The 57,671-nt window shown below is 70.3% G+C and carries 45 protein-coding genes and 1 pseudogene (2 of these 46 running past the window's edge); 24 read left to right on the top strand and 22 right to left on the bottom strand.

The window, feature by feature from the left end:
• On the bottom strand, positions 1-46 hold the 5' portion of the coding sequence (fldA, locus tag H566_RS0103175) for a flavodoxin FldA (RefSeq protein ID WP_028310292.1). 437 nt of this gene lie to the left of the window's left edge; the window shows 46 of its 483 coding nt (coding positions 1-46); its start codon is at positions 44-46; its stop codon lies off the left edge, out of view.
• A 154-nt stretch (positions 47-200) separates the two neighbouring features.
• Here fldA and H566_RS27145 point away from each other — a divergent pair, with 154 nt between their 5' ends.
• Positions 201-545, top strand: a complete 345-nt coding sequence (locus H566_RS27145; RefSeq protein ID WP_051377942.1) for a hypothetical protein — start codon at positions 201-203, stop codon at positions 543-545.
• A gap of 191 nt (positions 546-736) precedes the next feature.
• On the opposite strand, the gene H566_RS0103165 is transcribed toward H566_RS27145, so the two are convergent.
• Both H566_RS0103165 and H566_RS0103160 read right to left on the bottom strand, forming a co-directional pair.
• Positions 737-2,350 (bottom strand): hypothetical protein, encoded by a 1,614-nt coding sequence (locus H566_RS0103165; RefSeq protein ID WP_028310291.1) that lies wholly within the window; start codon positions 2,348-2,350, stop codon positions 737-739.
• Between the two features lie 101 nt (positions 2,351-2,451).
• Complete coding sequence (locus H566_RS0103160) at positions 2,452-3,144, bottom strand: cysteine hydrolase family protein (RefSeq protein ID WP_028310290.1); 693 nt, start codon at positions 3,142-3,144, stop codon at positions 2,452-2,454.
• 655 nt (positions 3,145-3,799) lie between these two features.
• Here H566_RS0103160 and H566_RS30535 point away from each other — a divergent pair.
• The gene (locus H566_RS30535) at positions 3,800-4,525 is read left to right on the top strand and encodes a PRC-barrel domain-containing protein (protein WP_084544707.1); all 726 of its coding nucleotides are present in this window, start codon (positions 3,800-3,802) and stop codon (positions 4,523-4,525) included.
• Positions 4,526-4,542: 17 nt separating this feature from the next.
• On the opposite strand, the gene H566_RS22605 is transcribed toward H566_RS30535, so the two are convergent.
• Both H566_RS22605 and H566_RS0103145 read right to left on the bottom strand, forming a co-directional pair.
• The gene (locus tag H566_RS22605) at positions 4,543-5,733 is read right to left on the bottom strand and encodes an esterase-like activity of phytase family protein (protein ID WP_156924278.1); all 1,191 of its coding nucleotides are present in this window, start codon (positions 5,731-5,733) and stop codon (positions 4,543-4,545) included.
• A 133-nt stretch (positions 5,734-5,866) separates the two neighbouring features.
• Positions 5,867-7,444 carry an ABC transporter substrate-binding protein gene (locus H566_RS0103145; protein ID WP_028310289.1) on the bottom strand — a complete coding sequence of 526 codons (1,578 nt, stop codon included), beginning with the start codon at positions 7,442-7,444 and terminating at the stop codon, positions 5,867-5,869.
• Between the two features lie 207 nt (positions 7,445-7,651).
• On the opposite strand from H566_RS0103145, the gene H566_RS22600 reads away from it, so the two are divergent.
• Positions 7,652-9,202, top strand: a complete 1,551-nt coding sequence (locus tag H566_RS22600) for a sensor histidine kinase (protein WP_051377936.1) — start codon at positions 7,652-7,654, stop codon at positions 9,200-9,202.
• Positions 9,187-10,059 carry a response regulator gene (locus tag H566_RS27965; protein WP_084544703.1) on the top strand — a complete coding sequence of 291 codons (873 nt, stop codon included), beginning with the start codon at positions 9,187-9,189 and terminating at the stop codon, positions 10,057-10,059. Before H566_RS22600 ends, H566_RS27965 begins: the two co-directional genes overlap by 16 nt.
• A 63-nt stretch (positions 10,060-10,122) precedes the next feature.
• Here the strand turns inward: H566_RS27965 and H566_RS0103130 are convergent, their stop codons facing one another.
• From H566_RS0103130 to H566_RS0103120, 3 genes are all read right to left on the bottom strand, one after another.
• Complete coding sequence (locus tag H566_RS0103130) at positions 10,123-11,541, bottom strand: aspartate ammonia-lyase (RefSeq protein WP_028310288.1); 1,419 nt, start codon at positions 11,539-11,541, stop codon at positions 10,123-10,125.
• Between the two features lie 148 nt (positions 11,542-11,689).
• Positions 11,690-12,640, bottom strand: coding sequence for a LysR substrate-binding domain-containing protein (locus H566_RS0103125; RefSeq protein ID WP_028310287.1), 951 nt, complete (start codon positions 12,638-12,640; stop codon positions 11,690-11,692).
• A gap of 6 nt (positions 12,641-12,646) precedes the next feature.
• Positions 12,647-15,169, bottom strand: coding sequence for a DUF3772 domain-containing protein (locus H566_RS0103120; protein ID WP_051377934.1), 2,523 nt, complete (start codon positions 15,167-15,169; stop codon positions 12,647-12,649).
• A 447-nt stretch (positions 15,170-15,616) separates the two neighbouring features.
• On the opposite strand from H566_RS0103120, the gene H566_RS0103115 reads away from it, so the two are divergent.
• Positions 15,617-16,768, top strand: coding sequence for a phosphatidylserine decarboxylase (locus tag H566_RS0103115; protein ID WP_028310285.1), 1,152 nt, complete (start codon positions 15,617-15,619; stop codon positions 16,766-16,768).
• A 21-nt stretch (positions 16,769-16,789) separates the two neighbouring features.
• Here the strand turns inward: H566_RS0103115 and mutL are convergent, their stop codons facing one another.
• Positions 16,790-19,063 (bottom strand): DNA mismatch repair endonuclease MutL, encoded by a 2,274-nt coding sequence (mutL, locus tag H566_RS0103110; protein ID WP_084544702.1) that lies wholly within the window; start codon positions 19,061-19,063, stop codon positions 16,790-16,792.
• A 90-nt stretch (positions 19,064-19,153) separates the two neighbouring features.
• Between mutL and H566_RS0103105 the strand changes: the two genes are divergently transcribed.
• On the top strand, positions 19,154-19,801 hold the full coding sequence (locus H566_RS0103105) for a DedA family protein (protein WP_028310283.1): 648 nt from the start codon (positions 19,154-19,156) through the stop codon (positions 19,799-19,801).
• A 67-nt stretch (positions 19,802-19,868) separates the two neighbouring features.
• Here the strand turns inward: H566_RS0103105 and H566_RS29585 are convergent, their stop codons facing one another.
• The 3 genes from H566_RS29585 to H566_RS0103090 form a co-directional block, all read right to left on the bottom strand.
• Positions 19,869-21,248: a vanadium-dependent haloperoxidase gene (locus H566_RS29585; protein ID WP_028310282.1), complete on the bottom strand. Its 1,380-nt coding sequence runs from the start codon at positions 21,246-21,248 to the stop codon at positions 19,869-19,871.
• 323 nt (positions 21,249-21,571) lie between these two features.
• The gene (locus H566_RS0103095) at positions 21,572-22,984 is read right to left on the bottom strand and encodes a vanadium-dependent haloperoxidase (protein ID WP_028310281.1); all 1,413 of its coding nucleotides are present in this window, start codon (positions 22,982-22,984) and stop codon (positions 21,572-21,574) included.
• A gap of 127 nt (positions 22,985-23,111) precedes the next feature.
• Entirely contained in the window at positions 23,112-24,314 is a 1,203-nt protein-coding gene (locus H566_RS0103090; protein ID WP_028310280.1) for a M20 aminoacylase family protein, read from the bottom strand.
• 333 nt (positions 24,315-24,647) lie between these two features.
• Here H566_RS0103090 and H566_RS0103085 point away from each other — a divergent pair, with 333 nt between their 5' ends.
• The 7 genes from H566_RS0103085 to H566_RS0103055 all read left to right on the top strand — a co-directional run bounded on the left by H566_RS0103085 (position 24,648) and on the right by H566_RS0103055 (position 35,736).
• Positions 24,648-25,625, top strand: a complete 978-nt coding sequence (locus H566_RS0103085) for an ABC transporter permease (protein WP_028310279.1) — start codon at positions 24,648-24,650, stop codon at positions 25,623-25,625.
• A 52-nt stretch (positions 25,626-25,677) separates the two neighbouring features.
• Entirely contained in the window at positions 25,678-26,565 is an 888-nt protein-coding gene (locus tag H566_RS0103080; RefSeq protein ID WP_028310278.1) for an ABC transporter permease, read from the top strand.
• 173 nt (positions 26,566-26,738) lie between these two features.
• On the top strand, positions 26,739-27,581 hold the full coding sequence (locus H566_RS0103075; protein ID WP_028310277.1) for a hypothetical protein: 843 nt from the start codon (positions 26,739-26,741) through the stop codon (positions 27,579-27,581).
• A gap of 63 nt (positions 27,582-27,644) precedes the next feature.
• Complete coding sequence (gene recG / locus H566_RS22590) at positions 27,645-29,969, top strand: ATP-dependent DNA helicase RecG (protein ID WP_084544700.1); 2,325 nt, start codon at positions 27,645-27,647, stop codon at positions 29,967-29,969.
• A gap of 126 nt (positions 29,970-30,095) precedes the next feature.
• Positions 30,096-32,252 carry a molybdopterin-containing oxidoreductase family protein gene (locus H566_RS0103065; RefSeq protein WP_051377932.1) on the top strand — a complete coding sequence of 719 codons (2,157 nt, stop codon included), beginning with the start codon at positions 30,096-30,098 and terminating at the stop codon, positions 32,250-32,252.
• 77 nt (positions 32,253-32,329) lie between these two features.
• Positions 32,330-33,427, top strand: a complete 1,098-nt coding sequence (locus tag H566_RS22585; protein ID WP_051377930.1) for an aminopeptidase — start codon at positions 32,330-32,332, stop codon at positions 33,425-33,427.
• Positions 33,428-34,029: 602 nt separating this feature from the next.
• Positions 34,030-35,736, top strand: a complete 1,707-nt coding sequence (locus H566_RS0103055) for a long-chain-fatty-acid--CoA ligase (protein WP_028310275.1) — start codon at positions 34,030-34,032, stop codon at positions 35,734-35,736.
• Positions 35,737-35,886: 150 nt separating this feature from the next.
• On the opposite strand, the gene H566_RS0103050 is transcribed toward H566_RS0103055, so the two are convergent.
• Positions 35,887-37,578 (bottom strand): hypothetical protein, encoded by a 1,692-nt coding sequence (locus tag H566_RS0103050; protein WP_028310274.1) that lies wholly within the window; start codon positions 37,576-37,578, stop codon positions 35,887-35,889.
• Between the two features lie 348 nt (positions 37,579-37,926).
• Here H566_RS0103050 and H566_RS0103045 point away from each other — a divergent pair, with 348 nt between their 5' ends.
• Positions 37,927-38,811 (top strand): dienelactone hydrolase family protein, encoded by an 885-nt coding sequence (locus tag H566_RS0103045; protein ID WP_028310273.1) that lies wholly within the window; start codon positions 37,927-37,929, stop codon positions 38,809-38,811.
• A gap of 118 nt (positions 38,812-38,929) precedes the next feature.
• Entirely contained in the window at positions 38,930-39,712 is a 783-nt protein-coding gene (locus H566_RS0103040; RefSeq protein WP_034410348.1) for a ZIP family metal transporter, read from the top strand.
• A 123-nt stretch (positions 39,713-39,835) separates the two neighbouring features.
• Here H566_RS0103040 and H566_RS0103035 read toward each other — a convergent pair whose 3' ends face one another.
• On the bottom strand, positions 39,836-41,128 hold the full coding sequence (locus H566_RS0103035; RefSeq protein WP_028310271.1) for an O-acetylhomoserine aminocarboxypropyltransferase/cysteine synthase family protein: 1,293 nt from the start codon (positions 41,126-41,128) through the stop codon (positions 39,836-39,838).
• 318 nt (positions 41,129-41,446) lie between these two features.
• Here H566_RS0103035 and H566_RS0103030 point away from each other — a divergent pair, with 318 nt between their 5' ends.
• From H566_RS0103030 to H566_RS0103020, 3 genes are all read left to right on the top strand, one after another.
• Positions 41,447-41,869, top strand: coding sequence for a globin family protein (locus H566_RS0103030; protein ID WP_028310270.1), 423 nt, complete (start codon positions 41,447-41,449; stop codon positions 41,867-41,869).
• Positions 41,870-41,976: 107 nt separating this feature from the next.
• Entirely contained in the window at positions 41,977-43,404 is a 1,428-nt protein-coding gene (locus H566_RS0103025; RefSeq protein ID WP_028310269.1) for a metallophosphoesterase family protein, read from the top strand.
• A gap of 50 nt (positions 43,405-43,454) precedes the next feature.
• A complete protein-coding gene (locus tag H566_RS0103020; RefSeq protein WP_245591274.1) occupies positions 43,455-44,843 on the top strand; it encodes a cytochrome-c peroxidase in 1,389 nt (462 codons plus the stop codon).
• Here the strand turns inward: H566_RS0103020 and H566_RS0103015 are convergent.
• The 3 genes from H566_RS0103015 to H566_RS0103005 form a co-directional block, all read right to left on the bottom strand.
• Positions 44,830-45,699 (bottom strand): sulfurtransferase, encoded by an 870-nt coding sequence (locus H566_RS0103015; RefSeq protein ID WP_028310267.1) that lies wholly within the window; start codon positions 45,697-45,699, stop codon positions 44,830-44,832. The genes H566_RS0103020 and H566_RS0103015 overlap by 14 nt on opposite strands.
• A gap of 124 nt (positions 45,700-45,823) precedes the next feature.
• Entirely contained in the window at positions 45,824-46,753 is a 930-nt protein-coding gene (locus tag H566_RS22580) for a DMT family transporter (protein ID WP_051377928.1), read from the bottom strand.
• A gap of 115 nt (positions 46,754-46,868) precedes the next feature.
• Positions 46,869-48,002 carry an aromatic ring-hydroxylating oxygenase subunit alpha gene (locus tag H566_RS0103005; protein WP_028310266.1) on the bottom strand — a complete coding sequence of 378 codons (1,134 nt, stop codon included), beginning with the start codon at positions 48,000-48,002 and terminating at the stop codon, positions 46,869-46,871.
• Between the two features lie 378 nt (positions 48,003-48,380).
• Here H566_RS0103005 and xseB point away from each other — a divergent pair, with 378 nt between their 5' ends.
• From xseB to folE2, 4 genes are all read left to right on the top strand, one after another.
• A complete protein-coding gene (gene xseB / locus H566_RS0103000) occupies positions 48,381-48,647 on the top strand; it encodes an exodeoxyribonuclease VII small subunit (protein WP_028310265.1) in 267 nt (88 codons plus the stop codon).
• Positions 48,644-49,534 (top strand): polyprenyl synthetase family protein, encoded by an 891-nt coding sequence (locus H566_RS0102995; protein ID WP_028310264.1) that lies wholly within the window; start codon positions 48,644-48,646, stop codon positions 49,532-49,534. Before xseB ends, H566_RS0102995 begins: the two co-directional genes overlap by 4 nt.
• Before the next feature lie 30 nt (positions 49,535-49,564).
• Positions 49,565-51,484, top strand: coding sequence for a 1-deoxy-D-xylulose-5-phosphate synthase (dxs, locus tag H566_RS0102990; RefSeq protein ID WP_028310263.1), 1,920 nt, complete (start codon positions 49,565-49,567; stop codon positions 51,482-51,484).
• A gap of 350 nt (positions 51,485-51,834) precedes the next feature.
• Entirely contained in the window at positions 51,835-52,656 is an 822-nt protein-coding gene (gene folE2 / locus H566_RS0102985) for a GTP cyclohydrolase FolE2 (protein ID WP_034410346.1), read from the top strand.
• Here the strand turns inward: folE2 and H566_RS0102980 are convergent.
• Both H566_RS0102980 and H566_RS0102975 read right to left on the bottom strand, forming a co-directional pair.
• Positions 52,631-52,984, bottom strand: coding sequence for a hypothetical protein (locus H566_RS0102980; RefSeq protein ID WP_028310261.1), 354 nt, complete (start codon positions 52,982-52,984; stop codon positions 52,631-52,633). The two genes, folE2 and H566_RS0102980, sit on opposite strands and share 26 nt — an antisense overlap.
• A 13-nt stretch (positions 52,985-52,997) precedes the next feature.
• Positions 52,998-53,483, bottom strand: coding sequence for a YajQ family cyclic di-GMP-binding protein (locus H566_RS0102975; protein ID WP_028310260.1), 486 nt, complete (start codon positions 53,481-53,483; stop codon positions 52,998-53,000).
• 69 nt (positions 53,484-53,552) lie between these two features.
• On the opposite strand from H566_RS0102975, the gene murB reads away from it, so the two are divergent.
• Together murB and H566_RS0102965 are read left to right on the top strand one after the other, a co-directional pair.
• Positions 53,553-54,563: a UDP-N-acetylmuramate dehydrogenase gene (gene murB / locus H566_RS0102970; RefSeq protein ID WP_034410344.1), complete on the top strand. Its 1,011-nt coding sequence runs from the start codon at positions 53,553-53,555 to the stop codon at positions 54,561-54,563.
• A gap of 49 nt (positions 54,564-54,612) precedes the next feature.
• Entirely contained in the window at positions 54,613-54,819 is a 207-nt protein-coding gene (locus H566_RS0102965) for a hypothetical protein (protein ID WP_028310258.1), read from the top strand.
• Between the two features lie 363 nt (positions 54,820-55,182).
• Here H566_RS0102965 and H566_RS22575 read toward each other — a convergent pair.
• The 3 genes and pseudogenes from H566_RS22575 to argF all read right to left on the bottom strand — a co-directional run.
• Positions 55,183-56,394 (bottom strand): annotated as a pseudogene (locus H566_RS22575) (argininosuccinate synthase); the annotation flags it as partial.
• 397 nt (positions 56,395-56,791) lie between these two features.
• Positions 56,792-57,517 carry a chorismate mutase family protein gene (locus H566_RS29580; protein WP_028310257.1) on the bottom strand — a complete coding sequence of 242 codons (726 nt, stop codon included), beginning with the start codon at positions 57,515-57,517 and terminating at the stop codon, positions 56,792-56,794.
• Between the two features lie 58 nt (positions 57,518-57,575).
• A protein-coding gene (argF, locus tag H566_RS0102950; protein ID WP_211238027.1) for an ornithine carbamoyltransferase crosses the window boundary here: on the bottom strand, positions 57,576-57,671 show its final stretch. 822 nt of this gene lie beyond the right edge of the window; only the last 96 of its 918 coding nucleotides appear in the window; the start codon falls outside the window, past its right edge; it ends in the stop codon at positions 57,576-57,578.

Below are 57,671 nucleotides of genomic sequence, written 5' to 3'. Positions count from 1 at the left end.
TGGTCGTGTTGCCGCCGTCCGAGCCGTACACGATGGTCACGCTCATTGCAGTTCTCCGCAGGTGGGAATGCCGTCGCGCCGGACGGCATGAGTTGGTTAAATGAGAATTAATCTCAAATAAAACTCTAAACCCACTTGCGGTGTGTTGGCTATGTATTGATAATCGTTCTCATCTTGAAGCGATCTGGACGAGGTGTCGGATGCACTACTTCTGCAAGCTCAGCCCGCGCGGCAAATGGAGCTACACGGCGATGCGCGTGCGCTGCGCCCTGCATCCGGAGTACCCGGACATGATCGAGCAGTTCGTGCGCATGGGAGCCTTCCTCGCCCAGCGTGGCCATGTGGGGGATTGGGAAGCCGCCGAGCACACCGTGCGTGTCCTGCTCGACAGCGCCACCGACGCCGCCCTGCCGCCGCCCTGGCGCGAGCGCTGCCTGTCGCACGTCGGCAGCCAGCTCGAATTGCTGGACGAGATGGCGCTCACCGGCGAGCAGCGCGGCCTTGCCCGCTGGCACCGCCAGCGGGCCGAACTCGCCTTCGATTGAGATCCGCGCCCACCCTTCTGCCTTGACCACGCCCTGCGTGGTTTTCTCCTGTCGGACGGTTGCAAGCCCAGCCGACTTGGCCGCGCCAGAGCGATTCCGGCGCGGCCTTTTCTTTTTGCATGGCCGGCGCACGCGAGGCCCGGTGCCACGGCCGGCGCGGCCGCTCCCGGCCAGGTAGCGGGAGGCGCCGCTCAGGCGGCTTCGTGCAGCGGCGTGATGTCGCCACCCACCGCCGAGCCGGCGGCCGGCGCGGGCGCCGCCATGCGGCCGGCCGCGAGCAGCACCGCGCCCACGCCCAGATAGGCCAGCGCCACGCCCGGCGACTGGCCGATGCCGATCGCCTCGCCGTGCATGAAGCCGAAGAACGTGAGCAGCGCTCCCGCGCCCGCGAACGCGGCGGCCCGGGTCCACTTGCGGTCGATGATGAAGGTGGCGATCGCGCCCAGCACCAGCCCGCCGAGGATGGCGCCGCCGCCGAGCACCGCCAGCCCCTCGTACAGCACGCCGACCTGCCCGAGCTTGTCGAGCCCGACGGCCGCCGCGCTCGTGCCCGCCGCGCCGAGCGCGTTGTCGATCTGGAGCTTGCCCCAGGCCGCGAGGTGGGGCACCAGCGCCAGCACGATCGCCGGCGCATGCACCTTGGGCGTCTCCTGGAAGGCCTGGGCGCCGATGAGCATGCCGATGTAGAGCAGGATCGGCGAGATCGCCACCACCGGCACCAGCGCCATCAGCAGCGCGATCACGCCGAACCAGCTCAGCACGATCACCATCGCGCCCACCGCCGCCGAATAGCCGATGCGCCCGCCCATCGCCTTCCAGCCCGGATGGCCGATGTACACCGCGTTGATGAACGGGTTGCCCATCAGGCAGCCGACGAGGCTGATGACACCGTCGGCCGTCAGCACGCGCGTGGTCGGATAGCTGTCGCCGCCGACGGCCGCGCTCTCGACGTTGTCCATCGCCTCGACGAGGTCGTAGATGCCGAACGGGATCGCGGTGACCAGGATGACGCCGAGGAACTCGAAGCCCGAGAACACATGGTTGAAGGCCGGCAACGGCACCGCGAAGCCGAAGTTCGCCACCGCGTCGCCCAGCTTGGCGAGGCTCATGCCGCCGACCGCGTGGCCCGTGAACGTGCTGCCCCAGGCGATCGCGCTGCCCACGACGATGGCCACCAGCCCCGCCGGCACGCCCTTGAACCAGCGCACGCCGCCGAACCAGCTCGCCACGATGATCGCGAAGCACACCACGCCGATCACCGGCGTCATGAACATCTCCAGCGCCGGCCGCACCGAAATGAAGGCCACCGACACGCCCGCGAGCGTGCCGAGCAGCGCCGCGCGCGGCGTGATGCGCCGGATGACCGGGGCGACGAAGCCGCCCGCCATCAGCACGAAGCTCTGCACGAACACCCAGGTCAGGCCCGCCTCCCAGCCGCGCACCGGGTCGCCGGTCTTGAGCGCGATCGGCAGCATGATCACGAACACCACCACGAACATGTGCGGCACGCTGATACCCGAGGGCAGGGCGCAGACGTCGCTGCGGCCGGTGCGCCTGGCGAGCCGGTACGCGAGCCAGGCGTAGTAGCCGGTGCTCAGGGCCATCATCAGGCCGACGGCGGGCAGGATGCGGCCGAACACGAGTTCGTCGGGCATCTTCAGCACGAAGCGCAGCAGGCCCGTGAGCACCAGCATGTTCACGAGGATGTTGGTGCCGAAGCCGAAGAAGGCGTTCCAGTCGCCGGGCACCCAGAGCTTCGGCGTGAAGCCGGGCGGCGCGGCGGTGGGGGTAGTGGATGCGGACATGCTTCCCTCCTGCTGTTGTTGAGGAGCGGCCTGCGGTCGGGCCGGTGCTGCGACGGAGAAGGCGGCGTTGCGTCGCGCCGCCCGGGAAAGCAGTGAAGGCGTCAGGCCGCCGCGCGCAGCGGCGCGGCGTCGAGCGCGGCGACGAGGTCGGCGCTCTCGCACACCCAGCCGAAGATGCCGCCCTGGGCCGCGATCATGCGCAGCCCCACTTCATGGAACTCGGGGATGTAGCTGGCGCAGCAATCGCCGGGCACGAGGCAGCGGTAGCCGCGGTCGTTGGCCTCGCGCACCGTCGTGTGCACACAGACCTCGGTCGTCACGCCGCACACGATCAGCGACTCGATGCCCCGGTTGATGAGCAGCGAATGCAGGTCGGTGGCCCAGAACGCGCCCTTGCCCGGCTTGTCGATGACCGGCTCGTCGCCCTCGGGATAGAGCTCGTCGATGAGGTCGTGGCCCATCTCGCCGCGCACGAGGATGCGGCCCATCGGCCCCATGTCGCCGATGCGCAGCACCGGATTGCCGCGCATCACCTTGGCCGGCGGCGCGTCGCTCAGGTCGGGCCGGTGGCCCTCGCGGGTGTGGATGACGAGCATGCCGGCCGCGCGCGCCGCCGCCAGCAGGGCGCGGCAGGGTTCCACCGCGCGGCGCAGCAGCGACACGTCATTGCCGAGCGTCTCGCCGAAGCCGCCCGGTTCCAGGAAGTCGCGCTGCATGTCGATGATGACGACGGCGCTGCGCGCGGGATCGAGCCGCATCGGCTCGGGCAGGGCGGGGACTTCGATGAACGGCATCGGCGGCTCCGGAAAAACTTGTATGCAAGCTTGAGTGCAATAAGCAAGCCCAAGCCGTCGCGCCGTCGCGGTGCATCGAAGCTATCCACAGAAATTGTGAAGAGGCCTGTGGGCAAGCCGTGGGAAGCGGGCGCACAGCTTCGCCAAACCATTGACGCAAAACGGAAACCGACTTTCCGGCGCGAAAACGCGCAGCACGCTCGGCGAGCGCGGTCGGGGCCGGGTTGTCCACTGTTATCCACAGGGCGGATCGGCCCGAATGTCCACAGGAAATGTTGGCAGGCCTGTTGACAAGCGCGTGACAAGCAAGCCAAGCCATTGATCCACAAGCCTTTTGTGCCCAGTGATCGGCTTCGAGGCAGACGTCTGGGCGGTTCCGGGCCGTGTCCGATGCTTCGGGTTTACCCACAGAAAATGTGCCCAAGCATGTGGATAACAGCTTGAGAAGCGAGCCAAGTGCTTGATCGGCAAGGGAATGCGGCTCGATGCACCGCAATCGGGCAGTTTGCTGTCGGCTCGCGCCTACCCGAGCCTTCCCGCGCACCGTCATGCAGCCCCGCCCGCGCCTGACCGACCGCCGCCCGCGCGCCGCGCACAGTGCCTTCACGCGCCGTGTGCCGGCGCGCTTCATTCATCGACGCGAAAGGGAGACGAGATGGACACCATCACCGCGAACAACTATCTGACGCGCGACCGCTACGGGATGTACGCCGGCGAGCTGTCGCAAGGCCCCGGGCCGCGTCTGATGGGCGCCGACACCCTGCTCGGCAATGACGTGTACAACCATCAGGACGAGAAGCTCGGCGACATCAAGGAAATCATGCTGGACGTGCCGGGCGGGCGTATTGCCTATGCGGTGCTGTCGTTCGGCGGTTTCCTGACGCTGGGCGAAAAGCTGTTTGCCGTGCCCTGGTCGGCGCTGGTGCTCGACACGACCGCGAAGTGCTTCCGTCTCGATGCGAGCAAGGACCGCCTGAAGGACGCGCCCGGCTTCGACAAGGACCACTGGCCGTCGATGGCCGATCCGACCTGGTCGAAGGACATCGACAGCTTCTACAGCGTGGGCGGCGTCAACACGACCGGCATGACCGCCGGCGGCGCGGTCGGCGGCGTGCCGACGGGCTATCCGGACGGCCGCAGCGGTGACTCGAGCTACGGCACGCGCGCCGCGACGGATCCGGCCAGCATCGCCGGCAACACTCTCGGCGGCTCCACCAGCAGCGGCGCGACCGGCATCGGCCCGACCGGCGGCACGACCGGCATCGGCCGCGCCACGTCGCCGTCGAGCGATGCCTCGGCCGTGATCGGCGGTTCGACCTCGTCGCTCGGCGACGAGACGCCGTCGGTGACGAGCGGCAAGCCCGTCACGCCGTTGATCTGACGCCGGCCCGGGCGGGGTCAGCGCTCCGCTGCGTGTTCGACCAGTTCGAAGGCGAGGAACTGGTTGCGCAGCATGCCGACGAAGTTGTCGTCGGCCACCAGCACGACCAGTCGCCCGCCGAGGCTGCCATCGGTCCGCTTCACGCGCGGGCCGATGGCGATGCCTTCGAGGTTCTCGTGCGAGACGGGCAGGCGATCGAGGTCGAGCAGCAGTTGCTTGGGCGTCGGTTCGAACTGAGCGCCCATGAGCGAGGGCAGGGCGAGGGTGTCGCTGGCACGGCGGGTGTCGGCCAGGAACAGCCGGTTCATGAAGCCGTGGCCGAGCACGAAGCTGCGCTCCAGCACGATCAGCCGATCGGCATCGAGCGCGGCGATCTCGCTCACGCCGATGGACGGGAACAAGTCGCCGCCGTCGAGTCCGAACCACGGGCTCGCGGGCAGCGGCGACAGCGGATAGACCACCTGGCCGACCGGCTTGCGCGTGACCAGGTCGAAGCGCGTGAAGCGCAGCCAGCTGCCGCGCTCGGGGGTGGCGTTGTCGTCGTCCTCCAGCAGCGGCGCTTCGAGCGAGGCCCAGAGCGAACGGCCGTCCGGCGTGACGGCCGTGCCCTCGAACACCGCGTTGGAACGTGGCCCGGCCAACGGCGCGCAGGTGAAGTTGGCGGGCAGTTCGAAGGCGGCTCGATGCCGGCCGTCGAGTTCATGGATGACGAGGGACGGATCGATGAAGCTGCGGCGCGGCGTGCGCAGCCTCAGGCCTTCGCTTGCGACCAGCACGCCGTCGCCGTCGGGCAGCATGCGGATCGATTCGGGATCTATCGCGTTGGGTGTGTAGGGCTGGCCGTCGGGCCGCAGCAGCACGGTCGCGTGCTCGATCTTCACGTCGAGGCCGAGGGCTTCGGTCCAGCCGATGCGCGCGGTGAGGAAGCGGGCCGGCGCGCGCTTGCTCCGGTCGTCGCTGACGAGTACCCAGCGGTCGCGCGCGGCGTCGTAGTCGATGCCCGACAGGCCGCCGACCGGCATGCCGTCCACCAGGCCCGAGGGCAGGTCGAACTCGCCGAGGAAGCGCAGCTCGGGCAGGGCGGCGATGTCGGCGGGCGGATGGGCGTCGTCGGCGGGGGCGTGGTGCGGGCCGGTGGCGCCGTGGTCGGCCACGGGTGCCGGGGCCGGTGCGCAGGCGGCGAGCAGCCCGACGATCAGTCCGGCCACCAGCGTGGCGCGCAGGCCTCGGGCCGGCGGCGCGGAGGCCGCGAGGGGTACCGAGGGCCCGGCGAGCGCGGACGATGAACCTTGAGGCGCGCGTCGGCCCGCGCGCGGCATGAAGGGAAGCGGCGGACGCATCTCAGCCCCGCACGAAGTCGAAGGCGAAGGTGAATTCGTCGGTACGCGCGGCATAGCGCAGCTCGCGCCGCGTGCCCCAGCTCGCGAGCTGGTGATGCAGCGGCACGGCGGCGACGTCCTTCATCGCGATGCCCATCGCGGCGCGCGACGCGGCTTCGCGCGCGGCCGGGTCGAGCGTGGTGAGCGCCTTCTTCACGGCGGCGTCGAGTTCGGCGCTGCTGTACCTGCCCCAGTTCCAGGCGCCCCAGCCGGCGTTGGCGTCGGGCGTCATGAGCAGCGAGCGCAGCGCGAGGTCGCCCGACTGCGAGCCCCAGCCGAGCAGCGCGACCGAGAACTCGCCGTTGCGCATGCGCTGGAAGTAGGCCGATGCGGGGTAGGTCTGCACCCTGGTCGCGATGCCGATGCGGGCCAGCATCTGGGCGACGGCTTGGAGGATCTGGTCGTCGTTGATGTAGCGGTCGGCCGGGCCATGCAGCGTGAGCGCGAACCCGTCGGCAAACCCGGATTCGGAAAGCAGCTTCTTCGCGCCCTCGGCGTCGAAGGCCTCGGGCTTGAGCGCCGGGTCGTGGCCGAAGATCGGCGGCGACACCAGATTGCCGGCCGCCACCGCATTGCCTTCCATCACCCGCGACACGATCGCCGCGCGGTTGATCGCCATCGAGATCGCGCGCCGCACGCGCACGTCGCGCAGTGGATTGGTCGGAAGCGGCTTGCCGTCCTTGGCCGTGATGAAGGGTGTCTGCTCGCGGCCCTGGTCGAGATGCAGGAAGAGGGTGCGCCACGACACCTTCTGCTCGACGCGAAAGCGCGCGTCCTTGCCCAGCCGCGCGAGGTCGGCGGTGGGCGGGCTTTCGATCGCGCCGACGTCGCCGGCCATGAGCGCGGCGACGCGCGCGGCGTCATTGGTGAGCGGGCGCATCGTCACCTTGCCGAAGGCCGGCTTCGCGCCGTGGTAGCCGGCGAAGGCTTCCAGCTCGGCGCCCTCGCCGGGCGTGAAGCGCGCGAGCTTGTACGGCCCGGTGCCGATGGCCGCGCCGCCGTGCGAGAACGCCGCCTCGTCGGCCTTGGCGGCGGCGCGCCTGCTGACGATGTAGATGCTGTTGAGGTCGATGGTGAGCGGCGCGTAGTTGGGCTCGCGGGTGCGGATGCGTACCGTCAGCTTGTCGACCGCCGTCTTCTCGGCGATCTGCCGCGTCGCGCTCGTGAACGGGCCGGGCGAGCCGGTGAGGGTGTTGGGCCGCTCCAGGCTGAACACCACGTCGTCGGCCGTGAGTTCGCTGCCGTCGTGGAAGCGCACGCCGGGCTTGAGCCTGAACTCCCAGGTGTGGGCGTCGAGCGTCTTCCACGACTGGGCCAGCGCAGGCACGACGCGCGCGTCGTTGTCGTTGCGCGTGAGCGCCTCGAACACATGGCCATGCGCCGACAGGTTGGGCGCGGTGTTGAGCCAGTGCGGATCGAAGGTGGTGATGTCGGCGGCGATGCCGATGCGCAGGCGCTCGTCGGCATCGGCGGCGCGGGCGGCCGGCAGCGGCAGCGCGAGGCCGGCGGCGAGGCTCTGGAGAAATCGGCGACGTTGCATGCGTGCTCTTTGCGGGGAGGAGGTCGGGCCATTCTACGAAGCGGGTCCGGTGTGGCGATGGGCGCCGGGCGGCTGCCGCGGCCCGGCCGGCGCGCAGCCGGCCGGCCAAGCCCCGGGTCGGGCCGGGGTTGTTACCAACTGTCGCTGCGGTCGGGCCGCAAATTGCGCGTCATTTACCAGCCGCCGTTATCCGCACGGAGTCGCGTCATGCCCGTTGCCCGCACCGGATTGCCTGCCACCGCGTTGGCGGGCCTGTTCGTCGATGCCTCGGTCGATGCGCATATCGCGCTCGACTCCGGAGGGCGTGTCCAGCTGTGGAGTCCGGGCGCGGTGCGCACCTTCGGCTACGACGAGGAGGAGGCGCTCGGTCGCCCCCTCGCCGAGCTGATCGTGCCGCCCGACCGGCGCGACGAGCATGCGGCGCTGTTCACCGAGATCGCGGTGCGGGGCCAGTTCGCCACCAGCCTCGTGCGTCGCCACCGCGACGGCATGCTGCTCGCGGTCGAGGCCAGCTTCAGCACGGTGGCCGACGAGCGCGGGCGCATTACCCACTACATCGGCACGCTGCGCGACAACACCGAGGCCCGCGTGCGCCGTGACGCCGAGTTCATCGACGCGCGCTACCGCGACCTGCTGGAGTCGGTGCCCGACCCGACGGTCATCGTCAACGAGTTCGGCCGCATCGTGCTGTTCAACGGCCATGCCGAGCGCATGTTCGGCCACGACCGGCGCGCGATGATCGGCGCCACCATCGAGACCCTGCTGCCCGAGCGCTACCGGCGCGCTCATGCGGGCCACCGCACCGGCTACTTCGGCCAGCCGCGCACGCGCAACATGGGCGCCGGACTGGAGCTGTACGGCCTTCGCGCCGACGGCAGCGAGTTCCCGGTCGAGATCAGCCTCGGTCCGCTCCAGACGCCGAGCGGCCTGTTCGTGATGAGCGCCATCCGTGACACCACCGAGCGCCGCAGCACCGAGCGCGCCCTGCAGGAAAAGAACGCCGAGCTGCTGCTCGCGAGCCAGGCCAAGGACCGCTTCCTGGCGACGATGAGCCATGAGCTGCGCACGCCGCTCAACCCCATCATCGGCTTCACCGGCATCCTTCTCATGAAGCTGCCGGGGCCGCTCACGGCCGAGCAGGAGCGCCAGCTCGGCACCATCAAGTCGAGCGCCCAGCATCTGCTGTCGCTCATCAACGACCTGCTCGATCTGGCCAAGATCCAGTCCGGCAAGGTCGAGCTGCGGCGCGATCCGGTTGCCTGCGACGAAGTGCTGGAGGCGGTGGACGCCTCGCTGCGCGCCCAGGCCCAGGCACGGGGCATCGACTTCACGCTCAGGCTGCCGAGCACGCCCACCGTGCTCGACACCGACCGGCGCGCGCTGCACCAGATCCTGCTCAACCTGGTGGCCAACGCGATCAAGTTCACCGACGAGGGCGGCGTGACGCTGGAACTGAGGCGCAGCGGTCGGCCCGAGGAGGTGACGCGGGAGGCCGACATGCCGCCGCCCGCCGGCCGGCTCGACTTCGTCGTGAGCGACACCGGCGTCGGCATCGAGCCCGACGATCTCGCGCGGCTGTTCGGTGCCTTCGCGCAGGTGGGCGATCCGCGTCGCAAGACGGGCGGCACCGGCCTCGGCCTGCATCTGAGCGCGCGGCTGGCCGAGCTGCTCGGCGGGCGCATCGAGGTCGAGAGCCGGCCCGGCGGCGGCAGCCGATTCACCCTCGTCCTGGAGCCGGTGTCATGGCGGACATCCTGATCATCGAGGACAACCCGGCCAATGCCGAGCTGTTCACCTACCTGCTCGGCGCCTGGGGCCACGCGACCCGCGTCGCGCCCGATGCCGAGCGCGGCCTGGCCGAGCTGGCCGCCCGCGCGCCCGACCTCGTGCTGTGCGACATCCAGCTGCCCGGCATGAGCGGCGCCGACTTCGTGCGCAAGCTGCGCGCCGACCCGGCGCTCGCGAGCCTGCCGGTCATCGCGCTGACCGCGCTCGCCATGCTCGGCGACCGCGAGCGCCTGATGGCCGACGGCTTCGACGACTACGTCGCCAAGCCGATCGAGCCGGCCAGCTTCGTCGAGAAGGTCACCGCGCGGCTCGGCCAGCCGCATCACGGCACCGCGCCCGCGCCGGCCTGGGGTCGGCCCGACGTCCGGGGCGGCAGCCTCCGGTCGTCGGGCGCGCGCGCCTCGGGCGAGGGCCCCGCCGCTGGCGCGGATGCCGCCGGGACGTCCGCCTGCGCCACCGTGCGCGAGCGCGTGCTCGTGGTGGACGACGTGCCGGACAACCTCGCGATCATCGTCGGCTGCCTCGCGCCGCTCGGCTACCGCGTGCGCACCGCCGCGACGATGGAAGACGGCCTGCGGCTCGCGCGCGCCGAGCGGCCCGAGCTGATCATTTCCGACGTCGGCATGGGCAGCGGCAGCGGCTTCGACTTCCTGCGCCGCGCCAAGGACGACGACGATCTGCGCGACGTGCCCTTCGTGCTCATCACCAGCACGCGCTGGGAGCAGAGCGCCCGGCTGCGCGCGCTGCAGCTCGGCGCCGTGCGCTACCTGCTGCGGCCGATCGACTCGCACGAGCTGATCGCCGAGGTGGAGGCGGTGCTGGGCTGAGGCGGCGGCATGCCGGCGGCGGTGGTCGGGCACCAGCGCCGCGCCGCGCGGCGCCGGCCGCCGTCAGGCGAGGTGAGCGAGCCGCGTCGGCTGGGTGAGCCGCGCCGGCACCAGCAGCGCCTGCATCTCGACGCGGCTCATCACGCCCAGACGCTCGGCCACGTCGGCGATCGGCTCGCCGCCCTTGAGCGCAGCCTTGGCGATCGCCGCCGAGCTTTCGTAGCCGATGATCGGATTGAGCGCCGTCACCAGCGTGACCGACTCGGCCACGCGCTTCGCCAGCAGTTCGCGGTTCGGCTCGATGCCCTCGACGCAATGCTCGCGAAGCGTGTCGCAAGCGTTTGCAAGATGGCGCAGGCTCTTGTTGAGCGACCAGCCCATGATCGGCTCGAAGGCGTTGAGCTGGAGCTGGCCCGCCTCCGACGCCATCGTGATCGTCATGTCGTTGCCCACGACTTCAAAGGCAACCTGGTTCACCACTTCCGGGATCACCGGATTCACCTTGCCCGGCATGATCGACGAGCCGGCCTGGCGCGGCGGCAGGCGGATGTCGCCGAAGCCCGCCTGCGGGCCGGACGACAGCAGGCGCAGATCGTTGCAGGTCTTGGACAGCTTGACCGCGATGCGCTTGAGTACGCCCGACAGCTGCACGAAGGCGCCCGTGTCCTGCGTCGCCTCGACGAGGTTTTCGGCCTTCACCACCGGCACGCCGCTGATCCCGGCCAGCAGCGGAATCACCGCCTCGGCATAGCCGGCCGGCGCGTTGAGGCCGGTGCCGATCGCGGTCGCGCCGAGGTTCACCTCGACGATCAGCGCGCGCGCCTCGCGCAGCCGCTGCTCGTCCTCCTTGAGCATGACCGCGAAGGCCGAGAACTCCTGGCCCAGCGTCATCGGCACCGCGTCCTGCAACTGCGTGCGGCCGATCTTGAGCACGTCGGCGAATTCCGCCGCCTTGCGCTCGAAGCTTTCGCGCAGCGGCGCCATCGCGGCCAGCAGCTTCTCGATGCCGAACCAGGCGGCGAGGCGCAGCGCGGTCGGGTACACGTCGTTGGTGCTCTGCGAGGCGTTGACGTGGTCGTTGGGATGCAGCACGTCGTAGCGGCCGAAGTCGTGACCGAGACGTTCGAGCGCGCGGTTGGCGATGACCTCGTTCGCGTTCATGTTCGACGAGGTGCCGGCGCCACCCTGGATCACGTCCACGACGAACTGGTCGAGCAGCTCGCCGCCGATGATGTCGTCGCAGGCCAGGCCGATCGCGCCGGCCCGCGTCGCGTCGATGACGCCGAAGGCGAGGTTGGCGCGGGCGGCGGCCTTCTTGACCATTGCAAGCGCTTTCACGAGATCGGGCCAGTCGGCGAGAGTCTGGCCCGAGATCGGGAAGTTCTCGACGGCGCGGGCGCTGTGCACGCCCCAGTAGGCGGTGACGGGAATGTCCTTCTCGCCGAGGAAGTCGTGCTCGCGACGGGTGGCGTTGGCTTTCATGGCTGCTGCGCGTTGGTTGGGGTGAGGCCACTGTAGGTGGCGACCCCGCGCGCCGGCCAATTCCGTTTTGGCCGGAGGTCATGCGGCAAATGCATAACCTTGGCTGAAGGCTGTGGAGGCAGGCGGCGTTGCCGCAAGCCGCAAGCCGTCAGCCCGGCCGGCCCGCCTTGGCGCCTGTTGGCCGCGTACCCGTCGCGAGCTGCTGCCACAGCGCCTCCGCCACCGGCTTCGCCGCCCCGCGCCCGTTGCCCGGCCGCGCGCGATAGATGCGGATGTCCATCGTCAGCTCGAACTGCCCCTCGGGCGCGGCGCGCACCAGCCGGCGCGACCGCAGCTCGCGCCGCACCGCGCTCGCGGGCAGGAAGGCGAGGCCGTGACCTTCGAGCGCCATCGCCTTCAGGCCCTCGGCCATGTCGGTCTCGTAGATCGGGTCGAGCTGCTGCGGCGGCGCGGCGGCGAGGATCTGGCCCACGATGCGCGCCAGATAGGCGCCCGAGGCATAGGCCAGAAGCGGCAGCGGCGATGCGCCTTCATGCGGCAGCGTGAACAGCGGCCGGCCGTCGCGGTCGGGTCGGGCATAGGGCGCGACCGTCTCGCGGCCGAGCGTGAGCATCTCGTACTCGTCGGCGCGCAGCTCGATCGGCTGCGACGGATGGTGGTAGGCGATGAGCAGGTCGCAGCCACCTTCCACCAGCCGCATCACCGCGTCATGCACGTTGAGCGCGATGAGCCGGCTGCGCAGCGCGCCGAAGTCACGGCGCAAGCCCGACAGCCAGTTGGGAAAGAAGGCGAAGGCCAGCGTGTGCGGCACCGCGAACTCGACCATGTCGCGCGCCGCCTCGTGATGCGCGCGCATGAGGTTGCGCGTGGTCTGCACCGTGCCGAGGATTTCCATCGCCTGGGCGAGGAAGGTTTCGCCGGCGGGCGTCAGGCGCGTGGGGTATTGCGAGCGGTCCACCAGATCGGCGCCGGCCCAGGCTTCAAGCGCCTGGATGCGGCGCGAGAAGGCGGGTTGCGTGACATGGCGCAGCTCGGCCGAGCGCGAGAACGAGCGCGTCTCGGCGAGGCTCACGAAGTCTTCGAGCCAGCGGGTTTCCATGGCGGGTCAGGCGGCAGGCGCGGGCGGAAGGGGTTGGACGACCTGGGGCGGCATGGCCTGCGACGGCTCGCGCAGCACCATCGTCGGCGCCTTGCTCACCGTGATGCCGGCAGCGCGCAGCCGGCCGAGGATGTCGAACAGCAGCGCGCTGCGCACGCCATAGCTGTCGCGCGGCGAGGCGACGAAGCCGGTCGCGTTGAACATCAGCATCCCGGCCTCGATGCCGTCGAGAAACACGTTGGGCGCCGGCGCGTCGAGCACCGATTCATGCGCGCCGAAGGCGTCGAGCATGAGCTGGCGCACGCGCGCGGTGTCGCTGTCGAGCGGCATCGGCAGCTTGATCTGCACGAGGCCGAGCGGGTTGGCGTGCGTGATGTTGCGGACCGTCTTGGTGATGAACTCGGAGTTCGGGACGATGACCGTCGAGCGGTCGCCCATCTGGATTTCGGTGGCGCGCACGTTGATGCGCCGGATGTCGCCCTCGACCGCGCCGAGCGCGACCCAGTCGCCCACCTTCACCGGCCGCTCGGCCAGCAGGATCAGGCCCGAGACGAAGTTCTGCACCACCGCCTGCAGGCCGAAGCCGATGCCGACCGACAGCGCGCTCGCCACCCAGGCGATGCGGTCGAGGCTCAGGCCCACGGCGGACAGGCCGAGCGCGAAGGCGAACACGCCGCCCGCATAGCCGAGCAGCGACACCATCGAGGCGCGCATGCCCGCGTCCACCTGCGTGGTCGGCAGGAAGCGCTCGGCCAGCCACTGGCGCGCGATGCGCACCGCGAACATGCCGGCCGCGAACACCAGCAGCGCGCGCAGCACGGCGAAGGGGCTGAGATTGATCTCGCCCACCGACAGCCCTTCGCGCAGCTGGGCGCCGCGCTGCATCAGCTCGTCGGGGCCGGCGCCGAAGGGCGCGAGCACGCTCACGATGGCGAACAGCAGCAGCGTGAGCCGGATCAGGCCCGAGGCGAGCACCGCGATCTGGCGCGCGGCGGTGGGCGAGTCGCCCGGCGGATCGCCGGTCGGAGCGTTGCCCGGCGGATGGCCGGCGTGGGCGGGCGCGGGGGCGTCGGCCTCGGCGCGCGCCTCGGCAAGACGCCGGGCGCGGTCGGCGACGAGGCCCATGCAGGCGTCGTCCACGAGCGCGAGCAGCAGATAGGTGGTGGTGCCGACGATCGCCACCCACGCCACCTGGCGCGTGATGAAGGCGCCGAGCGCCACGTAGCCGACCAGGAAGCTGGCGATGCTCGCGATCAGCGCCACCCAGGCCGCGCCCACGAGCAGCACGAGCCAGGTCGGACGCGGCACCGGATCGGGCTGCTCGGGATCGGCCAGCGCCTCGCGCCGCAGGCGTTCGAGCCGCACGAGGGCGCTGCCCATCATCAGCGCGAGCACGAGGCCGTAGATGCAGTTCCACGCGACCGAGGTGCTGAGGGTCGCGCTCACCGTGGTGGCGAGCTTTTCGCCGAGCCAGCCGACCACCACCACGGTACCGAGCAGGCGCGGATAGACGCGCATGCGCAGCGCGGTCGAGTCGGCCAGCGGCGGCAGGCGCCAGGACGGCCGGTCCGGCGACAGCAGCGCATGGCCGAGCCCGGCCACGTAGCCGCCGAAGAACACCACGCCAACGAGGCCGCCGAGCAGCGCCTCGGTGGCGTCGGAGAGCCGGCCGGTCGCGTCGAAGCCGACGTGGACGACCAGCCCCATCAGCCCCGGCGCGAGCGTGCCCAGCAGCGCCAGCGCCGCCGCCAGCGCCGAGCGCCGCAGACGGCCGGCCGGCACGCGCGCCGCCGTCAGCCGCATGAGCCAGCGCCCGAGCCACCAGCGCGCCGCGCCGAGCGCGACCAGCAGCGTCAGCACCGCCGGCCAGACCCAGCCCGGCGCCAGCGCGACGGCGTCCTCCAGCTCGGTGCGCAGCGGCCAGAGCCGCCCGAGGTCGCGCGGCAGGTTGCCGGCCAGCTCGATCCAGAACGCGGGCGCGACGATGGACGCGGTGCGCGCGCCGAGCGCGGCCTGGAAGCGCACGCGGCGCAGGTCGGAGATGCGGTTGGCCGCCTGCTCCGCTTCGACGCCGAGCAGGCGCGCGAGCTTGAGCTGGGCGTCGAGCGTGCCGCTGTCGCGGTTGAGCGCCTTGCGCTGGGCCGCGATGTCGGCGGCCTCGGGCGTCACCGCCTTGCCGTCGGGCGCGGGGCCGAGTTCGGCGAGGCGGGCCTTCACGCCGTCGAGCTGGGGCGCGAGCGTGCTGGCGGTCTGATCGGCGCGTTGCTGGAGGGCGAGCGCGTCATCGCGCAGGCGGGCGAGGTCGTTGTCGTCGAGTTCGCTGTCGGCGAGGCGCTTCTGGATCGCGTCGAGCTGTTCGCGCGAGGCGTCGAGCACCGCGTCGATGTGCGCGGCCTGGGGGCTGGTGGCCGCTTCATGCCCGGCGGCACGTTCGACCGCGTGGAGCGGCACGGTGGCGCAGGTCAGCCAGACGAGCAGGAGCAGGGCGGTCAGGGCGTGCGCGAGGCGCGGGGCGAAGCCTGGAGGCATGGGCGGGAGCGTCGGTCGTCGGGCGGGAGATTCTGCGCCGGCCGCGTCGCTGCCGGTCAGCCTCGGGGCGCAATGCCGGGCCGGCAGGGCATCCCGAAGGCGAAATTCCATTCGGCTTTCAATTGCCGAGATGATTGTCGTCGATTCGGGTGAATTCATCACCCGGCAATTGGGCCTGCCTGCCATCCGGTCGGGGCTTTACCTCGCCGAATTGCCCTCCGGAATGCTCGCCGGTAACAAGATCGGCGGGGCGGCTGCGGTAACCGTATGGCGAACCCGCCTGCCGCGATTGCATGCATAAATGCCAGCCCGGATTGCGACTCCGGTGCGTCGCCGGACATGGCGTGATTGCCAATCAATGCCCGGTCTTTCCCGCGCTGGAAATGGAATCGTCGCTTCCATTCATGAAAGGCAACGGTCCGGCATCGACCGGAGGAGAAAATGGCAATGGACAGACAGCAGCGTCAAATCCGCAGCGAAGTGGTTCGGGAACTCATCGGTCTGGTCGAAAAGTACGGCTGGCATAACCGCTTCGCCATCGCGATCGAAAGCGCGCAGCGGGCCAACATCCCCGAGATGGCCGACATCCGCGCCCTGGCCGACTACTACTTCTGGATCGACGATCTGCTCCACTGGGTGCCGTCGGAGGACGAGCCGGGACGCAAGGTCTACAACCACATCTGCAAGTTCTATTTCGTGCTCGACCAGCCTTCGGTGCGCGAATTGCAGAACCGTGTCGTGCCGCACGAAACCGCCGCGCCGCTCACGCCGCTGTCAGCCTGGATGGTGCAATACGCCCGGGCGCTCGGGAAGTTTCTCGATACGCCGGAATCGCTCACGCCCGAATCCCTGGCCAGTTTCCGCGCTTCGCCAAATTACAACATGGACGATTACATCGTCCCGCACGGTGGCTGGAAGACTTTCAATCAGTTTTTTGCCCGCAATTTCAAACCGGGTCGTCGTCCGATCGCGGCGATTGCCGATGATTCGGTCATCGTTTCGCCGGCCGATTCCACTTTCGCCGGCCAGTGGGAAATCCGGCCCGATTCCGGCGTGACCGTGAAGAACCTGCATTGGCAGGTGAGCGAACTGCTCGCGGGCAGCCCCTACCGGGACCGTTTCACGAACGGCATGTTCATGCACGCCTTCCTGAACACGACCGACTACCACCGTCAGCACGCGCCCGTGGGCGGCACCGTGGTCGAGGCGCGGGTGATTCCGGGCCAGGTCTATCTGGACGTGGTGTCGGAGCCGATCGCGGGGGATGCGGAGGGGGCGCGCCGTCTGCGTCCGGTGCGCAGCTTCGATGCCGAGGACGGCACGGGCTATCAGTTCGCCCAGGCGCGCGGCCTGGTCGTGATCGACTCGCCGATCGGGCTGGTCGCGGTGCTGCCGATCGGGATGGCGCAGGTGTCGTCGGTCGTGCTGACGGCCGAGGTGGGCGCGACGCTGCGCAAGGGCGAGGAGATCTCGTACTTCCAGTTCGGCGGCTCCGACATCGTCGTGCTGTTCGAGGCGCGCTCGAACGTGAGCTTCACGGCCCAGCCGAACGTGCATCACAAGGTGGGCGTGCGCATCGCCCAGGCCTTTCCGGCCTGAGCGCGATGCCGGTGCGCGGGCTCAGCGCCCGCGCAGGAACAGCCGGTCGAGGTCGCCCATGCCGAGCTGCACCCAGGTCGGGCGGCCGTGGTTGCATTCGTCGGCGCGCTCGGTGGCTTCCATCTCGCGCAGCAGGGCGTTCATTTCCTCCAGGCTCAGGCGGCGGTTGGCGCGCACCGCGCCGTGGCAGGCCATCGTGGCGAGCAGTTCGTTCTGGCGTTCGGCCAGCAGGCGCGAGCCGCCGGTCTCGGCCAGGTCGCGCAGCACGGCGCGGGCGAGGGCGGTGGCGTCGGCATCGCGCAGCAGGGCGGGCACGGTGCGCACCGCGAGCGTGGTGGGCGAGACCTGATCGAGCTCGAAGCCGAGCTGTTCGAGCGTCGCGCGCGATTCGTGCGCGGTGCCGATCTCGACTTCCGACGCGAAGAAGGTGGCCGGAATCAGCAGCCGCTGCACCGGTAGCGCCGACTGCGCGAGCGAGGCCTTGAGCCGCTCGTACACGGCGCGTTCGTGGGCGGCGTGCATGTCCACCAGCACGAGACCGTCGGCGTTCTGGGCCAGCACGTACACGCCGTGCAGCTGGGCGAGGGCGTGGCCGAGCGGCTGGGTCTGAGCGGCGGCCGGACGTGGCGATGCCGGCGCGGCGAGGTCGGTATCGGCGGGGCTTGCCGGCGGCTGCGAGTTCGCCGCCGAGAGCGGGAGTGCGGCGCGGTCCCGGTCCTCGCCGTCGGCGCGCGCCAGATAGCGCGCGGGCGGTTCGGCGGCCAAGCCGGTTCGGGCCGGCGCGCGGCCGAGGCCCATCGGGTCGGGCGAGCCGGACGGCGCGGCGCGCCACGGCATCGGCGGGTTGGCGAAGGCGGCGCGCTCGGCCACGCCGGAGCGCTGCGGCAGACGCGCCGCGAGGGATTGCAGGTCGAGTGGCGCCTGGGCGGCGGTCGGAACCGGACGCGGTGCGTCGGCGTCGCGCGCGGCATCGCCCGGTCGTGACGCGGGCGCGAGGCTTGGCGGATTGCCGCGCGCGGCGTGGGCGTCATGCGGGCTTGCCCTGTCGGCCAAGCCGGGAGCGCCGGTCGCCGTCTCCGCGCCCATCCCCGTCGCACCTGTTGCGCGCGCGACCGCGCTGCCGAGCAGCCCGCCCGAGGCCAGCGCCCCCGCCGGCCGCGCCAGTGCCCGCTGCACGGCGTGGAACACGAACTGATGCACCGCCCGCCCGTCGCGGAAGCGCACCTCGGTCTTGGCCGGATGCACGTTCACATCCACGAGGCGCGGATCGAGCGCCAGCGCCAGCACATAGGCCGGCTGGCGGTCGCCGTGCAGCACGTCGGCATAGGCGGCGCGCACCGCGTGCGACAGCAGCTTGTCGCGCACGAAGCGCCCGTTCACGTAGAAGTACTGGGTGTCGGCCCGCGCGCGCGCCGCGACCGGCAGGCCGATCGCGCCCGCGAGCGTGATGTCGCCGGCCGCCTCTTCCAGATCGACCACGCTGCGCGCGAACTCCTCGCCCAGCACCGCCACCAGCCGCGACTGCCGGCTCGCGCCCGCGAAGTTGAGCGTCGCGCGCGCGCCGTGCGTGACCGTGAATTCCACATCCGGCCGGGCCAGCGCGATGCGCCGGATCACCTCGGCGCAATGGCCGTACTCGGTCTGCTCGCTCTTGAGGAACTTGCGCCGCGCCGGCGTCGAGAAATACAGGTCGGTCACGTCCACCGTCGTGCCGGTGGCGCCGAGGCCGGCGCTCGCGGCCGGGCCGATCTCGAGCGGGCCGTGATGGTTGTGCACCTGCATCGCATGCGGCGCGCTCGCGCAGCGCGTGGTCAGCGCCAGATTGGCGACCGAGGCGATCGAGGCCAGCGCCTCGCCGCGAAAGCCGAGCGACGCGACCGATTCCAGCTCGGCGAGGCTCGCGATCTTGGACGTGGCATGGCGCGTGAGCGCGAGCGCGAGATCGTCGGGCGTGATGCCGCGGCCGTCGTCGCTCACGCGCACGCGGCGCACGCCGCCTTCCTCCAGCCGGATCGCGACGCGGGTCGCGCCGGCGTCGAGCGCATTCTCGACCAGCTCCTTCACCACCGACGCCGGCCGCTCGACCACCTCGCCGGCGGCGATCTGCGAGATGAGGGTGTCGGGCAGGGCGAGGATGCGGCGCGGGGCGGGCTGGCCGACGCTTGCATCGGGCGCGGCGGCCACCGCCTCGCCAGCGCTCAAGGCATCGGCCGGCGCGGTCGAGGCGGCGGTCACGGGCGACGCGGGCGCCGGCGTGCCGGCGGCAAACAGGGCTTCGGAAGACGGCTTTGTCATCGTCCGATTATAGAAACCGGCAAGCGCCCGGCCGGCGTCACGACCGGCCGGTAAACTCGCCGCTCCCTCCTGACTTCCCCTCCCGCCGACGTGGACCTACTCGTTCAAGCCTTCGACTACATCGTCCATCTCGACAAGCACATCGCCGCCTTCTGGGAGCTGTACGGCGTGTGGCTCTACGTGCTGGTGTTCATCATCATCTTTGCCGAGACGGGCCTCGTCGTGACGCCCTGGCTGCCCGGCGATTCCTTCCTGTTCGTGCTGGGCGCGCTCGCCGGCATCGGCGGCGGGCCGGACGTGACGCTGCTGCTCGCGCTGCTGTTCGTCGCGGCGGTGCTCGGCAACACGAGCAACTACTGGATCGGCCGCTGGATCGGGCCGAAGCTGTTCCGCTCGGGCAAGTCGCGCATCCTGTCGAAGGAGACGCTCGACAAGACCCATGCCTTCTATGACAAGTACGGCTCGTTCACGCTGATCGTGTCGCGCTTCGTGCCGCTGGTGCGCACCTTCGCGCCCTTCGTGGCCGGCCTGGGCGCGATGCCGCATGGCCGCTTCCAGTTCTATTCGGTCGTGGGCGGCGGTCTGTGGGTCGGGCTGTTCGTGGGCGCGGGCTATCTGTTCGGCCAGATCCCGGTCATCAAGAACAACCTGCCCCTCGTGATGTTGGCGGTGGTGGTGCTGTCGCTCGCGCCGCTGGCGGTGCAGATGATCAAGAGCAGGCTCGCGGCGCGCGGCTGAACCCGCCTCCGAATGAAAAAGCCCGGCGTCATGAGGCGCCGGGCTTTTTTTTCGTCCGTGGCGGCCGTCAGAGCGGGCGCATCTTCGCGGCGACGATGGCGCTGCCGATCGTGCGGCCGACCGTGAGGCTGTCGCTGGTGGCGGCGCGGAAGTTGAAGCCGAGCTTCACCTGCGCATCGGCCGAGGCCTGGGCGGCGCTCGCGAAGTCGTCGTAGTGCAGCGTCAGGCCGGTGGACGAGCTGCTCGTCACGTCGAAGCCGCGCAGGCCCGACACGATCAGGCTGTCGAGCACGGCCTGGGCGGCGCCGGCGGCCATCACGTCGCCGGACGGATGCGATGGCGAGGCGGGCGTGCGGCGGTCGCTGTCGGCGAGGCCGAGCGGCTGCCAGCCGGCGTCGGCGGTGAGCGAGCCGTCGGCCAGCCCGGCGAAGCGGATGGCCGTTTCGGGGCGCCAGAAGTCGGTGGCGTACTGCGCCGAGTAGGACACGATCAGGCTGTCGGCCACCGCGACGCTCACGAGCGCGTGCAGGCGGATGCGCGCCGCGCCGTCGAGTCCGCGCGCGGTGGCGATGGTGTCGGCGATGCGGTTCCACATCGTCGGCGCGTTCTCGAACCAGAAGCGGGCCTTGGCGTCGTCACCGTCGGCGCGCACGGTGGCGCAGCCGGCCGGCGCGGCCACGGCGGCGCCGGTGCAGCGGGTTTCCTCGTAGTCGGCGCGGTAGGCGGCGCTGGTCAGGTCGCCGCCGTAGGGCGCGGTGATCTGGCTGGCGTAGGTCGCGGTCGAGCCGATGGCGAACGGCGTGACCGCACCCCAGCCGGGCACGGCCAGCGAGGTGGCGCCGGTGGTGAAGGCGTAGCGGCCGGCGGCCGAGGGCGTGGTGCCGGCCGGGATCACATAGCCGGCGGGCGGGGTGTTGTCGTTGGCGGCGCCGTCGTTGGCGCGGCGTTCGAGCACGGCGGCGGCGACCGCCTCGCCGAGCGCGACGCCGCGCGTCTTGGCGCTGCCGTCGGCGATCGCGCCGAGCACCTCGGTATAGGCGCTCTCGTACACGCTCGCGTACTCGGGCAGCGTGGCGCGGAACACGGCGCGCATCGCGGCGGCGACGGCGGCGTTGGGATCGGCCGTCGGCTCCGACAGGCTGGTGAAGATGAGCGGCTCGTAGCTGCGCCTGATGCCGTTGAGCGCGTCATGCGCGGCGATGTAGGCCATCGCGTAGTCGCGCGAGATGCAGGCCGAGCAGCTGTCGAAGGCGAGGCTGGCCGCGTAGGCGGTGACGGTGGCGACCGCGATCTCGTCCACCCGCTTGGCCACGGCGGTCGAGAAGGGGACGCTCGCCGTGCTGTCCGACGAACCGCCTCCGCCACCGCCGCCGCCACAGGCGACGAGCAGGGTGGCGGGCAGCAGGGCGGTGGCGACGAGACGCGCGATCTTGGTCTGGGGGGTCATTGCTCGGGATTCCGGAAGAGGACTGGCCGCGCCGCGCGGGCGCGTGGCGGGATGGCGGCAGTCTTTCATCGGCGTGGCGCTCGCCTTGGGGCGAGGAAGGCGGGAAAAGGACGGCAATCCCGCCATGCGCAGTGAGCACTGCGCCAGACGTGAAGACGCCCGTGCGCCGGGCTTTCCGGCGGCTTTCCCGGGGCGTTCGGACGGCTTTCGGCGCGGCTCACGCGACACGGCACCGTGCCGCGTGAGCCGCGAAAAAAAACGGGCATCCCGAGGGATGCCCGCAGTGATGGCCTTGCCGCGCCGGCGTGCGCGACAGGTTCGCGTCAGAGCGCGGTGAGCTTGGTCTTGAAGGTCATGTCGCCGATGTTGTTGCCCTGGGTCATGCTGTCCGTCACGGCGCGACGGAAGTGGAAGCCGACATAGATGCGCGAGTTGCCGTTCTCGGTCTCGGCCTGGGTCAGGCTCGTGTAGTTGCGCACCTTGCCGGACAGCGTCGTGCTGCTGGCGCTGAAGCTGATGGTGTCGCTGCCGAGCACGCCGCGCAGCACCGCCGCCGCCGCCGAGCCGCAGCCGGTGTGCACCGAGGCGTAGTCGGGCCAGGGCGGGGTGATGATGAGCGCCGACCAGGCGGCATCGGGCGTGGTCGAGGCGTTGCCGTCATCGGCCGTGCGGATCGCGGTGATCGGACGCCAGAACTGGTAGGTGTACTTGACGTAGAGCGAGGCGACGCTCGCGTCCGACATCGCCATCTCCAGCAGCGCGTACATGCGCGCCTTGTCCCAGTCGTTCATCGACCGGTTGTTGGCGATGCCGATCGCCAGCCGCAGCCAGGTGGTGGACGAGTTCTCGTACCAGAAGTTGGCGTAGTCCTTCTCGTCGGCCGTGCGGCAGACGCCGGGCTGGTTGGCGGCATCGCCGCAATCCAGGGTGCTGCCCTTGGCCTTCACCTCCTTGTAGTCGGTCAGGTACTCGGGGGCCTGCACTGCCTCGGCGTTGCTGCTGCTGCCGTAGGGGCGCGGCAGCGCGTACACGCCCACGCTCGCCATCGCGAAGGGGGTGACATCGCCCCAGCCCACGGCAAAGGGCTTCTGCGCGCTGTTGCCGGCCTCGGCGTAGTCGGGGGTGATCTGGTAGTAGCCGGTGGTCGTGGGCGCCGAGTACGCCTTGCTCAGCGCCGCGCCCATGCCGTCGTTGGCGCGCCTGGCGATGATCGCGTTGCCCGCCGTCGTGCCGATCGAGATGCCGAGCGTCTTGGCGTTGCCGTCGGCGATGCCGGCCAGCTCGCTCTGGTAGCGCGCGTCCAGCTCGGCCAGCTTGGTCGCGTAGTCGAAGCCGAGCTTCCAGCCGCTGCGGGTGGCATTGAGTTCGTTCTTGAGCACGGTGTACATCGCCGCCGCCACTGCCGCGTCGGGGTTGGCCGACGACTGGTTGAGCGAACTCGACACCGCGTAGCGCGCATAGCGCGGCGAGATCGAGTTGAGCGCGTCATGCGCGCCGATGAAGGCCATCGCGAAGCTGCGCGCCTCGATCGGGCCGGCGATCTCCAGCTCGGACATCAGGTCGATGACGAAGGACGACCAGCGGGTCACGGCCTGGGTGGTGACGGCAGTGCCACCGCCGCCGCCGCTGGAACCGTTGACGGTGACGCCACCGCCGCCGCTGCAGGCCGAGAGGGAGATCGCGAGTGCGGCGGTCGCCGATGCGAGAAGGCGCCGGCGCGAGGTAAACCGGGTCATTGTGTGGATGCCTGAAGGTAGTTGGACTGGCTCGACCCGCAGGCGGTTGGGGTGTGGGCGGACGTTCACATCCGCCTCGTGCCCGCGGCTCGGACCGGAGTCTGAGCGCGGCGGGCACTCGCGGTCCTTACGTCCCGTTACTTGCCGACAAGCGGCGCGCCACGAGGCGCGCCCAGTAGCTCGCGCCGAGCGGGATGAGGTCGTCGTTGAAGTCGTAGCTCGGGTTGTGCAGCGTGCAGGGGCCGAGGCCGTGGCCGCTGTCGCGGTGGTCGCCGTCGCCGTTGCCGATGAAGACGTAGCAGCCGGGCTTTTCGAGCAGGAAGTACGAGAAGTCCTCCGCGCCCATGGTCGGCTCGCGGTCGAGGATGACGCCGTCGGTGCCGACGAGGTCGGTCAGCACCGAGGCACAGAACGCGGTCTCGCCCGGATGGTTGATGGTGGCCGGGTAGTTGCGCAGGAACTTCATCGAGGCGGTCGCGCCGAAAGCGGGCGGCAGGCCGTCCACCAGCCGCTGCATTGCGCTCTCGATGCGGTCGAGCTCGGGGATGCCGAAGGTACGCACGGTGCCGCGCAGCATCGCTTCGTTGGGGATGACGTTGTAGGCGTCGCCGGCATGGATCTGCGTGATGCTCAGCACCGATGGCTCCAGCGGATTGCGCTCGCGCGCGATCACGCCCTGGAGCGCCTGCGCGAGCTGCACCGCGACCATCACGGTGTCCACGCCCAGATGCGGCATCGCGGCATGCGCGCCCTTGCCTTCGACGCGGATCGTGAATTCGTTGCTGCTTGCCATCCACGGACCCGGCCGCAGCGCGAACTTGCCGGCCGGAATGCCGGGCCAGTTGTGCATGCCGAACACCGCCTCGCAGTCGAAGCGCTCGAACAGGCCGTCGTCGATCATGGCCTTGGCGCCCGCGCCGCCTTCCTCGGCGGGCTGGAAGATGAAATGCACCCGGCCGTCGAAATTGCGGCTCTCGCTCAGGTACTGCGCGGCGGCCAGCAGCATGGCCGTGTGACCGTCGTGGCCGCAGGCGTGCATCTTTCCGTCGTGGGTCGAGCGGTGGGCGAAGTGGTTGTGCTCCTGCAGCGGCAGGGCGTCGAGGTCGGCGCGCAGCGCGATCGCGCGCTGCGACGTGCCGGCGGCGAGCGTGCCCACCACGCCGGTGCCGCCCAGGCCGCGTGTCACCGCGATGCCCCAGCCTTCGAGCAGGCGGGCGACGAGTTCGGAGGTGCGGTGCTCCTCGTAGGACACCTCGGGATGGGCGTGGATGTCGCGCCGGATCGCGCTGATTTGCGGGGCGATCTCGACGAGGCGCGGCAGGATTCGCAGGTCTCTGGCGTTCATGGCGAAGCTTCCGGGCGGCGGCGCGGACCGGCCCTGGCCGGGCGGCGCGGCCCGCGCATCGCGGCGCCGCTGGGCGCCGCTGCCGCCGGACCGCGCGGCGTGTCCGCGCGCGATTGATGACCCGCCGGAGTATGCATGCGGCTTGCCAGCGCGCCGGCGCCGGACCGGGCTTGCGGCAGGGGCGCTTGCCGGTTGCGGCGTTTGCCACGCTGCGGTCGCGGCATCTGCCGCGCGGTGGTCGCGCCGCCGGCCGCGCGCCGCCGGTTGCGGTCAGGCCCCCGCCGCCGTCATCCTGCGCGGCCACACCTCCGCATGCCGATGACAGCCTTCCTCCTCCGCCGCCTTGCCCAGAGCGCCGTCGTGCTGCTCGCGATGTCGATGCTCGTGTTCGCGGGCGTCTATCTCGTGGGCAACCCGGTCGACATCCTGCTCAGCCCCGACGCTACCCAGGCCGAGCGCGCCGCCACCATCGCGGCGCTCGGCCTCGACCGGCCGCTGTGGACGCAGTACGCGCGCTTCCTGCTCGACGCGCTGCACGGCGACCTCGGCCGCAGCTTCGTGCATGCGCGCCCGGCGATCGGCCTCATCCTCGAACGGCTGCCGGCGACGCTGGAGCTGGCGGTGGCGGCGCTGCTGATCGCGGTGGCCCTCGGCATTCCGCTCGGGCTGTGGGCCGGGCTGCGGCCGAAGTCGCTGGCCGGGCGCGCGATCGTCACCGGCTCGATCCTCGGCTTCTCGCTGCCCACGTTCTGGGTCGGGCTGATGATGATCATGCTGTTCTCGGTGCGGCTCGGCTGGCTGCCGGGCAGCGGGCGCGGCGAGACGGTAAGCGTGCTCGGCGTGCCGCTGTCCATCCTCACCGCCGACGGCTGGAAGCATCTGGCGATGCCGGCCTTCAACCTCGCGCTGTTCAAGCTCGCGCTGGTGGTGCGCCTCACGCGCGCCGGCACGCTGGAGGCGCTGGGCCAGGACTACATCCGCTGCGCTCGCGCCAAGGGGCTGACGCCGGCGCGCATCGTCGGCGTGCATGTGCTGGGCAACATCCTGGTGCCGATCGTGACGGTGGTGGGGCTGGAGTTCGGCGGGCTGGTGGCCTTCTCGATCGTGACCGAGACGGTGTTCGCCTGGCCGGGCATGGGCAAGCTCATCATCGACTCGATCAACCTGCTCGACCGGCCGGTGATCGTGGCCTATCTGCTCGTGGTGGTGACGCTGTTCGTGCTCATCAACCTCGTGGTGGACGTGCTGTACGTGCTGCTCGATCCGCGCGTGCGGCTGGGCGGGGAGGAGACGTGATGCGGCATGCCGTCATTCGCGCGCGGCGCCGGTCGCCGCGGGCCCGCATTGCATGCGCTTGCAGCGCGGGAGGCCGCGCATGAACTTCCTGCGCCGCTATGCCCGCTCGCGGCTTGCGCTGCTGGCCGCCGTCGTGCTCGCGCTGCTGCTGCTCGGCGCCGTGTTCGCGCCCTGGATCGCGCCGCAGAACCCCTATGCGCTCGACCAGCTCGACATCCTCGACGCCCGCCTGCCGCCCGGCGAGGCCGCGTCCGACGGCCATCTCGTGTACCGCCTCGGCAGCGACGAGCAGGGCCGCGACATGCTCTCGGCCATGCTCTACGGGCTGCGCATCTCGCTCGGCGTGGGCTTTGTCGCGACGGCGATCGCGCTGCTGGTGGGTGGTGCCATCGGCATCGTCGCGGGACAGGCGGGCGGGCGCGTCGAGGCGCTGCTGATGCGGCTGGCCGACATCCAGCTGTCCTTCCCTGCCATCCTCGTCGCGCTGGTGCTGATCGCGGTGCTGCGGCCCGGCGTGCAGAACGTGGTGATCGCACTGGTGGCGTCGCAATGGGCCTATCACGCGCGCACCGCGCGCTCGGCGGCGCTGGTCGAGCGCGGCAAGGACTACGTGACGGCGGCCCGGGCCTTCGGCGTGGCGCCGTGGCGCATCGCGCTGCGCCATCTGCTGCCCAACTGCCTGCCGCCGCTGGTGGTGGTGGCGGCGCTCCAGGTGGCGAACGCGATCGCGCTGGAGGCGACGCTGTCCTTCCTCGGCCTGGGCGTGCCCGTGACCGAGCCCTCGCTCGGCATGCTGATCGCCAACGGCCAGCAGTACCTGCTGTCGGGCAAGTACTGGATTTCGCTTTATCCGGGCCTGCTGCTGCTGGTGACGATCGTGGCGGTCAATCTCGTGGCCGACCGCGTGCGCGAGCTGCTCGATCCGCGCGGGCGGCGCTGACGGTTGCCGATTGCTTGCACGGAAGCCTGTCCGTCGAAGACTTGAGCTGAGGTGTTGTCGCCCGCCCGCGCCGCCATGCGTGCGAACCCGGGGCTTCACTAGCATCGACGAAGGCGGCAGCCTGCCGCCTGCCGGAAGCGGCAACCCATCCAAGAAGACAACAGGAGGCATCCATGCACATCGTCCATTCGCGCCTGCTCTCGATCCTTGCCGCCAGCGCGGCGATCGCCACCACCTTCCATGCCGCGCCCGCCGCCGCCGTCGAGTCGACCCGCCCGGCCATCGGCATCTGGGACACGCGCCAGCCCAACGCCCAGGGCGTGTTCGGCGGCGTGCGCGTCACGCCGGCCGCAAACCAGACCGATGCCGAGATGCAGGCGTCCGCCAACGGCTGCGCGCTCGGCACCGTCGATGCCAACGGTTTCGTGACCGCCACGCGCAAGCGCCGCATCGTCATCCGCAACGGCGACGGCACGACCGAAGGCAGCTACGACCTCGCCGTCACCTCGCTCGCCTTCCCGGCCTACGGCGGCGCGGCAGCCAGCGGCACGAGCTATTTCCGCGAGGACAACGTCCAGGTCTATCCGTCGAGCAGCTGCGGCTCCTTCCCCTACGAGCGTCGCCAGGGCGGCGGCATCGCCACGCTCGGCGACGGCACGAAGGTGCGCGTGTTTGGACTCGGCACGGTCGGCCGCTACGTCAGGAACAGCGCGTCCACCAACATCGGCCGCTATGCGTTCTGGGTGTTCAACGTCGGCGGAGGCAAGCGGGCGGGCTATCCCAAGACTTGGCTGAGCTATGACCCGGGCACCGGCTTCAACGTCGATCCGTCGGTCTCGGGCGTGGCCGACTTCCTCGGCGGCGACGGTGTCGATGAACTGCGCGTCGGGCTGTACAAGGACTTCAGCGCCAGCGCCGCCCATCCCAACGGCTACCGCCTCTGGCGCTTCTCGTTCTACAACCTCGCCGACGGCTCGGTGATCAAGTCGGTCGATACGGTGGTGAACAACCCGTAAGCGGGCGGGGCACCGCCGCGACGAGGCTGACGCAGCGCGCCGGCCTCGCGCAGAATCCGCCCCATGTCTTTACCTAGCGACACCGCATCCCCGCCCGGGCGCGGCCGGCGCAAGGCCGGCGACGCCGCCGAGCCTGCCGTCGGCGCCGATGACCCGATGGCCGACACCGCCCCGGGCAGCGTCGGCCGCGCCCGCGCCGGCAAGCGCGGCAAGTCCGCCGCCACGTCCGCCGCCCACCCATCGCCCACCGACACCCTCGGCCGCCGGCTCGAACGCATGGGCCTGCGCACCGCGCGCGACTTCGTGCTGCACCTGCCGCTGCGCTACGAGGACGAAACCCGCGTCACCCCCATCGACGAGCTGGAGCCGATGCTCGTGCAGCAGGTCGAGGTGAAGGTGCTCGCGGTCGAGGTGGCGCTGCGCGGCCGCAAGCAGCTGCTGGTGCGCGCCGAGGACGACACCGGCGAGATCCTGCTGCGCTTCCTCAACTTCTATCCGAACCAGGTCGCGGCCTTCAACGCGGCCGAGCGCGACGGCAAGCCGATGCGCGTGCGCGGCGAGGTGCGCCACGGCTGGCTGCCCGGCGCGCCGCCCGAGATGGTCCACCCCAAGTTCCGGCTCGTGGCCGAGGGCGCGCCGCTGCCCAAGGCGCTCACGCCCGTGTATCCGGCGGCGGCTGGCGTGTCGCAGGTGGTGCTGCGCAAGCGCATCGAGGCGGCGCTCAAGGCCTTCCGGCTCGACGAGGTGCTGCCGCCCCGGCTGCTGGAACGTCTCGGCTACCTGCCGCTGGCCGACGCCGTGCACACGCTCCACCACCCGCCGGTGCGCGACAACGCCGCGCTGCTCGACAAGAGCCATCCCGCGTGGACGCGCATCAAGTTCGAGGAGCTGCTGGCCCAGCAGCTCGCGATGGCGCGCGCGCGGGCGCTGCGGCTCGCGCGCCGCGCGCGGCCGATGCCGGCCGGCGGCGACGGCGTGCGCGCCCTGCGCGGCGCGCTGCCCTTCGCGCTGACCGAGGCGCAGGAGCGCGTGGTGGCCGAAATCTCGGCCGACCTCGCGCAAGCCCGGCCGATGACCCGCCTGCTCCAGGGCGACGTCGGCGCGGGCAAGACCATCGTCGCGGCCTTCGCGGCGATGCAGGCGATCGACGCCGGCTTGCAGGTCGCGCTCATGGCGCCGACCGAAATCCTGGCCGAGCAGCATCTGCGCAAGCTCGGGCCGCTGCTTGCGCCGATCGGCGTCAAGACCGTGTGGCTGGCCGGCTCGCAGAAGGCGAGCGAGCGCCGCGCGGCGCTGGAGGCGCTGCTCAGCGGCGAGGCGCAGCTCGCGGTCGGCACGCATGCGCTCATCGAGGACACGGCGCGCTTCCGCGCGCTGGGGCTGGCGATCGTCGATGAGCAGCACCGCTTCGGTGTGGGGCAGCGGCTCGCGCTGCTGCGCAAGGCCGATCCCGAAGCGGCGGCGCGGGCCGAGGCCGACGCAGCGGGTGACGTCACGGCAGGCGCCGGCGCGGCAGGCAAGCCGGGCGCCGCTGCCCGCCGCGCCGCCGCCGCCGAACCCGCACTCGAAGTGCATCAATTGATGATGTCCGCCACGCCCATCCCGCGCACCCTCGCGATGACGGCGCTGGCCGATCTCGACGTGAGCACCATCGACCAGCTCCCGCCCGGCCGCACGCCGGTGCGCACGCGGCTGGTGGACAACCACCGCCGCGACGAGGTGATCGACCGCGTGCGCCATGTGGTCGCGGGCGGCGCGCAGTGCTACTGGGTCTGCCCGCTCATCGAGGAATCGGAGGCGCTGCAATTGCAGACAGCGATCGACACCCATGCGCGGCTGGTCGAGGAACTGGCCGGGCTGAGCGTCGGCCTCGTCCACGGCAAGCTCGCGGCGGCCGAGAAGCAGGCGGTGATGACCGCCTTCGCCGCCGGCGAGGTGCAGGTGCTGGTCGCCACCACCGTCATCGAGGTGGGCGTGGACGTGCCCAATGCCTCGCTCATGGTGATCGAGCATGCCGAGCGCTTCGGCCTCGCCCAGCTGCACCAGTTGCGCGGGCGCGTGGGGCGCGGCGCGGTCGAGAGCACCTGCGTGCTCATGTACGAGAAGCCGCTGTCGCCCGTCGCCGCCGAGCGCCTGCGCACGATGCACGAGACCACCGACGGCTTCGAGATCGCGCGCCGCGACCTGCGCATCCGCGGGCCGGGTGAGTTCCTCGGCGCGCGTCAGAGCGGCTCGGCGCTGCTGCGGTTTGCCGATGTGGAGCTGGACGCGGAGATTGTCGAGCGCGCGCAGCTCGCGGCGCGCTGGCTCGAAGGCCATGCGCCCGAGGCGGCGGCCGCGCATCTCGATCGATGGCTCGGCTCGCGCGAGGCTTTCCTGAAGGTGTAGCGCGGATCGTGCTTCACTTTCGCCCGCCGGACCGCGTCGCTTGCCCGTCTGCCGTACATCCATTGTTCGATCGCGCCGTCGAGTCCGCGCCGCTGAATCTCCCCTGAAGCCGCATCACCCCAAGCCATGAACGCACCCGCCGACCCGCAAGCCCTCGCCGCCAGCGGCACGCGCATCGTCCGCGCCGCCTGCCCGCACGACTGCCCCGACACCTGCGCCCTGCGCGTCGAGGTGAAGGACGGCGTCGCCGTGCGCGTCACCGGCGATCCCGACCACCCCACTACGCGCGGCGCGCTCTGCACCAAGGTCTCGCGCTACGAGCAGCGCACCTATCACCGGGACCGCGTGCTGCATCCGCTGCGCCGCGTCGGCGCGAAGGGCGAGGGCCGCTTCGAGCGCGCGACCTGGGATGAGGCGCTCGACGCGATCGCCGCGCGGCTCAAGGCCATCGCCGCGCGCGACCCCGAGGCCATCCTTCCCTACAGCTACGCCGGCACGATGGGCCTGGTGCAGGGCGAGAGCATGGCCGGGCGCTTCTTCAACAAGCTCGGCGCGGCGCGGCTCGACCGCACGATCTGCTCGGCCGCCGGCACGGCCGGCATCCGCTACACGCTCGGCGACCGCATCGGCCCCGACATGGAGGCCGCAGTCGATGCCGGCGTGATCGTGTTCTGGGGCACGAACGCGATCGCGTCCAACCTGCATTTCTGGACCTTCGCGCAGGAGGCGAAGCGGCGCGGCGCGCTGCTGGTGGCGGTCGATCCCTACCGCTCGCTCACGGCCGACAAGTGCGCGCTGCACATCGCGCCGCTGCCGGGCACCGACTCGGCGCTCGCGCTCGGCGTCATGCATGTGCTGATCCGCGAGGGCTGGCTCGACCACGACTACATCGCGCGCCACACGCTCGGCTTCGAGCAGCTCGCGCCGCGCGCGGCGGAGTTCCCGCCGGAGCGGGTTGCCGAGCTGTGCGGCATCACGGCGCAGGAAGTGCAAACGCTTGCGGCGGTGATCGGCACGCGGGTGCGCGCGGGCGCCTCGTTCCCGCTCCCCGACGCCGTCGCCCGCGCGCGCGGCTCCGTCTTCATCCGCCTCAACTACGGCATGCAGCGCGCGGCCGGCGGCGGCATGGCGGTGCGCAACATCGCCTGCCTGCCGGCGCTCACCGGCGACTGGCGTCATCCCGCCGGCGGCGTGCTGCTCACCGCCTCGGGCAGCTTCGCGATCGACAACGCCGCGCTCGAACGGCCCGACCTGCTCGCCGGCCGCCAGCCGCGCGCGATCAACATGAGCACCATCGGCGACGACCTGCTGCGCCCCGCGTCGCCCGGCTTCGCGCCGATCGAGGCGGTGATCGTCTACAACAGCAACCCGGTCGCGATCGCGCCCGAGTCGCCGAAGGTCGCGGCCGGCTTCGCGCGCGACGACCTGTTCACCGTCGTGCTCGAACACTTCCGGACCGACACCGCCGACTACGCCGACTGGGTGCTGCCCGCCACCACCCAGCTTGAGCACTACGACCTGCACAAGACCTACGGCCACGCCTACGCGCTCATCAACGAGCCGGCAATCGCGCCGCTCGGCGAGGCGCTGTCCAACACCGAAATCTTCCGCCGCCTCGCCGCGCGCATGGGCTTCGACGACGCCTGCTTCGCCGAGACCGACGAGCAGATCGCCCGCCAGGCCTTCGACGCGCGCCACCCGCGCGGCCGCGTGGACTGGGCCGAGCTGGACGCGCGCGGCTGGGTGCGCGCGCCGGGCATGGCGCCCGCCGGCGGCTTCGCGCCCTTCGCCGAGGGCGGCTTCGGCACGCCCTCGGGCAAGTGCGAATTCTTCTGCGCCCGCATGGCCGACGCCGGCCTCGATCCGCTGCCGGCGTACATCGCGCCCTACGAGGTCGGCAACCCGGAGTTCACGGCGCGCTTCCCGCTCGCCGTCATCTCGCCGCCGGCGCGCAACTTCCTCAACTCCAGCTTCGTGAATGTCGAGAGCCTGCGCGCGACCGAGGGCGAGCCTCGCCTCGACATCCACCCGGCCGACGCGGCGGCGCGCGGCATCGCCGAGGGCGACCGTGTGCGCGTGTTCAACGATCGCGGCAGCTTCACGCTCGCCGCGCGCGTCACCGACCGCGCGCGGCCCGGCGTGGTGGTGGCGCTGTCGGTCTGGTGGAAGAAGCTCGCCGCCGACGGCCGCAACGCCAACGAGGTCGTCAGCCAGCGCCTGACCGACATGGGCGCGGGGCCGGTCTATTACGACTGCGCGGTGCAGGTCGAGAAGTGCGCGTGAGGCTGCTCGCTGGCCGGGGCTCGTCGCGCGCGACCGCCCGGCGCACGCGCAGGCAGGCGCCCGCGAGGCACGCTGTCATGCAAGCCTTTGCAGCCGGCGCGCTGCGCCCGGTTCGCGCGCTGCTCGCCGCCGGCCTGCTCGCCACCACCGCCGGCTGCTCCACCGTCGGCTACTACGCCCAGAGCGTCGCCGGCCAGGCCGAGCTGCTGCGCGAGGCCCGCCCGATCGACGACTGGATCGCCGACCCCGCCACCGACCCCAAGCTGCGCACCCGGCTCGAACAGGTCGCGGCGATGCGCGTCTTCGCCGTGCGCGAACTCGGCCTGCCCGACAACGAGAGCTACACCCGCTACGCCGACCTGCGCCGTCCCTACGTCGTGTGGAACGTGTTCGCCACGAAGCCGCTGTCGCTCGCGCTGGAGACGAGCTGCTTTCCGGTCGTGGGCTGCGTCGGCTATCGCGGCTACTTCGCCGAGGCCGACGCGCGCGCCTGGGCCGAGCCGCTGCGCGCGCAAGGGCTGGACGTGAATGTCGCCGGCATCCCGGCCTATTCGACGCTCGGCTGGTTTGCCGATCCGGTGCTCAACACCTTCGTGAACCTGCCCGAGCCGGAACTCGCGCGCATGCTCTTCCACGAGTTGTCGCACCAGGTCGCCTACGCGAAGGGCGACACGATGTTCAACGAGAGCTATGCCACCGCCGTCGAGCGCGAGGGCGTGAAGCGCTGGCTCGCGCTGCGCGCCGATCCGTCACTCGCCGCCGCCTACGCCGTGTACGACGGCCGCCGCCACGACTTCCTCGCCCTCATCGACACCCAGCGCGAACGGCTCGCCGCCCTCTACGCAAGCGACCTCGACGACGACGCGAAGCTAGCCGCCAAGCGCGATGCCTTCGCCCGGCTGCGCGCCGACTACGAGACGCTCAAGCGCGAACGCTGGAACGGCTACGCCGGCTACGACCGCTTCTTCGCGCAGGACCTCAACAACGCCCACATCGCGGCGATCGCGGCCTATCACCAGCTCGTGCCGGCGTTCGAGCGCCTGCTGGCCGAGCAGCACGGTGACCTGCGCCGCTTCCACGCCGAGGTCAGGCGCCTTGCGCGCCTCGGGCCGATCGGCCGTCGCCAGGCCATCGAGCGCCTCTGCGCCGACTGCCTGCCCGTCGATCCGCGCTGACCGCGTCCGGCGGCCCGCGTCCGGTGCCGATGCCGGCGCTTCCGCCGCGCGATCCGCGTCGGCCGCCGGTGCCAATCCCCACGCCATCGGCCGGCGGTCAGCATTCGCTCGGCCTTTTCATCTCGCGATGCGGCAAATGGCCTGGGCGTGACAAATCCATTTTTTTGATCACGGTCAGGGCGGAAATCCGGAACGGCAAGGCTGCGATTGCCGGTTCTCGCCATGCGTGCTGTTTTTCACGATCCGGCATTAGGGAAAACGCTTGGAAGCGCCTACTCGCATGCAACGGCCGCCGTGACGACGCGGTGGGCATCGATCACATCGGCCGCATGTGTAACCCCCCTGGCTCTCGGATCAAGTGGCACGCGTCACGCTAGGAATCCGCCCTAGAAGGCGCGCGACGATGTCTGCCTCTCGCCCAGGCCTGCGTGACGAGGCGCGCAGCGCCGTCCGGCGCGCAACGGCCATCCCATCTGGCGGGGTGCGGCAACAGGTTTGCTCCGGCTATCGGGTGACGTGAGGCGGCGCTAGCATCCCGGCGCCCGCCGGCGCGGGCGGGCGCGCGACGCATCCGCCGCACGCCTACAAGAACGGAGATCGCCATGAACGCCACCACCGCCCTCATGCCTCACGGCCGTCCCTGGCTTGAGCACTACCCGCCGGGTATGCCGGTCGAGGTGGACGCGGGCCAGACGGCCTCGCTGGTCGAGCTGTTCGAGGACGCGGTGCGGCGTTTCAACGCGCGCCCGGCCTACTGGTTCATGGAGCGCCAGTACTCGTTCCAGGACGTGGACGTGGCGGCGCGGCATTTCGCGGCCTGGCTGCAATCGCTCGGCCTCGCGCGCGGCGCGCGGGTGGCGGTGATGCTGCCGAACCTGCCGCAGTTTCCGGTGGCGCTGTTCGGCATCCTGCGCGCCGGCTACACGGTGGTGAACGTCAATCCGCTCTACACGCCGCGCGAGCTGGAGTACCAGCTCAAGGACTCGGGCGCCGAGGCCATCGTCATCCTCGAGAACTTCGCGCACACACTGGAGCAGGTCATCGCGCGCACCGCGCTGCGCCATGTGGCGGTGACGGCGGTGGGCGATATGCTGGGCGCGCTCAAGGGTGGCGTGGTCAATCTGGTGCTGCGCCGCGTGAAGAAGGTGGTGCCGGCATGGAAGCTGCCCGGCCATGTGCGCTTCATGCGCGCGCTGGCCATCGGCGAGCGGCTGCCGTTCGCGCGCGCGAAGGTGGGGCGCGACGACATCGCCTTCCTGCAATACACGGGCGGCACGACGGGCGTGGCCAAGGGTGCGGTCATCACCCACGCCAACATGCTGGCCAACGTGCTGCAGTCGGCCGCCTGGTACGAGCCGGCGCTGCGCCGCATTCCGGTGGGCGAGCAGGTGCGCCAGCTGGGCGCGCTGCCGCTCTATCACATCTTCGCGCTCAACACCGTCTGCCTGCTGGGCATGTGCGTGGGCGCCGAGGTGCTGCTCATTCCCAATGCGCGCGACTTCGGCGCGCTGCTCGGCGCGCTGAAGAAGCATCCGGTGCACGTCTTTCCGGCGGTCAACACGCTGTTCAACGCGCTCATGGACCATCCGGCCTTCGGCGGCATCGACTGGTCGAAGCTCAAGCTGTCGGTGGGCGGCGGGATGGCGGTGCAGTCGGGCGTGGCGGCGCGCTGGCTCGAGAAGACGGGCTGCTCGATCGTCGAGGGCTACGGCCTGTCGGAAACCTCGCCGGTGGTGTGCTGCAACCCGACTACCGCCAGCGGCTGGAACGGCAGCATCGGCATGCCGCTGCCGGGCACCGACATCAGCATCCGCAACGATGACGGCAATCCGGTGGCCATCGGCGTGCCGGGCGAGCTGTGCGTGAAGGGCCCGCAGGTGATGCGCGGCTACTGGAACCGCCCCGACGAGACGCGCAAGGTGATGACGCCCGACGGCTATCTCATGACCGGCGACATCGCCGTGCTGGACGAGCGCGGCTTCGTGAAGATCGTCGATCGCAAGAAGGACATGATCCTGGTGTCGGGCTTCAACGTGTATCCGAACGAGGTCGAGGATGTGCTCGGCGCCTGCCCGGGCGTGAAGGAGGTCGCGGCCATCGGCGTTCCCGACCAGCATTCGGGCGAGGCGGTGCGCGTGTACGTGGTGCGCCGCGACGGGTCGCTCGACGAGGCCACGCTGCGCGCCTGGGCGAAGGACAACCTCACCGGCTACAAGCGGCCGAAGGAAATCGTCTTCCGTGACGAGCTGCCCAAGACGCCGGTCGGCAAGATCCTGCGCCGCGTGCTGCGCGACGAGGCGAAGGGCTGAGCCGCGCGGCGGCGCCGCGAACGACAAGGGCGCCCCGAGGGGCGCCCCTTTTTCATGTGCGCGGCCATGTCATGCGGCGCGACCGCCCGGCATGGCGCGGTCATCCGTGACACGGCGGTCGGCCGCGCTGCAAACCCTTGCAGCCCGCGATCACAGCGCCTTCATGAAGGCCACGAGATCGCTCTTCTCCTGGTCGGTCAGGCCGATGCTGAAGCGCTTGTTGTAGACCTCGACCAGCTTGCGCAGGTCGGGTGCCGAGCCGTCGCTGAAGTAGGGCGCGCGCGCCGCGAGGCCGCGCATCTGCGGCACGGTCTTGCGGCCGATGTCGGCGCACTTGCCGGTGATGAGGGCCATGCCCGGATCGTTGGTGCGGACGGTCGCGCCGCCATAGGGCGTGCTGAAGCCGGGCTTGCAACTCAGCTCGAACACCGGCAGGTCGCCCGCGAGCGCCGGGCCGCCGAACTGCGTCGCATGGCCGCCGATGCCGATGTCGCGCTGGGCGAAGGGCAGGGCGTCGCTGCCGACGCCCACCTGGTTGTGACAGGTCGAGCAGCTGCCCTGGACGGCGTTGCTGCCCACCACGTTGTTGAAGCCCGCCACGTTCGACAGCGTGAACTTGCGGCTGTTGAAGATGACCTCGCCGCGCGCGACGGCGGCGCGCGCCGACGCGATGCCGCCGACCGGCTTGCTCACGTTCCAGTTGCCGTACAGCGCGAAGGCCGTGCCGTCGGCGGGCAGCGCCGCGATCGGCTGCTGGCCGGCGAGCCACTTCGGGCCGCCGTTCACCGGCTTGGGTCCGGTGGCGGAGGTGAGGTCGAAGGCCGTCTTCGAGAAGATCTGCGCGCTCAGCACCTGACGCTCGTAGGCGACGATCTCGGCCACCTGAGCCTGCGTGGGCGCGGTCGTGGCCTGGGCATGGCCCATCGTCGCGTCGAAGGCCTGGCTTTCGAGCGTGGGCTCGCGGCCGTCCCACATGATGTTGCCGCTCTGGAACTTGCCGGTGAACGGATCGACCGCGAGCGGGTCGCCAGTCGCGAGGTCGATCGGCGGGAATCCCGAGGTGGGTGAATCGGCCAGCGTCGAGGTGGTGAACAGCAGGTTCGACGACATGCGCGGACGGCGGTACACCGACACGATCTGGCGCGTCGCGCCCGTCTGGGGATCGGTGCTGGTGGCGTAGGCCGGATCGGTATTGCAGCCGTAAGGGTCGCTCACGACCTTGACCGTGAATTCGACCGGATGCGGATTGCTGCCCGTGGTGGTGGCGGGTACCGGCAGGAAGACGCGGAACAGTCCCTTGTTGAGCAGCAGCGAATACGCCGCCTCGCGCGAGCGCAGCCCGCCGCCGAGCCGGCCGCCGAGCAGCGCGCGCGCGGTATCGGCGGTCGGCACGTTGCTCGGGCAGGTGGCGCCATCCACCGGCGCGAACAGCGGATCGCGGCCGGCACTGAGCCAGAAGCGGGTGCGGATGTGGTCGGTGCCGACCGTCATCGCATTGGCCGGCTGGTGGCAGGTGGCGCAGGTGCGGCCATTGCTGCCGAGCGACTGGAAGAAGGCGTTGCCCTTGGTGACGAGCGGACCGTCGATCTGCCAGTGGCCGAGCAGGCCGTCGTCGTTGATGAAGCTGTCGTACTGGGCGAGATAGCCCGGCGTGGACGCGAACAGCTGGCTGCCGCCGAGCGGCAGCGGCGCGCGCAGCGCCGACACATAGGTCGAGCCGAAATGGCGCGGCGCCTTGGGCGGGATCGGCAGTTGCACGCCATCGACATCGGCGGCGACGGCGGGCAGGGCGAGCGCGAGCGCGAATGCCGGCGCGGCCAGGCGGAGAAGACGGTTCGTCATGGATTCCGGTGCCTTCAGTATATCTAGGTGAAAGACTTAGAAACTTCTGGAAACGGAGTGTAGGGAAGCGGTAATCCGGACAGCCTCCGGCGCGACGAGAGGCGTAAGCAGCGCTGCGAGCGGACGACTGCGAGGACACTTCCGCGCGGCTGGCGGCCCCCGGCGACCGTTGGTCGCGGTGCCGCCCCGGACGGACGCGGCGAGTGGGTCAGGCTTGTCCGGCCCGCGTCGCGGCCGATCCTAGATCGATTCGTGGCGCGCGCTTGCGGCGTCCGGTCCGCGCGGCGGCGCCGATCCGGCGTCGTGCGATCCATGCCGTGCCATCCATCTTTCCGAGGAGACAGACCCATGCCCCATGCCGACGACAGCTGCGCCCTTGCGCCCACAGCCCCCGCCAGTCCCGACCGCCGCGACTTCATGCGCGGCGCGGTCGGCGTCGGCTTCGCGGCGGCGGTGCTGCCCACGCTCGCCCAGACCGCCATCCACACGCCGCCCGACGGCCTGGTGGCCGGCGAACTGCGCGTGAATGCCGGTGCCGACACCATTCCCGCCTACCGCGCCCGGCCCGCCGCCGGCGCCGGCTGGCCGGTGGTGCTGGTGGTGAGCGAGATCTTCGGCGTGCACGAGCACATCGCCGACCTGTGCCGCCGGCTCGCGCGCGCCGGCTACTACGCGATCGCGCCCGAGCTGTTCGTGCGCCAGGGCGACGCGAAGGCGGAGCAGGCCATCCCCGACCTCATCAGGAACGTGGTGGCGAAGAAATCCGACGCCGAGACGCTGGCCGATCTGGATGCGACGGTGGCCACCGCCGCGGCCGATGGCGGCGACACCGGCCGGCTGGCCATCACCGGCTTCTGCTGGGGCGGGCGCGTGGTGTGGATGTATGCCGCCCACAGCAAGCGGCTCAAGGCCGGCGTGGCCTGGTACGGCAAGCTGGTGGCCGGCTTCAATCCGGCGCTCCAGCCGCGCAATCCGGTGGACGTGGCCGCCAGGCTGAACGCGCCGGTGCTCGGCCTCTACGGCGGCAAGGACGACAGCATTCCGCTCGACGGCATCGAGCGCATGAAGGCCGAACTGGCCAAGGGCACGCCGGCCTCGCGCGGCAGCAGCTTCGTGGTCTATCCGCAGGCGGGCCATGCCTTCAACGCCGACTACCGGCCGAGCTATGTGGCCGACGCGGCCCAGGATGGCTGGAAGCGGATGCTCGACTGGTTCAAGGCCAACGGCGTGTGAGGCCGTCGGGCGTGCCGCCGCCGATGGCGGCGCGACGCGCGGCTCCGGTCCGCCGGACGGTCGCAGGCGCTCCACATCGCAAACGGCGCATCGATAGCCGGCGGCTACACTGCGCCGCGTGAATACCAGCCTCCTCCTCATCGTCGGCGCGATCGCGCTGTCGGCCGTGTTCAGCATCAGCGCGGCCGCCTTCCTCAGCTTCACGGTGCTCGCGCGCATGGTCCACCGCATGGTGGCCTTCTCGGTCGGCATCCTGCTGGGCGCGGCGCTGCTGCACATGCTCCCCGAAGCCTTCGAGCAGCACGGCGAGCCGCACACGCTGTTCGGCCTGCTGCTGGGCGGGGTGATCGGCTTCTTCGTGCTGGAGCGCTTCTCGGTGCTGCGCCATGACCATCATCACGAGGGCGACGAGCACGACCACCACCACGGCCACGACGCCGACCAGGCCGGACGCGGCGGCTGGCCCATCCTCATCGGCGATTCGATCCACAAGGCGGCCGACGGCATCGTGATCGCCGCCGCCTTCATGAGCGACTGGAAGCTCGGCGCGATCGCGGCCGGCTCGATCATCGCGCACGAGATTCCGCAGCAGATCGGCGACTTCATGGTGCTGCTCAACGCCGGCTTCAGCCGCGTGCGCGCCTATGCCTTCACGCTGCTGACGGGGCTGGCGGGCGTGGCGGGCGGGGTGATCGGCTGGGCGCTGTTCGGCAGCGTCACCAGCCTGATCCCTTATGCGCTCGTTGTGGCGAGCAGCAGCTTCATCTACATCGCGCTGAGCGACCTCATGCCCCAGCTCCAGCGCGAGGGCCGGCGCGACGAGAGCTTCGTGCAGCTCGCGCTCATCGGGCTGGGCGTGGCGATCATCTACGCGGTGTTTTCGGTGCTGCACGGGCACTGAGGCCAGCGCCGCTCACGCCGTCGGCGCCCGCTTCCCGGGCTTGACGGCATGTGCGTAGCAAGCGCCGCACACGCCGCCCCGCCTGCTGCGCAGGCATGACGGCATGTGCGATGCCCGCATCGCTCACGCCGCCGCGAGCGCCTGATCCAGGTCGGCGAGGATGTCGTCGATGTGCTCGATGCCGATCGACAGCCGCACCATGTCCTCGCTCACGCCGGCCCGCGCGAGTTCCTCGGGCGAGAGCTGGCGGTGGGTGGTCGAGGCCGGATGCGTCGCGAGCGACTTAGCGTCGCCGATGTTGACGAGCCGCGTCACGAGCTGGAGCGCGTCCTGGAAGCGCGCGCCGCCGTCGCGGCCGCCTTGCACGCCGAAGGTGAGCAGTCCCGACGCCCGGCCCGACAGGTACTTGCGCGCGAGCGCATGGTGCTTGTCGTCCTCCAGCCCGGCGTAGCTCACCCAGTTCACCTTCGGATGCGTGCGCAGGAACTGCGCGACCCGCGTCGCGTTGTCGCAGATGCGGTCCATGCGCAGCGCCAGCGTCTCGATGCCTTGCAGGATCAGGAAGGCGTTGAACGGCGACAGCGCCGCGCCGGTATTGCGCAGCGGCACCACGCGCGCCCGCGCGATGTAGGCCGCCGCGCCGAGCGCCTCGGTATAGACGACGCCGTGGTAGCTCACGTCGGGTTCGTTCAGGCGGCGGAAGCGCGCCTTGTGCTCGGCCCACGGGAACTTGCCCGAGTCCACGATGGCCCCGCCCAGGCTGTTGCCGTGGCCGCCGAGATACTTGGTGAGCGAGTGCACGACGATGTCGGCGCCATGCTCGAAGGGCCGGCAGAGGTAGGGCGTCGGCACGGTGTTGTCGACGATGAGCGGCACGCCATGCGCATGCGCCACCTCGGCGATCGCCTCGAAGTCGGTCACGTTGCCGAGCGGATTGCCGACCGACTCGACGAACACCGCCTTCGTGCGCTCGTCGATCAGCGCGGCGAACGAGGCCGGATCGCGCGGATCGGCGAAGCGCGTGGCGATGCCGTACTGCGGCAGCGTGTGCGCGAGCAGGTTGTAGGTGCCGCCGTACAGCGTGCTCGACGAGACGATGTTGTCGCCCGCCTCGGCGATGGTGAGGATCGAATAGGTGACGGCCGCCTGGCCCGAGGCCAGCGCCAGCGCGCCGATGCCGCCTTCCATCGCCGCGATGCGCTCCTCCAGCACGGCGTTGGTCGGATTCATGATCCGCGAGTAGATGTTGCCGGCCACCTTGAGGTCGAACAGGTCGGCGCCGTGCTGGGTGTCGTCGAAGGCGTAGGCGACGGTCTGGTAGATGGGCACGGCCACGGCGCGCGTGGTGGGGTCGGGGCGGTAGCCGCCATGGACGGCGAGGGTTTCGAGCTTCCAGTCGGGTTTCTTGTCGGTCATTGCCGGTCTCCACGTTGTCGGGTTCCGGGCGGGGCAGGACGCATGCCATGCCGCGCCGTACGGAACGAGCGCGGATTGCAGCAGATCGGCGCGCGGTCTGCCCGGTTTCCTGCACCGTGCCGAAGGGTTCGCAGCAGTCCGGTCCTGCCGGCTCGTCCCCCGGCGAGCGGCTCGGAGCGCGGTGCCTTGGAGAGACGCTGGTGCCGCGCTCGTCGCATGTGGGTGTGCGCTGGCACCGAAAGCGTGGTTCGCGCTCTCGCATCGCGGAGTGATTGGCGCGACACTCGCCTGCCACAACCACAAGCGCGCGAAACCCCCATGACACCCGAACAGATCGCACTCGTGCGAGCTTCCTGGCTGGAGCTCGCCCCTTATCAGGACGACATTGCCGGCCTGTTCTATCCCCGCCTGTTCGCGCTCGAACCCGAGCTGCGCCCGCTGTTCAAGGGCGACATCCCGCTCCAGGGCCGCAAGCTCGTCGCGATGCTCGCGACCGTGATCGACAAGCTCGACCGGCTCGACACCCTCATGCGCGACATCCAGTCGCTAGGCCGCATGCATGTGCATTGGGGCGTGAAGGACGAGCACTACGCCGCCGTCGGGCAGACCCTGCTCGAAACCCTCACGGACGTGCTCGGCGATGTCGATTTCCCGCCCGAGACGCGCAACGCCTGGGCCACGGCCTACCACGCGCTGGCGGACACGATGCGCGCGGCCGCGGCCGGCGCGAAGGCGGCCTGAGGCGCGCGACATCTGGCCTTGCAAGCGCTTGCGGCGTGCCGGAGTTCACTCCGCCGTCATGAGCGCTGCCTAGCCTCGCGGGCTTTTCCTGCCCACGAGAAGAAACGATGTCGCAACCCCTGCGCAACATGAGCCTGCTTGCCGCTGCCGTCTGCGGTGCCTTCGCGGTCGCCGCCTGCAACAGCGACGACCCTGCCACCGACGCCGCCATCACCGATGCCTATGTGAAGGCCGCGTGGGTCGAGATGGGGCCCGACAACGCCATCCTCGTGCGCGCCGCCAGCTCGCATCCCTCGCAATGCCCGCTGGTCGAGATCGACGGTCAGGGCAGGCGCATGAGCCTGCGCGCCGCCGCCGGCACGCCGGCGCAGCGCACCACCGCCAGTCCGGCGGAGGATGCGAAGGCCTCGGTCTTCCCGGTGTCGTCGTGCGAGATCACCGCGCCGGCCGGCACCACGCGCCTGAGCATCGGCGGCCATGCGCTGCCCGTGCCCAAGGCCAATCCGCAGCGCGTCGTGATCCTGGCCGACACCGGCTGCCGCATGAAGAAGGCCGACAACGCCTGGCAGGCCTGCTCCGACGCCAGCGCCTGGCCCTTCGAGACCATCGCCAAGGCGGCGGCCGCGCTCAAACCCGACCTCGTGCTGCACATCGGCGACTACCACTACCGCGAGAACGCCTGCCCGCCCGACGTGGCCGGCTGCCAGGGCAGCCCCTGGGGCTATGGCTGGGATACCTGGGAAGCCGACCTGTTCAAGCCCGCCGCGAAGCTGCTGGCCGCCGCCCCGTGGGTGATGGTGCGCGGCAACCACGAGGAATGCGCGCGCGGCGGTCAGGGCTGGCAGCGCTTCCTGGACACGAGCGCCTTCAGCGCCGCCCGCAGCTGCGACGATCCGGCCAACGACGGCATCGCCAACTACACCGACCCCTACGCCGTCTCGATCGGCGGCGACACGCAGGTCATCGTTTTCGACAGCGCCAAGACCGGCAAGACCGCGCTCAGGAGCACCGACGCCCAGTTCATCACCTATCAGGCGCAGTTCCGCAAGGCCGCCGATCTGGCCGCCAGGCCCGGCGTGAACAGCCTCTGGGCCAACCACCATCCGATCCTCGCCTTCGCGCCGATCGCGGGCGCGGCGCCGGCCGGCGGCAATGCCGCGCTGCTGTCGGTGGGCGACGCGACCTATCCGACGGCCTACTACCCGGCGGGCATCAAGCTGGCCATCCACGGCCATGTGCACGACTTCCAGGCCATCAACTTCAGCAGCAACCATCCGGCGGCGATCGTCAGCGGCAACGGTGGCGACAACCTCGACGTGAATCTGCCCGACCCGTTCCCGGCCAACACCAATCCGGCGCCGGGCGCAGTGGTGGACGCGATCTCGCACACGTCCACCTTCGGCTTCCTCGTCATGGACCGCAGCGGCAGCAACTGGGTCTACAAGGCGATGACCAAGGACGGCAAGCTGCTCGCGACCTGCACCCAGAGCGGCCAGCGGCTGCTCTGCGACAAGACGGGCTATCTGGCGCCGTGAGGCTCGCGCCGCGCATGACGCGCCTGCCAGGGGCGGCGCGCGGCGGCGCCGTGACTGCCCCGCTGGCGCGCGTGAGCCGTTGGCTGGCGTCGATCACAGTGGCGTGGCTGGCCTCGGCCGGGATGATCGGCGCCAGCGCGGCCGACGCCGGACGCGCAACCGGCCCGGCCGCGCTGCCCGCCGGCGCCGTCGTGCTCGACCACGTCGGCGCGACGCCCCGGCTCGCCGCGATCGTCAGTCCGGTGCGCGAGTTCCGGCCCGATCCGGCGCTGGCTGCGCTCGGGCGGCGGATGTTCTTCGACAGCGGGCTGTCGCGGCCGGCGGGCACGTCCTGCGCGGCCTGCCACGATCCGGCGCGCGGCTGGGGCGGCGGTCGCACCGGGCCGGCCGGCGTGCCGCTCGGCAGCCGCCCCGGGCATGCGAGCGGGCGCGTGGCGCCGTCGCTGGCCTATGCGCGCTATGTGCCGCCGCTCCATTTCTATCAGGACGACGACGCGCTCGCGCCGGCGCCCTTCGGCGGGCTGACGGCCGACGGCCGCGCCGACGCGCTCGCGCGCCAGGCTGCGCTGCCGCTGCTCAACCCCGACGAGATGAACCACCGCGACGGCCGCGACGTGGCGGCGGCGCTGGCGCGCGCGCCCTACGCAGGCGAGCTGGCGGCGCGCTTTGGCCCGGCCGCGCTGCGGGATGGCAAGGCGGCGCTCGACGCAGCGGGCGCGGCGCTCGAAGCCTTCCTGCAATCGGACGAGCTGGCGCCGTTCAGCTCGCGCTACGACGAGCATGTGCGCGGGCGCGCCACGCTCACGGCGCAGGAGCTGCGCGGACTCGCGCTGTTCCGCGATCCGGACAAGGGCAATTGCGCGTCCTGCCACCAGTTCAGCCACAGCTCGACCAATCCGGCGCGCTCGCTGTTCACCGACTTCGGCTATGACGCGATCGGCGTGCCGCGCAATCGGGCGCTGGCGGGCAAGGGCCACGACCTCGGCCTGTGCGTCACGGCCCGGCAGCGCGGCTGGCCCGAGCCGCAGGCCTGGTGCGGCTGGTTCCGCACGCCTTCGCTGCGCAATGTCGCGCTGCGCGAGCGTTTCATGCACAACGGCGTGTTCGATGATCTGCGCGAGGTGCTGCGCTTCTACGCCACGCGGGCAACGGCGCCGCAGGACTGGTATCCGTACCGGGTGGCGGACCGCGTGGCGACACCGGCGGCGCATGCGGCGACTGCCGTGCGTGCCGGCGCCAAGGAGGGCGGCGCGGGCGTGACGGGCGTCGCGCCCTTCGACGATCTGCCGCCCGCCCTGCGCGGCAATGTCAACGTGAACTCGGTGCCCTACAACCGCCGGCCCGGCAGCGCCCCGGCGCTGGACGATGCCGACATCGACGCGCTGCTCGCCTTCCTGCGCACGCTGTCTGACCGGCCTAGCGGCCTCACTCGCCCGTGACCACCGGCCGCGCGCCGTCCTCGATCCATTCGCTCCAGCTGCCCGCGTAGAGCACGCCGCTCGCGATGCCCGCATGGCGCGCGGCGAGCAGGTTGTGGCAGGCGGTCACGCCCGAGCCGCACTGGTGGATGACCGGCTTGCCGCCCGCCAGTGCCTCGAAGCGCTCGCGCAGCGCGGCGGCCGGCCTGAAGCGGCCGTCGGCATCGAGGTTGTCCTTGAAGAAGCCGTTGCGCGCGCCGGGGATGTGGCCGGCGACCGGGTCGGTCTTCTCGTTCTCGCCGCGAAAGCGGTCGGGCGCGCGCGCGTCGAGCACGGTGCAGGCGGCGCTGTCGATGTTGGCGAGCACGGCCTGGGCGTCCACCAGTTGTTCGAGCGCCGGGCGCAGCGTGAAGGGCGCGGGCGGGCGCTTGACGACGGTCTTCTCGACCAGGTGGTCGGCGTCGGGGCGCGTCGCGGCATAGGCCTGCCAGGCCGCGAAACCGCCGTCGAGCACGGCGACGTTCTCGTGGCCGCACCAGCGCAGCATCCACCACAGTCGCCCGGCGAACATCGCGCCCATCGTGTCGTAGACGACCACCTGGGTCGCGTCGCCGATGCCGAGGGCGGCGAAGCGGCGCGCGGCCTCCTCGCGCGAGGGCAGGGGATGGCGCCCGCCGTTGATCGCGGCTTCGCCCTTGCCCGAGAGCACAGTGTCGAGGTGGGCGTAGACGGCGCCCCGGATGTGGCCGCTGGCGGCGTAGTCGGCCTCGCCCCAGGCGGGATTGGCGAGGTCGAAGCGGGTGTCGATGACGAGCCAGTCGGCATCGTCGAGATGCGCCGCGAGCGTGGCGGCGTCGATCAGCGTGGTGTGGGGCATCGCGGTCTCCGGAAGCGCGGGCGGAAAGCCGCGATGATCGCCCATCGCCGACGGGCGGTCGGTGGTGATGGGCGGCGGTGGCAGGCTGGCGTCCTCCGCCGCGCGGCGGCGATCCGGCTCGACGTCAGCCTCGCCGGCCAGCATCCACCTCCTCCGGCGCCAGCCCCGCATCCGGATCGGCGTCGGCGCCGCTCGCCTGCGCCGTCAGCAGCGTCGACCACGCCCCCGCGCCCGCGATCAGTGCGATGCCGAGCCAAGCCACCGGCGGCGTCAACTCGTCCCAGAACCACCAGCCCCACACGCTGCCGAACACGATCGTCGAATAGCCGAGCGTCGCCGCCAGCAGCGTCTTGCCGCGCCCGTAGGCGTGGGTGAGCGCGATCTGCGCCACCACCGCCAGCAGGCCCACCGCGAGCAGATAGCCGAGATGGCGCCCGTCGGGCCAGCGCGCGCCGAAGGCCAGCATGCCGCCCGCGCCCGCCGCGATCCCGCTCAACGAGAAGTAGAAGACCGTGCGCGTCGGCGGCTCGCCCAGCCGGCCGAGGTACTTGAGCGACAGCAGCGCCCAGGCGCTCAGCAGTCCGCTCAGCAGGCCGGCACCGGCCCACAGCCACTGGTCGGCGCCGAGCGTCGGCCGCAGCACGCAGACGATGCCGGCAAAGCCGATCGCCAGCGCCGCCAGCATCCGCCGGCCGGGCCCTTTCGCGCCCGAGCGCAGCGCGCCACCCACCAGCAGCACCGCGATGAAGAGCGATGAGGTGTAGTTGAGCGTCAGCGCCGTCGGCAGCGGCAGGAAGGCCGTGGTCGAGAACCACAGCAGCACCGCCGTCGTGCCCGACACGTTGCGCGACAGATGGCCGCGCCAGTGCGGCGTGGCCGCCAGCGCGCGCAGGCCGCCGGCGCGGCGCAGCGCCATCGGCAGCAGCACCAGCAGGCCAATGGCGTTGCGCCAGAACAGGATTTCCCAGGGGCTGTGCTGGTCGATCGCCAGCTTCACGAAGGCCGCGACGAGCGAGAACAGCAGCGCCGCGAACAGCATCCAGAGCGATTGCATGCGGACTGCCGGTCGAAGGCCGGCGCACCCATGACGCGCCGGCCGTGGAAATGAAAACGCCGCCCGGGCGGGCGGCGTGAAGGCGGAAGCGCCACCGCGAGGGCGGCGCCAAACCTCAGATGGAATGCCGGCCGAGTTCGCGGCGCAGGTACTCGTGGAAGTGCTGCATGCCGTCCTCGAAGGGCGACTGGTAGGGGCCGACCTCGTTCACGCCGCGGTTGAGCAGGGCGCGACGGCCGCGGTCCATGCGCTCGGCGATCTCGTCATCCTCGATTGCCGTTTCCATGTAGGCCGCGCGCTGCGCCTCGACGAACTCGCGCTCGAAGCAGGTGATTTCCTCCGGGTAATAGAACTCGACGATGTTCATCGTCTTGCCCATGCCCATCGGATGCAGCGTCGAGACCGTCAGCACGCCGGGGTACCACTCCAGCATGATGTTCGGATAGATCGTCATCCACACCGCGCCGAACTCCGGCAGCGAATTGCCGTTGTCGAAGTACTTGCGGCATTGCGCATGCCATTGCTCATAGGTGCTCGACCCGGCCTTGCCGAGCGAATCGAGCAGGCCCACGGTCTGCACCGAGAAGTGCTTGCCGAACTCCCACGCCAGATTGCCGCAGTTCACGAACTTGCCCAGACCGGGGTGGAAGGGCACGACGTGGTAGTCCTCCAGATAGACCTCGATGAAGGTCTTCCAGTTGTAGTTGCACTCGTGCATCTCGACATGGTCGAGCTGGTAGCCGGTGAAGTCGAAGTACTTGGCGAACTTGGACGTTTCCAGCTCCGAGACGATCTCGCGGGCCATCTGCGAGCCGGTGTCCTCGAACAGCAGCCCGTTCCACTCGATCGTGGGCGTGCGCTTGAGGTGCAGGCAGGGGTTCTCGGCGAAGTGAGGCGCGCCGACGAGATTGCCGCGCAGGTCGTAGGTCCAGCGGTGCAGCGGGCAGACGATGCTCTTGCCGCCCGTGTTGCCTCGGCCTTCGAGCATGATGGCCTGGCGGTGACGGCAGACGTTGCTGATCAGCTCGATGCCGTGGTCGTTGTGGACCAGCGCGCGGCCGTGATCTTCCTGCGGCAGCGCGTAGTAATCGCCGGTTTCCGGAACCATGAGGCGGGTGCCCACATAGCGCGCGGCCGGCGCGAACAGCTGGTGAAGCTCTTGCTGGTACAGCTTTTCGTCGAAGTACCAGGTGACGGGGAGTTGGCTAACGGGACGCGCGAGCGCCGCTTGATTGCCAATGTCTGACATGACCCCAACCCTTCTGAAAGAGAATTGAAGACACCCAAACGACTCCGGCGCATTGCGCGTCGGAGAGGGAGTCGAAAAACCGGAAAGCTGATGCATCTTCTGCATCACTTTCCAACCTTCGCCCCCGTAACTGCATGATCCGGAAGGGAATTCCGCATCCGGAATCCGTGCAACCAAACAGGGCAATCGAACAGGCCGCTATTGCCTTGGCCAATTCGAGGAGGGGCGGAGTCTAGCAAAGTCCCCGCGCCCCGAATTGTCTTCATTCAAGAAATTGCCGCGCGACCGATGTACGGCGATCCTGCCGGCTGAAAGGGTGAGGCCGGGAATCCGCCCCTGCCGCGCTTAAAATGCCGACCCCCGCCTTCGAGAACCTCCATGCCCGCAGCCTCGGCCAAGTCCGCCGCAACCACCGCTTCCCCCAGTTTCGAGACCGCGCTCGCCGAGCTTGAGCAGCTGGTCGAGACGATGGAATCGCAGCAACTGCCGCTCGATGCGTCGGTCGCGGCCTACAGGCGAGGCGCCGAACTGGTGCGCGTGTGCCAGGCCCAGCTTGCGGCGGCACGACAACAGCTGGAGACGATCGACCTCGACGATCCGCTCGGCGCCACGCGCCCGCTCGACCTCGGCGGAGACGAGGCATGAGCGGCACGACGAGTTTCGAGGCCTGGATCGCCGACATCGCCGCGCGCACCGAGGCCGCCCTCGACGCTGCGCTGCCGCTCGCCGACGAGGCGCCCGCCGAGCTGCACCGCGCGATGCGCCACGGCGTGCTCGATGGCGGCAAGCGCGTGCGGCCGCTGCTCGTGCATGCGGCCGGCCTGGCCTTCGGCGCGCCTGCCGATGTAATCACCGCCGCCGCCGTCGCGGTCGAGCTGATCCACGACTACTCGCTCGTGCATGACGACATGCCCGAGATGGACAACGACCTGCTCCGGCGCGGCAAGCCGACGGTGCACGCGGCCTTTGGCCAGGCCAATGCACTGCTGGTCGGCGACGCGCTGCAAAGCCTCGCCTTCGAGGTGCTGGCCGACGTGGCCTCGCCCAATGCCGCGCGGCTGTGCGCGCTGCTGGCGCGGGCCTCGGGCTCGCGTGGCATGGCGGGTGGGCAGGCGATCGACCTCGCGAGCGTGGGCATCAGGCTGACGCGCGCCGAGCTGGAGACCATGCACCGCCTCAAGACCGGCGCCCTGCTGCGCGCCAGCGTGATGCTCGGCGCCGAGGCGGCCGAGCCCGTGCCGGACGAGGCCGCGCTCGAAGCCCTTGATGCCTACGCCGCCGCCGTCGGCCTCGCCTTCCAGGTGGTGGACGACGTACTCGACGCCGAAGCCGACACCGCCACCCTCGGCAAGACCGCCGGCAAGGACGCCGCCGCCGACAAGCCAACTTATGTCTCGCTGCTGGGTCTGAGCGAGGCGAAGCTGCTGGCAGAGCGCTTGCGTGAGGATGCCCACGCCGCGCTCGCCCGACTCGACGGCGATACCCAGCGCCTCGCCCAGATTGCCGACTACATCGTCCGCCGCTCGTACTGAGCACGGCGCCGACCCGGGACTCCCAACGTCATGTCCGACCCGAAGCACACGCTCCTCTCGACCATCGACTCGCCGGCCGACCTGCGTCGCCTGCCGCGCGAGCGCCTGCCGCAACTGGCCGACGAACTGCGCGAGCATGTGCTGCATTCGGTGTCGCGCACCGGCGGCCATCTGTCGTCCAACCTCGGCACGGTCGAGCTGACGATCGCGCTGCATTACGCCTTCGACACGCCGGACGACCGCATCATCTGGGACGTCGGCCATCAGAGCTATCCGCACAAGATCCTCACCGGCCGGCGCGACGCGATGGGCGGCCTGCGCCAGTACGGCGGCATCTCGGGCTTTCCGCGTCGCTGCGAGAGCGAGTACGACACCTTCGGCACCGCGCACAGCAGCACCTCGATCAGCGCCGCCGTCGGCATGGCGGTCGCCTCGCGTAACCAGGGCCACGGCAAGCGCCAGCACATCGCCGTCATCGGCGACGGCTCGATGTCGGCCGGCATGGCCTTCGAGGCGCTGAACAACGCCGGCGTCATGCGCGACTGCAACGTCATCGTCATCCTCAACGACAACGAGATGTCGATCTCGCCGCCGGTGGGCGCGCTGCACCGCCACCTCACCAAGCTGATGAGCGGCAACTTCTACGCGGCCGCGCGCCGCGTGGGGCAGAAGATCCTCGATCCGGTGCCGCCGCTGCGCGAGTTCGCGCGCAAGTTCGAGGAGCACACCAAGGGCATGCTCGGGCCGGGCACCATCTTTGAGGAGTTCGGCTTCAACTACCTCGGGCCGATCGACGGCCACGATCTCGACACGCTGGTGAGCACGCTCACCAACCTGCGCCATCGCGGCGGCCCGCAGTTTTTGCATGTGGTGACGCGCAAGGGCGCCGGCTACAAGCTCGCCGAGGCCGACCCGATCCTGTACCACGGCCCCGGCAAGTTCGACCCGGTGCGCGGCATCGTCAAGACCGCGGTGCCGACCAAGCCGACCTACACCAGCGTGTTCAGCGACTGGATCTGCGACATGGCCGCCAAGGATTCGCGCCTCATGGCGATCACGCCGGCGATGCGCGAAGGCTCGGGCCTCGTGAAGTTCGAGCAGCAGTTCCCGACCCGCTACTTCGACGTCGGCATCGCCGAGCAGCATGCCGTCACCTTCGCCGCCGGCATCGCCTGCGAGGGCGCCAAGCCGGTGGTGGCGATCTACTCGACCTTCCTCCAGCGCGCCTACGACCAGCTCATCCATGACGTCGCGCTGCAGAACCTCGACGTCACCTTTGCGATCGACCGCGCCGGCCTTGTCGGCGCCGACGGCGCGACCCATGCCGGCAACTACGACTACGCCTTCCTGCGCTGCATCCCGAACATGGTGGTGATGGCGCCGGCCGACGAAGCCGAATGCCGCCGCATGCTCACCACGGCCTACGAATACGCCGGCCCGGCGGCGGTGCGCTATCCGCGCGGCTCCGGCCCCGGTGTGGCGACCGAGCGCGTGCTCGACACGCTGCCGCTCGGCAAGGGCGAGATCCGCCGACAGTCGGGCGCGGCGGCGGGCGGGCGCGTGGCCATCCTCGCCTTCGGCTCGATGGTCGCGCCCGCGCTCGCGGCCGCCGAGCAGCTCGACGCGACGGTCGCCAACATGCGCTTCGTCAAGCCGCTCGACGCCGACCTGGTGCGCGAACTGGCTGCTTCGCACGACGCGATCGTGACGGTGGAAGAGGGCGCGATCATGGGCGGCGCCGGCAGCGCCGTGACCGAGGCGCTCGCTGCCCACGGCATCGTGCTGCCCGTGCTCCAGCTCGGCCTGCCCGACCGCTTCGTCGACCACGGCGAGCAGGGCGTGCTGCTCGCCGAATGCGGGCTGGATGCCGCCGGCATTGCGCGCTCGGTGCGCGAGCGCTTCGGCGGGCGGGTGCGACTGGCGGCGGTGGCAGGATCAGCGTCGGCCTGAGACAGGTCGCGCGGGTCGGAGGCGCCAGACTGGCGGCGATGGCAAGAAGCCGTATTGCGGCAGTGATGCGTCGGAGCCGCCGGCCGTCCAGCAACTCACAGGGCGGGGGGCGCCGACGCATCGTTGGCCGAGCCGTCACCCGGGTTCCACGTGCCGAATGGCCCCGGCCCATGCCGGGTTGAATCACTTCGGAACAGCCCGATCTGCGCCACACGCAGCAACAATGTTCCGCTCTGGCGCATACCCGTATGCAAACCGCGACGTAAGGCGCCGGTCAGACCCTCGGACACTTGACGGCATAATCCCCGCTTGGTCCGCGCCCGACGTCCCGGGCAGCAGGAGAAAACTCAATGAACACGCGCGACTCCTTTGCCGCGATTTCCCAGAGCATCGTGATCCCCGACGTCCAGGCCAGTCACGACGCGCGCCGCGTGCCGATCCAGAAGGTCGGCATCAAGGGTGTGCGTTATCCCATCCTCGTCGCCACGCCGTCGGGCGACCAGCCTTCGGTGGCCGAATTCGCGATGAACGTCGCGCTGCCGGCCGAGCAGAAGGGCACGCACATGTCGCGCTTCGTCGCGCTGCTCGAAGAGCATCGCGGCGGCTGGTCGGCCGAGACGCTGCCCGCCATCCTTGACACGATGCTCGCCAAGCTCGAAGCCGAGACCGGCGAGATCTCGCTCACCTTCCCCTACTTCATCCGCAAGACCGCGCCGGTCTCGGGCGTAACGAGCCTGCTCGATTACGTCGTGACCCTGCGCGGCGAGCGCAAGGCCGGCGTGACGAGCACCTGGGTGAAGATGGTCGCGCCAGTCACCAGCCTCTGCCCCTGCTCGAAGGAGATCTCCGAGTACGGCGCGCACAACCAGCGTTCGCACGTGACGATCGACGTCGAGCTGGTCAGGCCCTTCGCGCTCGATGACATCGCTCGCGTGGCCGAAGACTCGGCCTCGGCCGAGCTTTACGGCCTGCTCAAGCGCGTGGATGAAAAGCACGTGACCGAGAATGCCTACGACAATCCCAAGTTCGTCGAGGACCTGATCCGGGACGTGGTCAGCCGTCTGCAACAGGACGAGCGCGTCGGTGAATTCACGGTGGAAGTGGAGAACTTCGAGTCGATCCACAACCACTCGGCCTACGCCCAGATCAGCGGTCGCGGCGCGGCGGTCTGAATTCGAGCGCCGGCAACGCGTCCGGCAGCGCCTTCGCGTCGATCAGGCGCAGGCGCGCGAGTTCGAGATGCATGGTCTGGAGGAAGGCGATGTCTTCCATCACTGGCCGCGCGATCGGCGGTGTGCCGGGCTCCACATCGTAGATGTGGCGCTCGAACCAGCGCGCCATCTCGGGATGACCCCAGAGCAGCGCGATCTCCTTGGCGAGCTTCGGCTGCATCAGCTCCAGCGCCGAGAGCGGCGTCTTGTCGAGCAGTTCGCGCAGCAGCACCGTGCGGACGCCGCCACGCCGCGACTTCCGGCCGTCGTGCTGACGATAAGGCGCCACGACGCGTCGCGCGTCAGTCGCGGAAGTTGTTGAACGCCAGCGGCTGCTCGGTGATGTCCTTGCGCAGCAGCGCGATCGCCGCCTGCAGGTCGTCGCGCTTGGCGCCGGTCACGCGCACCGTGTCGCCCTGGATGCTGGCCTGCACCTTGAGCTTGCTGTCCTTGATGTGCTTGACGATTTTCTTCGCCAAGTCGCTCTCGATGCCCTGCTTGATCTTGATGACCTGCTTGACCTTGTCGCCTGAGATCTTCTCGAGCTTGCCGAGGTCCAGAAAGCGCACATCGACGTTGCGCTTGGCCAGCTTGCCCGTGAGTACCGTGCGGACCTGTTCGAGCTGGAAGTCGCTGTCGGCCCAGGCCGTCAGCTCCTTGTCCTTGTGCTCGACGTTGGCGCTGGAGCCCTTGAAGTCGAAGCGGGTGCCGATTTCCTTGTTGGTCTGGTCGAGTGCGTTGCGCAGTTCGACCATGTCGGCTTCGGAAACGATGTCGAACGAAGGCATGGTGATGTGTGCTTGTGAGTCGTGGGAGGCGGCCGATTCTAAGTCAGGGCCTCGCCTACAATCGGCCGCATGAAAGTCATCGAGAACGTCGATCTTCGGCCCTTCAACACCCTTCAACTCCCTGCGATTGCAAGCCGTTATTGCGAAGCCGCGTCGGTGGACGACCTGCGTGCCGCGCTGGCCGCGAACGGCGAGGGCCGCGTGCTCATCCTCGGCGGCGGCAGCAACGTGGTGCTGGCGCAGGACTTCGACGGACTGGTTCTGCGCCCGCTGCTGCGTGGCCGCGAACTGCTCGGCGACGACGGCGAGTACCGCCACGTCCGCGTCGGCGCCGGCGAGTCCTGGGCCGACGCCGTCGCCTGGACCTTGGAGCAGGGCTGGGGCGGTCTCGAAAACCTCAGTCTGATTCCGGGCCTGAGCGGCGCGGCGCCGATCCAGAACATCGGCGCCTACGGCGTCGAGCTGGAAGCCGTGCTCGACCGGCTCGAGGCACTCGACCTTGTCAGTGGCGAGGTGCGCGAATTCACGCGCGCCGAATGCCGGTTTGGTTACCGCGATTCGGTATTCAAGCGAGAGCTGGCCGGGCGTGTCGTCATCACCGCGCTGCGGCTCAAGCTGCCGCTCGACTGGCAGCCGAGGCTTGGCTATCGCGAGCTGGCCGATGCACTTGCAAGCACTGGCATTGACCGCCCGTCGCCGCGTGATGTGGCCGATGCGGTCATCGCGCTGCGGCAGCGCAAGCTGCCCGACTGGCGGGTGCTCGGCAACGCCGGCAGCTTCTTCAAGAACCCGGTCGTCAATACCGATACGTACGCGACTTTGCGCATTGCCCATCCGGGCGTCGTCGGGCATCAGCAGTCCGATGGCAGCGTGAAGCTCGCAGCGGGATGGCTGATCGAGCAGGCGGGATGGAAGGGGCGCGATCTGGGGCGCGTCGGGATGTACGAACGGCAGGCGCTGGTGCTTGTCAATCGTGGTGGCGCGACGGGCGCTGAGGTGCTGGCGCTGCGCGACGCGGTGCGTGCCTCGGTGCACGAGCGTTTCGGTGTCGATCTGGAGCCGGAACCGCTGGTGGTGTGAACGGGCAAGCCTCGCCATGCGAGCGTGGCGGCAACGCGGGGAATCGGGAATGTCTTGGTCGGACTTGAGCAGGCGCGAGAAGCAGCTGTGCATCGCGCTGGGTTTGATGATGGTGCTGATGTACCTGAGCCATCAGCATGAGCTGATCGGCGTGGATGGCGCGCTCGTGTGCAGCTGGATCGCCCTTGGCGTGTTCCTGGGAGTGCTGGTGCTGTTCCTGCTGCCTGAGGGCAACTCCAGGAACGGCGTGCGCTGAAAGCGCTTGCGGCCGGCGCCTCTTGCAGGCGCCGGCCGGCAGGCCTGCCGATTACTCGGTGGCCTGCTTGGCGGCGGCCGTCTTGCGCGGCGCGCGCTTCTTCGCGGCGACCGGCGCTTCGGTCACGGCCGGCGCGGGCGCGGCTTCGGCCGGAGCGGCCTCGATGGCGGCCGGCGCTTCGGCGACCGGCTTGGCGGCCTTCTTCGCGGCCTTCTTGGCGACGGGCTTGGGAGCCGCGGTCTTCACGGCCGGCTTGGCGCTCTCGACCTCGGCCTTCGCGACGGGGGCTCCGGTCTTCGCGGCTTCAGCCTTGGGCGCGGCCTTCTTCGCGGTCTTGCGGGCGGGCTTGCTTGCGGCGGCCTTGTTGGCGGCGATGCGCAGGCGCAGCGCGTTCAGCTTGATGAAGCCGCCGGCGTCAGCTTGGTTGTAGGCGCCGCCGTCATCGTCGAAGGTGCTGATCTTGGCGTCGAACAGCGAGTTCGCCGACTCGCGGCCCACGACCATGATCGTGCCCTTGTACAGCTTGAGCTTGACCGTGCCGTTCACCTTCGCCTGCGAGGCGTCGATGAGGCCTTGCAGCAGTTCGCGCTCGGGGCTGAACCAGTAGCCGTTGTAGATCATGCGGGCGTAGCGCGGCATGAGGTCGTCCTTGAGCGCGACGACTTCACGGTCGAGCGTGATCGACTCGATGGCGCGATGGCCCTTCAGGAGGATGGTGCCCCCCGGGGTTTCGTAGCAGCCGCGGCTCTTCATGCCGACATAGCGGTTCTCGACGAGGTCGAGGCGGCCGATGCCGTGCTTGCCGCCGAGCTTGTTGAGCGTGTCCAGCACTTCATGCGGCTTCAGGCGCTGACCGTCGATCGCGACGACGTCGCCCTTCTCGTAGGTGAGCTCGATGATCTGCGGCTTGCCCGGCGCCTTTTCAGGCGACACGGTCAGGCGCCACATGTTGTCTTCGGGCGCGAAGTTCGGATCCTCCAGGATGCCGCCTTCATAGCTGATGTGCAGCAGGTTGGCGTCCATCGAGTAGGGCGCGCCGCCGCCCTTGCGCTTCTTGAAGTCCACCGGAATCTTGTGCGCGTCGGCGTAGGCCAGCAGCTTCTCGCGCGACAGCAGGTCCCATTCGCGCCACGGCGCGATGACCTTGACATTCGGCAGCAGCGCGTAGGCGCCCAGCTCGAAGCGCACCTGGTCGTTGCCCTTGCCGGTCGCGCCGTGGCTGATGGCGTCGGCGCCGGTCTTCTTTGCGATCTCGATCAGCTGCTTGGCGATCAGCGGACGCGCGATCGAGGTGCCCAGCAGGTATTCGCCTTCGTACACGGTGTTCGCGCGGAACATCGGGAAGACGAAGTCGCGCACGAATTCTTCGCGCAGGTCCTGGATGAAGATGTTCTCGGGCTTGATGCCGAGCGCGATCGCCTTCTTGCGCGCGGGCTCGACTTCCTCGCCCTGGCCGATGTCGGCAGTGAAGGTCACGACCTCGCACTGATAGACGTCCTGCAGCCATTTGAGAATGACCGACGTGTCGAGGCCGCCCGAATAGGCGAGCACGACCTTCTTCACTTTGTTGCTCATCGATGGTCCCGTGAGTGGGTGGGGTGCCGGCGCAGACCCGGCCCCGAGTCTGGTCCTGCGCATGGCGTTTTTCTGGTCCGGAAAGGTCACCGTTCGTCGAGGGCGGCGGGGCAGGGGGCCGGTTGGGGCGACCTGCGTCAGGCGTGCTGCGGGGTGGCGAACGGGATCAGGCTTGGCCGGCCGGCTTCCGGCGCGCGCGATTATGCCATCGGGGTGACATACGACCGTGGGCCGACTGCCGGACGTTGGCGGAGGCTGGCACGGCGGTGGCTTGCAAGCCTTTGCAGGGCAACCCGCGATGCGCGGCGCGCCGGGTTGCGTCCCGCGCGGTTGCCTGGAGTGGGTGTGATCGTTCCCGCTGGGGGCGGACGCCAATGGCGCGGCGGCACCCGGTTGGTCAGTCGCTCGCGCGGTCGAGCAGCGGCCTGATCGCGATGGCGCGCGTCGGATCGGACAGCGCCGAGCGCGTCGGCAGCTTGTCCTTCGCATGTGCGGCGATCGCGTTCTTCGCGCCGATCGCGCGCAGGGCCGGCGCGGCGTCGGCCAGCGCCCGCATCAGCTTGGGCGTGATGCGGTCGGACACGGCCTGCACCTGGGCATCGCCGCGGATCAGCGTCATCGTCGGCGGCGTGCCGGCGCGGGTCCATTGCGCCCACAGCGCCGACTGCACGTAGCGGCTCGCCTCGCTCTGGGCGCGGAAGTAGTCGCGCACGAGATCGGGGTCGGCGTTGAAGTCGCGTGCGAGGCGGGCGGCCGCGTCGCCGCGCGCGGCATCGATGTCGGCGCCCGGCGCGACGGGCTTGCCCTGGGCGGCGTTCCAGCGGATGCGCGCGACGTCGGGCGCGAGGTTGAGCAGATCTCGCGTGAGCAGCAGCAGGTTGTCGAGCTTCGCGAGCTGGTCGGCGGTGATCGGCGCGGGCGGCAGAGGCCTGGCCGGTGTCGTGCCGGCCGCCGCCGCAGGCGGAGCCGGTGTGGTGGCTGCTGGCGCGGATGCCGCCGCGCCCGGTGCAGGCGTACTCGGCGTGGGAGCAGGCGCGCTCCCGCTGTGGCCCGGGATGTTCGTCGCGGTGCACGCGGCGAGGGCGATGGCGGTCAGGCAGGCGAGAGGAGAGGTCGTTCGCATGGGCTTGAGGGCTGGCGAGGCAGCTTGAACGACCGGCCGCCCCGCGCGATGGCCTGCCTCAGTCGATGCGACCGAGCAGCAGGTATTCCATGAGCGCCTTCTGCGCATGCAGGCGGTTCTCGGCTTCATCCCAGACCACGCTTTGCGGGCCGTC

Source organism: Derxia gummosa DSM 723 (genome assembly GCF_000482785.1).
GTDB lineage: Bacteria > Pseudomonadota > Gammaproteobacteria > Burkholderiales > Burkholderiaceae_E > Derxia > Derxia gummosa.
The sequence above is the reverse complement of the archived record's forward strand: the minus strand, read 5'-3'. Positions and strand labels throughout refer to the sequence as shown.

Coding starts and splice junctions, on each gene's coding strand:
- H566_RS27145 (WP_051377942.1), top strand. CDS start 201: ATGCACTACTTCTGCAAGCTCAGCCCGCGCGGCAAATGGAGCTACACG.
- H566_RS0103165 (WP_028310291.1), bottom strand. CDS start 2,350: ATGTCCGCATCCACTACCCCCACCGCCGCGCCGCCCGGCTTCACGCCG.
- H566_RS0103160 (WP_028310290.1), bottom strand. CDS start 3,144: ATGCCGTTCATCGAAGTCCCCGCCCTGCCCGAGCCGATGCGGCTCGAT.
- H566_RS30535 (WP_084544707.1), top strand. CDS start 3,800: ATGGACACCATCACCGCGAACAACTATCTGACGCGCGACCGCTACGGG.
- H566_RS0103145 (WP_028310289.1), bottom strand. CDS start 7,444: ATGCAACGTCGCCGATTTCTCCAGAGCCTCGCCGCCGGCCTCGCGCTG.
- H566_RS22600 (WP_051377936.1), top strand. CDS start 7,652: ATGCCCGTTGCCCGCACCGGATTGCCTGCCACCGCGTTGGCGGGCCTG.
- H566_RS27965 (WP_084544703.1), top strand. CDS start 9,187: ATGGCGGACATCCTGATCATCGAGGACAACCCGGCCAATGCCGAGCTG.
- H566_RS0103130 (WP_028310288.1), bottom strand. CDS start 11,541: ATGAAAGCCAACGCCACCCGTCGCGAGCACGACTTCCTCGGCGAGAAG.
- H566_RS0103125 (WP_028310287.1), bottom strand. CDS start 12,640: ATGGAAACCCGCTGGCTCGAAGACTTCGTGAGCCTCGCCGAGACGCGC.
- H566_RS0103120 (WP_051377934.1), bottom strand. CDS start 15,169: ATGCCTCCAGGCTTCGCCCCGCGCCTCGCGCACGCCCTGACCGCCCTG.
- H566_RS0103115 (WP_028310285.1), top strand. CDS start 15,617: ATGGACAGACAGCAGCGTCAAATCCGCAGCGAAGTGGTTCGGGAACTC.
- mutL (WP_084544702.1), bottom strand. CDS start 19,063: ATGACAAAGCCGTCTTCCGAAGCCCTGTTTGCCGCCGGCACGCCGGCG.
- H566_RS29585 (WP_028310282.1), bottom strand. CDS start 21,248: ATGACCCCCCAGACCAAGATCGCGCGTCTCGTCGCCACCGCCCTGCTG.
- H566_RS0103095 (WP_028310281.1), bottom strand. CDS start 22,984: ATGACCCGGTTTACCTCGCGCCGGCGCCTTCTCGCATCGGCGACCGCC.
- H566_RS0103085 (WP_028310279.1), top strand. CDS start 24,648: ATGACAGCCTTCCTCCTCCGCCGCCTTGCCCAGAGCGCCGTCGTGCTG.
- H566_RS0103080 (WP_028310278.1), top strand. CDS start 25,678: ATGCGCTTGCAGCGCGGGAGGCCGCGCATGAACTTCCTGCGCCGCTAT.
- H566_RS0103075 (WP_028310277.1), top strand. CDS start 26,739: ATGCACATCGTCCATTCGCGCCTGCTCTCGATCCTTGCCGCCAGCGCG.
- recG (WP_084544700.1), top strand. CDS start 27,645: ATGTCTTTACCTAGCGACACCGCATCCCCGCCCGGGCGCGGCCGGCGC.
- H566_RS0103065 (WP_051377932.1), top strand. CDS start 30,096: ATGAACGCACCCGCCGACCCGCAAGCCCTCGCCGCCAGCGGCACGCGC.
- H566_RS22585 (WP_051377930.1), top strand. CDS start 32,330: ATGCAAGCCTTTGCAGCCGGCGCGCTGCGCCCGGTTCGCGCGCTGCTC.
- H566_RS0103055 (WP_028310275.1), top strand. CDS start 34,030: ATGAACGCCACCACCGCCCTCATGCCTCACGGCCGTCCCTGGCTTGAG.
- H566_RS0103050 (WP_028310274.1), bottom strand. CDS start 37,578: ATGACGAACCGTCTTCTCCGCCTGGCCGCGCCGGCATTCGCGCTCGCG.
- H566_RS0103045 (WP_028310273.1), top strand. CDS start 37,927: ATGCCCCATGCCGACGACAGCTGCGCCCTTGCGCCCACAGCCCCCGCC.
- H566_RS0103035 (WP_028310271.1), bottom strand. CDS start 41,128: ATGACCGACAAGAAACCCGACTGGAAGCTCGAAACCCTCGCCGTCCAT.
- H566_RS0103030 (WP_028310270.1), top strand. CDS start 41,447: ATGACACCCGAACAGATCGCACTCGTGCGAGCTTCCTGGCTGGAGCTC.
- H566_RS0103025 (WP_028310269.1), top strand. CDS start 41,977: ATGTCGCAACCCCTGCGCAACATGAGCCTGCTTGCCGCTGCCGTCTGC.
- H566_RS0103015 (WP_028310267.1), bottom strand. CDS start 45,699: ATGCCCCACACCACGCTGATCGACGCCGCCACGCTCGCGGCGCATCTC.
- H566_RS22580 (WP_051377928.1), bottom strand. CDS start 46,753: ATGCAATCGCTCTGGATGCTGTTCGCGGCGCTGCTGTTCTCGCTCGTC.
- H566_RS0103005 (WP_028310266.1), bottom strand. CDS start 48,002: ATGTCAGACATTGGCAATCAAGCGGCGCTCGCGCGTCCCGTTAGCCAA.
- xseB (WP_028310265.1), top strand. CDS start 48,381: ATGCCCGCAGCCTCGGCCAAGTCCGCCGCAACCACCGCTTCCCCCAGT.
- H566_RS0102995 (WP_028310264.1), top strand. CDS start 48,644: ATGAGCGGCACGACGAGTTTCGAGGCCTGGATCGCCGACATCGCCGCG.
- dxs (WP_028310263.1), top strand. CDS start 49,565: ATGTCCGACCCGAAGCACACGCTCCTCTCGACCATCGACTCGCCGGCC.
- folE2 (WP_034410346.1), top strand. CDS start 51,835: ATGAACACGCGCGACTCCTTTGCCGCGATTTCCCAGAGCATCGTGATC.
- H566_RS0102975 (WP_028310260.1), bottom strand. CDS start 53,483: ATGCCTTCGTTCGACATCGTTTCCGAAGCCGACATGGTCGAACTGCGC.
- murB (WP_034410344.1), top strand. CDS start 53,553: ATGAAAGTCATCGAGAACGTCGATCTTCGGCCCTTCAACACCCTTCAA.
- H566_RS0102965 (WP_028310258.1), top strand. CDS start 54,613: ATGTCTTGGTCGGACTTGAGCAGGCGCGAGAAGCAGCTGTGCATCGCG.
- H566_RS29580 (WP_028310257.1), bottom strand. CDS start 57,517: ATGCGAACGACCTCTCCTCTCGCCTGCCTGACCGCCATCGCCCTCGCC.